This window comes from Spiroplasma endosymbiont of Danaus chrysippus, from assembly GCF_902809815.1.
Taxonomy (GTDB): domain Bacteria; phylum Bacillota_I; class Bacilli_A; order Mycoplasmatales; family VBWQ01; genus Spiroplasma_E.
In genome coordinates, this window is the sequence record NZ_CADDIL010000006.1 from 1 (window position 1) to 57671 (window position 57671).

Here is a 57671-nt window from a genome sequence, read left to right on the forward strand (position 1 = left end):
AAAAATGAACATTGCCTATTCAAAATTGAAATACAGCAATTGCTCATTTTATGATAAAATTTGAAGACAGAATTAATCTGAACTAGTACTTTGTAAAACAAAGAAACACAGATTACTAAAAAGCCTCTAAATTTTAGGTTTTTTATTATTTTTATCCTGTATAATTTTCAAACTTACCTCATTTTGGAATAAAAACAGTTACTACTTTTCCTGTTGGGCCGTTTCGATGTTTAGAAATAAGAATTTCAGCAAGATTACTTTCTTGTGAAATTCTTATTTCTTCACTATTTTTTTCCTTATAATAATCATCACGATATAAAAACATAATTACATCAGCATCTTGTTCAATAGCCCCTGACTCACGTAAATCAGACATTAAAGGCCGTTTTTCTTCACGTCTCTCCACCATTCTTGATAATTGTGATAAACAAACAATTGGTACTCTTAATTCTCTTGCCAAAATTTTTAAACTACGAGAAATATTTGAAACTTCTTGTTGACGTGATTCACTATCTCTACCAGTTAATAACTGTAAATAATCAATAATTACTAACTTAATGCTATTTTCACGACTTAATTTTCTTAATTTAGTTTGCAACTCTAAAACTCTTAAACCAGGTGTATCATCAATAATAATTCTTTTTTGTTTCAACTGCTCAGCAGTAGCACTAATACGATTTCAATCAGCTTGTGTAAATTTAGACTTATTACGTAAACGATTAGCATCAAAATGTCCTTGACAAGAAATCATTCTTGTAATTAATTGATCTTTTGGCATTTCTAATGAAAAAATAACAACAACATCGTTTTTATTATCTTGTTCATTAGCAGCATTTAAAGCAAAATTAAGTGCTAAGGCGGTTTTACCCATTGAAGGTCTAGCTGCTAAAATAATTAAGTCACCTCGCTGAAAACCACTAGTAATCATATCCAAATTGTTAATACCTGAACTTGTACCAGTAATATTAACTGTTGATTTTTGTAGTTGTTCAATTTTAGTTACCACATCATCAATGTGTTCACTAATTGGCAACATCTCTTCATGATTACGTTCACTACTTACTTGTACAATTTGAGCTTCAGCAGCAATTAAAACTTCATTAATTGACTTTTCACTTTGTAACTCTTTACCTATATTTTTTAAAGCATTTTCTAATTGTCGTTTAGTAGTTCTTTCAATCAAAATATCAATGTGTTCTTTTAAATTAGCATCAGTAATATATTGAGCCACTAAAGAAGATAAATATTCAATTCCACCAATTTTATCCAAATTATTTTGCTTAACTAATTCTTCGGCAATAGTTGTTACATCAATACCAGAATTATTTTTATAAAGATTGGTAATTGTTTTAAAAATAATTTGATTAGAATTAATTGTAAAATCATGTGGTGCCAATAAATTTAATGCACTTTCACATGCTGGTGATGATTGAATCATCGCACTTAAAACATTAACTTCTGCATTATTTATATATTGACCATTGTTAGACATAATTATTCTCCTAAAACTTCAACCTTTAATTGTGCAATAATTGCAACATCTAATTTAATATTAATGTTAGTTATACCTAATTCATTAATAGGATTAAATTTAACAAATTTATGTTTATCAATTTTAATATTATATTTTTGCACTAGTTGTTCACAAATTTGTTTTGAAGAAATAGCACCAGAAACTTTACCATTATTACTTTTTAATTTAAATTGTAAAGTAATTAAAGCTAATTGTTCTTTAATTTTTTGTAAATCTTCTAATTCCATTTCTCGTTGTATTTTTTTATTTTCAATTACTTTTTGATTAATTTTTAATGCTTCTGATGTAGCAATTACAGCTAATTTTCTTGGTAATAAATAATTTTTACCATAACCATCACTAACACTAACAACTTCACCTTTTTTACCATAATTTTTAACATCCGTTAAAAGGACAACTTTCATTGTAAACATCTCACTTTCTATTTTAATAATTTTAATACCTTTCAGTAGTAGCACTCTCACTTTGATATACGCCACTTTCAATTAATTTTACCAATTCATCATACAATGCTCTAATTCCCAATTTACTACTTTGGACAGCAGCAGCACTAAAGTGACCACCACCACCTAAGTTTTCACAAATAATTTGAACATTTATTTCACCATTGCTTCGTGCTGATAAACAAGCACGTCCTTGACGATCATAAGCAATAGTAAATGATGCTTTACAATCACGTAAGTCTAACAACATTTCTGAAATTTGGGCTAAATATGAAGTATGTACTTCTAAGTTTTCATCACCAACAGCAACTAAAAATCCTTTTTTAATTTCTTGGGCGTGACTAATTAAAGCAAATTTATCAATTAGTTCATTTAAACTATTTTTCAATAATCCTTTAACTTTAGAAGGAGAAGCTCCTCAATCAGTTAATAATCCACAGGCTTCAAAAGTTCTTCTTGTTGTTCTTACTTGGAAATTATTAGTATCAATTAAAATACCTGCAAACATTATATTTCATAAAAATTCTGATTCAATATTATTAAAATCATTATAATAAATAATTTCTGTCATTGCTTCAGCTGTTGAAGAAGTTCCTGCATCAATATAAGAAGTAATGGTGCTACTAATTGATTCATCAGAAACACGATGATGATCAATAACAATAATTTTTACAGCTTTACTTAATAAATCAGGACTATCAACACGTTGTGGATTATGAGTATCAACAACAATTAATAAAGTATTTGCATGAAGAAATTTAAGAGCTTGTTTACCTGTAATAAAATTACGATTAATATAACTTTCAGGAACAAGTTCATGAAGAATTTTTAATGTTTTTTCATCAACTTCATTTTGATTAATAACATAATGAGCACTTTTATTTAAGCTTTTAGCAATTTCAATAATAGCTGTTCCTGAAGAAATACTATCAAAATCAGCAGCCGCATGTCCCATAACTAAAATGTTTTCTGCTAATTTTATTTCATTATATAATGATTGTGCAAACATTCTAATATTAATTTTAGATTCTGATTGTTTTGCTTCAATAGTACCTCCAATAAAAACTGTATTACCACCAAATTCACGAATAACTACTTGATCACCACCACGATAAACTGCTAACTCTTTACTTTCAATAGCCAAATCATATAGATCTTTACTAATAGCATTACCATAAGAGAAACCAGCAGATAACGTAATATCTGCTTTAAATTTTTTAACACCTTCTCGAATATTTTTAATAAGTGGAAAATTATCATTTCTTGCTTTATTAAATTCATTTTGATAAAGTAAAATATTGTAACCATCTTCAATATTACCTAATAATAAACCTGAATAATTATTAGCAAAATCATTTAATTCAGTTTTAATAAATGCTTCAACACGAATTTGATTCTCAACTCTTAATTTTTGTAAAGAATTATAAAAATTATCAATACTAATTACACCAAAAACTAATTTTTCTTGCTGCAATTTATTATATAAGAAATGATATTTAGTTGTTTCTTGTAACAAAATTGTTCTAGTTTGTACTAAATAAATAGCATCATAAAGCATATCTTCAATTTTAAGTGTAATTTGAGTAATATTATTACTAATTAATTGTTCTAAATCTCTTGATAGTTTAACAATTGATTTTCCAATTAATCTACCTAAACCTTTATCTTCTAAAAATTCACTTACTCACATAATTGATAAATCACTATCTAAAACAATCATACCAACACTACCAAAAGTTAAAGCTTGTGCATTATTTAATTTTATGATTTCAGCTGTGTTAATATAACGATGACGAATTCATAAACTAAATAGAAAAATATAAAGACAAACAATAATAAAATTACCTAAAACTAAACTTAAAATTACAGTAATAGTGACCACTTGTTCTGCTGTCTCAATATTAACAATAAAATAAGTCAAGCCAATCAAAATTTCAACTACTAATCAAACAATCATTATTAAATGATAATTTCTTAACGATTTGAACACTTTGTCACTTCCTTCTAATATTATTAATTATACTATAACACTAATATCAAAAACAGCCATTATCTTTTATGTAATATAATACTATTAAGGTCTTTTTATTTTAATTTTAAACTATTATTTAAAATAAAATATTTTTAAGATAAAAAATAAATAAAAATTGAGTAAGTTTACAAATCTTACTCAATTTTTTTATCTTGAATATCTTAATAATCCCATGATTTGGGCACGTTTTATATTTTTAGCAATTAAACGTTGATACTTTGGATTAGTACCTGTTGTTCTTGCTGGCAAAATTTTGTTATTATTACCCATAAATTTACTTAGTAATTCAATATCTTTATAATCAATATAAGTAATATTATTTTTAGTAATAAAACAAGATTTTCTTCTTGTAAAATTTCTTGGTTTACCAGTGTTCATAATTATCCTCCTTTAATTATTTAAATCTCAAATGATATCTTCTTCATCAAATTCTATATTTTGAATAGCCGCTTCTTTTTCTTGAAGCTGATTAGTATTAGTAAAGGCAATATCAGTACTATAATTAGGACTTTTAAAAGCATCATCTAAATGAATTTTATTCTCATCTCTTGGTTTTGAATAATTAATATTAGTGTTATTACCACTACTATCTTTTTTACGATTATCTAAAAAAGTAACAGTTTGTGCAACCACTTCAGTAATATATAGTTCTTTTCCATTTTGATCTGTTGATTTTCTTACTGACAGTCTTCCTGAAACTGAAATTAAAGAACCTTTAACTAAATAATTAGTCATATTTTCAGCAACTTTATTTCAAGCCACACATGAAATATAATCAGCTTGATTTTGAATATTATTAACTGCAAGTGTAAAAAAAGTAAAAGGTTTTCCTGTTGAAGTTTGATGTAACTTTAAATCACGAGTGATTCTACCAATTAATGTAACAATATTCATTTTTTATCCTCACTTTTAACTTAGATTTTATTAATCTTTTTGTTCAGTATTCGATGCATTATTATTAGTATTTGTTTTTGAATTTTGGTAATTAGTTTTTGTACGATAAGATGACTCAGTACCAGCGATTGGTCTTGGTTTTCTTTCACCATTTTCATCACGATTATAAGAAGGACGATTTCCTGGTCTTGTTGGTCGAGAGAAAGAACTAGATTCTACTTGGCGTTTTGGTTTAAACTTATTAATTTTTTCACTATCTAAATTAATAACCAAAAAACGCATTACGTCTAATTGTCTTTGTTTATTTAAAGCTACACGATTAAAGTTAGCAATGTTTTCTGGTGAAGTTAGCACTTCAATAATAAAATAATGACCCTTAACTTTTTTGTTAATAGGATAAGCAAATTGACGAATAGAATCTTGTTCTTTAGTAATTTTTCCAGCATTTTTAGTTAAAATTTCACAAAATTCTTTTTTAATTAATTGTGCTTTTTCTTGATTTTGATCATCAACGATGTACATAATTTCATAATTATGCTTTTGTTTTAAATCTTCCAATGTTCGAAGACCTCCTTTTGGGCATATGGCTCTGATGAGCAAGGAGTAAATATATTAAGTTTGATTTTTAAATATTTGACTCATACAATATTATAACGTAATTACCTTTAAAGTAAAGGAAAAATAACAATAATTATTAATATAACATGAGGAAAAATGACTAAATAAAAATTTGATTTCAATAAGAAATTTTATTTTATATAATCAATTATTTTTTGCACTATTTCCTTAGGAGTTAAATCATTAGTGTCAATTACTAAAAAATTAAAGTTATTTTTTTCTTTTTCATATCACTGTTCATATTTTTTATTCAATAAACTTCAGTATTCATGAGGTACATGTTTTTCTGATTCACGACCACGAAGGTTTATGCGTTCAATTGTGTTTTCAAGATTTGCTTTTAAATAGACAATTAAATCAGGTTTAATTTGTGGATCAAAATAAAGTGATGAAATAATAACATTATTATAAAAATTTAAATACACTTCATAATCTCTATCATTCATATTGTTTTGAGCTTTTAATACTTCAACGAAAATAGGATCTTCTAAAATACTACGATCAAAAATAACATTGTTAAAATTTTGTGCTTCTTTTAATTGTTTACTTCGTGCCATCAACATAAATACTTGCATTTTAAAAGCATATTCTAAAGGATTTTGATAAAAATCATCTAAATAGGGATTACTAGTAACTGGCTCGTCCATAATTTTATATTTTAATAATTTTGCTAATTCTCTAGTAATAGTGCTCTTACCAACACCAACTACACCAGATAATACAATTTTCATTTTTTGCCTCCCATAATATATGATTACAATTAATTTATATTAATATATAAATTTTCTCCCTCCAAATAAAAAATTTTAAAAAACATTTAATAAATTAAATTTTACTTTTTTTACTAAAACTTGTTCCTTATATTTTCAAAGATTAACGTAATATCAATTATATTTTTAAAATTATTGATATTACACTTTCTTGATTCTATACACCCTTTAATAACTATATTTATCATAACATATAAATTTTACTCTAACTTAAATCTATTATTTTTAGTTAATTTCCATATTATTATTTTTAAACTTATTATTTATATATGTATATTGTTCTTTATAGGTTAATTTTATAAAATTAATATGATAAAACCAAATTAATAATTTTGTACTATTAATAATTGTATGAATAACGACTGAGAAACATTTTTTAATTCTTCTGTACTAAAAATGAAAAAAGCAATAATTTCTTATAATAACTTTTTAGAAAATGATAGATTAGAAAATTTTTATATTTTTGCACATATAGCTTTTAATAGATTATTTATAGCTTTTTGTATAAAAAATGATAAAAAATATAAAAATGATAAAAAACAAAAATTAAATCTTTTTGCGAATTGTCTAATATATTAAAAAAGGAATCTGTCATAACTTCTGAAGCAAAAAAAATAATAGATTTATTTAATGGTATAAGAAATGAAATACATCATAATATTCATAATAATATAGACGATAAAACAATAAATTGAATAGAAAATGTAAAATTTTTGACTAGTATAATAAACTTGTACAAAAGAATAATTTTTGAAATTTGACCCGATTTTATATTATATGAAAACATAATATATTTTAACAATGAAAATAATGATTTTAATATACCAATAGAAAACACTTACATGATAAAAATAAAAGAAGTTATTATAAAGAGGAATTGCAAAATTTCTTTAAAGAATATGCCAAAAATATTATCATAGCAAATCATGATAGTAAAAAAGAAAACAATATTATTCTAAAAAAGATTTAAACCCTAATGAAATAACTAAAGAAGATCTTAAATCTTCAGAAGTAGTAAGTGAATTAAAAACTCAATTTGATTCAAAATTTAATCAGACAGATTTTACAAATATATTAAAATATTTTTGTGTTTTTTCTTTACCAAATGAAAATAGCAACTGAGAGCCCTGAAATATGTCTAATAATTATGAAAAATTAACCATATCTAATAAATTTAAAAACCATTGTTATAAATTAGACATTACAAAGAGTATTTTATACAAGAAATCTATAATTAAACTTTTACTTAATTTTTTACAAAAATATCCCAATAATTATAAAAACTTCTTGAAAGAACAAAAAAAATTTAATAATAAAGGTAATATAAATGATTTCTTATAATTTTTTTATTTATTTTAATTTAAAGTTTAATATTTTAATTACTCAATATTTAAACATTAAAACCTAAACTTTCCAAAAAATATTTCTTATATAGTAGGCAATAATAACATAGAATCACAAACAATAAAATGGATTATTAAAAATAAATTTATAACTAAGAAAAATTAATTTGTAAGATTATTAGCATTGACTATATAATATTAAATTTGAATTTATTTATTTCAAAAAATAAATTTTTAATAAAATAAATTATGATATTATTTTAAAGAGTATTATTTTCTGAAATAAATAATAAGTTACTAACAATGTAAATTTAGACTTTAAATTTATCAATTGTTATAATAAGAATAAATTTGTAAAGGGTCAGGTGAATTTTTATGTACAGTGAAAGTTTAAAAAATAATTTAAATGAAGATATTAGTAAGCATTTTACACACTTAAAAACAATAGAAAAAGATTATAAAATTACTCATGAAGGTGTATCAAGAATGGTAATGCTTGATCGTTATGCACAAAAAGATAAAAATTTAATTTCTTTAAAACCAGGTGATTTGGTAATTAGTATTATCCGTGAAGATGCTATTTTTCCAACTAGAGGAATTGGTTATGTTGTTGAAGAATTAGAAAATCAAGTTTATGCTATCAAGATTGAAGATGAATACCTCGGCTCAATTGATCCTGAACTAATAAAAATTTCTGGTAAAGCTGGCATTATCCACAAACAAAAATATGAACTTGAAAAACCACTAGAGTTATTTTATGAACAAATTGCTTATCGTGTTAGTAAATCATTAACTACAAAAGAATCACCAAAATTAAAATCTGTTTATTTATCCCAATTTTATGAACAATTAAAATCGCTAAATATAGTACCTGCTGGAAGAGTTTTATATGGGGCTGGTAGTGATTCTGATGTTACTTTTTTTAACTGTTTCGTAATGCCTTTTATTCATGATTCACGAAGTGGAATTGCTGCCCATCGTCAACAAGTTATGGAAATTATGTCACATGGTGGTGGTGTTGGTTCTAATGGTTCAACACTAAGACCAAAAGGTACTGTTGCTAAAACAGTTGGTGGTAAATCTTCAGGAGCTGTTTCTTGATTAAACGATTTATCTACATTAACTCATTTAGTAGAACAAGGTGGATCACGACGTGGCGCACAAATGATTATGCTAGCTGATTGACATCCAGATATTATTGAATTTATTATTTCAAAAATGCAAAATGCAAAAATTTTATTATGATTAAAAGAAAATTCAAAATCAAGTTTAATTCGTGATGAAGCAAGTAAAAAATTAAAATTTGAAGTACTTAGTGACCAAGATCGTAATATTTTTGAATCAATCTTAAATAATGAACAACTTTTTAATGAAGAAATAATAGAAAATGCTAAAAATAAACTAGCACTTGGTGGAACTTGACAAGTAATTAAAAGCGATTTTTTAACCGGAACTAATATTTCAGTAACAATTAGTGATGAATTTATGAATGCCGTTGCAACAAATGGTAAATGAAATTTACGTTTCCCTGACTTAGATAATTATACTGTAACTCAAAAACAAGCTTATGATGAACATTGAAATAAAATTGGTGATGTTCATGATTGAGAAAAAATGGGTTACCCAATTAAAACTTATTATACAATTAATGCATCTGACTTATGAGATTTAATTAATTTCTGTGCTACATATTCAGCAGAACCTGGTATTTTTTTCATTGATAGAGCTAATGAAATGACTAATGCTCAAGCATATGGTATGCGTGTTGTTGCTACTAATCCTTGTGGTGAACAACCATTAGCACCCTATTCAGTGTGTAATTTATCAGCAATTAATTTAGCTAATTTTGTTAATAAAAAAACAAGTGAAATTCTTTACGATGAACTAAGTAAATCTGTAACAACTTGTGTTCGTATGCAAGATAATGTTATTGACAGCACTCCATACTTTTTAGAAGCAAATAAAAAACAAGCACTTGGTGAACGAAGAATTGGTCTAGGAGTAATGGGTTTACATGATTTACTAATTTGAAGTAATCTAAAATATGGCTCAAAAGAAGCTAATGAAGTAGTTGATAAAATTTTTGAAACTATTACTACTAGTGCTTATCGTGCATCAATTAATATTGCTAAAGAAAAAGGAAGTTTTCCATTTTTAAAATCACGCGAAGCATTTATTAATAGTGGATTCATGAAAACAATGCCTGAAGACATCAGAAATGATATTCTTAAATATGGTATCCGTAACTCACATTTATTAACTGTTGCTCCAACAGGTTCAACTGGAACTATGGTTGGTGTATCAACAGGACTTGAACCATACTTTGCCTTTTCATATTTCCGTTCAGGAAGACTTGGCAAATTTATGGAAGTAAAAGCAAAAATTGTAAATGACTGATTACAGTATCATCCAGAATTTAAAGAAAAACCATTACCAGATATTTTTGTTTCAGCAATGCAATTAACACCTGAAGATCATGCTAATGTACAATGTATTATTCAACGTTGAGTTGATTCTTCAATTTCAAAAACTGTTAATGCTCCAAAAGGTTACACTGTTAAAAAAGTAGAACAAATATATTACAAATTATATAAAGATGGAGCAAAAGGTGGAACTGTTTATGTTGATGGAAGTAGAGATAGTCAAGTCTTATCTTTATCCGATGATGATAATCAAATGCAAGAGCAAGTTAACTTAAGTGATCTTGGTCTAACTGAAACTTTTGCTGATAGTATTAATGAAACAAAACCAATTAAACCAGGATGACGTAATGATCGTCAAGATCGTAAAATTGGCACTGATTTAGGTGACTTATGTACAATGTGTAAAGAAGGAGTCCTTGTCATTAGCGCTGGTTGTTATACTTGTAATAATTGTGGTATTCAATCTAAATGCGGATTATAAAAATAAAAAACTACTTAATTAATTTTAAGTAGTTTTTTATTTTTATATTTATTTACATTTTAGATGTTTGATAATTACTACTTACATCCTGTTGTCCTAAAGATGTTGCTGAATGCAATTTATTTACTTCTTCACCTATATTTTTTCCTCACTCTTGAAGTTTTGTCTCAGATTGAAATGATTGATCATCTTCAAAAAAATTTTTTCTACACTCTTACTCTTCATTGTACAATTTATGTTTTCTTAAAATATCAAATAAATTTTCTTCTCTTAATTCACTGTCAGATTCTATTGTTATAGTATTTTCTTCTTGCAAATTTACTTCTTCTACAATACTTTCTAGTCTTTTCAATAATTTTTCTAGTTTTTTTGTCTTTTTAATTTGGTTATACTTTTCATCAATACTTGGTTTAAATTGAAGAAGTGCACCTTTAAAAACTAGCAATACACCAATAGGTCCTCCCGAAACTCCAATTAAAGCACCAAATAAAGCACCTCCAATCATAGGAACACCACCTTTTATAACCGTAATTCCTGATAATTCTAAATTTTTACAAAGGTGGTTAGCCCTAAATACTGAACCACTTTTGGATAGACAGTTTTAAATTTTTATTTGTGAAATTGGTGGTTTTAGAAATTTAGAATGTATTCTTTCGTAATTATAAAACATAATATATTGGTTTACATCATTTATAGCTTCATTGAGAGAAAAATATTGATTTGAACCTTTAGGTAGTCATTCTTGAGATAAATGAGAAAATCAGTTTTCAGATATTACATTGCCACCAATATCATAAGGTTGTTTTTTGCTTAAAATTATTTGCTTATCAGCAGCTCAATTTGTGATGTCTTGACAATAAAATTCGTTGGCGTTATCTGAGTGTAAAATAACGTTTTTTACTTGGTTTCAAGAGAATTGTTGATTTATTTTTTCAAGTGCAGGAAGGATTAAATCTTGATAGGATTTGTTTGAACATGTATTATAGCTTACAATATTATTTGAATAAAAATCAATAATTACAAAAAGATATAATCAACCTTCTTTAGTATTTATTTGTTTAGTGTCCATTGATCAAATTTGATTTGAAGAGGTTGTACTTTTATAATCTTTGTTTACTTTATCCATTGTAGGTATTCACTTATTTGGATTTTTTTTGTTTTTAGGATAGTTATTTTTAGTTTGTTTTAATCCTTGAAGATTGTGATCTTTCATAATTTTTCGCATTTGTTTTGTTGATAATTCTAGATTTAAAATAATATGTTTGTATTGTTTTAATCATTCTTTAAATGCTGAAAAAATTCGTAAATAGCCATAAATTTGTCCTTTTCTTGTAAAATGAAATTCAAGTAAAAGTTGGCATAATTCTTGATATTTATGTGTACAATTACTAATTTGATTTTTTTCTTTTTTAATAGGGTTTTGTTTGTTTTTTACAAAATAATATGTTGATCGGTTTAGTTGAAGATGTTGGCAAAGATATCTAATTGAATATTGGTTTTTGCTATCATCAATAATTTGAATTTTTTGTTTGATATTTAACTTGTTAATTACTAATGCTATTTGTTTAATTTTATCCATTATTAAAAATCCTTTCATGTCAAAATTAGTGTTAATTGTATAACACAATTGTTTTTCGAATACATTCAAGTTTTTTTTAAATTAATGGTCTAGTAAAAAGGGCTAAGTAGCAAGTAGCAAGTAGCAATTGCCAATGTGCCTAACATTAGTAATATTCCAAAATATGTTAATGAAAAACAATCTATTAAAGAAGTAGCAAACCACTTATCAAATGAATATAATAACAAATGAAATGATAAAATTACTGAATTAATGAAAAATAATTCTGATATTAATATCAGACCGTTTGACTTAGAAACTAATTTTAGTGATTTATTATCTGAAGCACAAGAAATAGGAAAAAATATTACTAATGAATCAATAAAATGATCAATTCCCGGTTTAGCTTTAAATTTAAATCCAAGATATATTGATGGAACAACTCCAGAAACTATTAATAATAATTTTTTCTTTGATTATGTTCATCCAAATAAATGAGTACATGATCAAATTGGCCTTGAACTATTCACTGAACTTACTTCATAAAAAATGTAACACAAACAATTAATTAACAATATTTTTATTCTTAATTTATTTTAATATATATAGTATTAAAGTAGTATAATACATATAAAGCCAAGAAAGAAGGTGTATTTAATGATTAAAAAGATTAACGATGATCTAAATGATTATATTAGTGAACATCTAAAATATCAAATGCTTAGTTTTAAATTAAGTAATGATGCAAATCAAAAAGGATATCCTGGGTTTGCACGCTTCTTCCAAGTAGAAGCAGCTGATGCTGTTGTTCATATTCGTAAAATTTGTAATTATTTAATGGATCAAGATGCTCAAGTTGAAATTAAAGACATTAAAGTTCCAACTTTTACTACAAAAAACATTGAAGAAGCATTAAAAAAATTAAAATCTACTAAAGAAGAATTACTTGATTTTACTAATAAACTTGTTAAAAGTGCTCGTGAAAATAATGATAATTTAACTGCGAAATTTTATGACTGATTCTTAATTGATTTCTATGAAGAAATTGCTTATGAAAAAGACTTATTGGATTGAATTGCAATGTCTAATAGTAACCTTTATAAAATTGACAAACGTTTACTAAAAACTGAAGAGCCAGATACTTTAAAAGTTATTGTTCCATTTTATGAACCCGAATAAATTTCATATTTAACTCTTAATTTTCACCAAAAATGTATAAAAAAATTATACATTTTTTATTTTTTTATGAGGCTTTTTAGTAATCTGTGTTTCTTTGTTTTACAAAGTACTAGTTCAGATTAATTCTGTCTTCAAATTTTATCATAAAATGAGCAATTGCTGTATTTCAATTTTGAATAGGCAATGTTCATTTTTTTGTGATATTTTCAATTGCTAAGTAAAAAATTTTAAAAACTGCCATATCATTAGGAAAAACTTTTTTATTTCTAATAACTTTTCGTAATTGGCTATTAACAGATTCAATAGGATTTGTAGTATAAATTACCCTTTTAATTTCTGCTGGATAACTAATAAAAATCATTAAATTTTCTCAATTTTTATATCAAGATTTAGCAATTTGTGGATATTGTTTATTTCATTTACTTTCAAATGATTCTAAAGCTTGCATTGCTTGTTCTTCACTACATGCTGTATAAATTGGCTTTAAATCGATAACTAGAGACTTTCGATGTTTGTATGAAACATATTTTAAGCTATTTCTAATTTGATGAACTATGCATAATTGATGTTCAGTTTTAGGATAAACTGATTGTATTGCCTCTGACATGCCTGTTAAATTATCACTACAAGCAATAAGAATATCATTTAAGCCTCGATTTTTCATTTCTGTAAAATTATTTAATCAGAATTTAGCACCTTCATTTTCACTAATTCATAAACCTAAAACATCTTTTTTACCTTCTAAATCAACTCCTAAAGCTATATAAACTGATTTGTTAATAATACGTTTATCCTGACGTACTTTAACTACGATACAATCAAAATAAATGATTGGATAAACACTATCTAATGGACGATTTTGCCATGCTTTGACATCATCAATGACATCATCAGTAATTTGACTAATTACGCTTTCGCTAATATCTGCGCCATCATATAACTCTTGCAACTGCATTCTAATATCTGATAAAGTCATACCTTTTGCATATAGTGAAAGAACTTGTTGATCAAAACCATCAAATCTTCTCTGTCTTTTTGTGATTATTACTGGTTCAAAATTACTATTACGATCTCTTGGTACATCAATTTCAATTTTACCTTGTTGAGTTATTAATTTTTTTGATGTTGTACCATTACGAACATTGTCATTATTACTGCGTTGATTTCTTTCGTGTCCTAAATAATTTTGCATCTCAGAATTCAACATTTTTTCTACCAATCGTTTAGTTAATTCTTTATATAAGCCTCCCTCTTTAAAAACTGTTGTTAAATCCTCAGTATTTTCTAATAATAAATCTACTGCTTTTGATATTGGATCATTGTTATTAAGATTATCTTTTTTAGCCATCTGTAACTCACTCTTTCTAGATATATAAATTATATTTACTAGAATTAATTAAACATAGTTATTTTTGTAAGTCACACAGATTACTAAACATTCCCATTTTTATAAAAATTTTGTTGTATTTTTTTGTTTTTCTTCTACTTGATAGTTTAAACTGTATTCTCTTTTTTCACCTTCAATATTTATTTCATCTTTACTTTTATTACTTCATTCAATAACTTTTAACTTATTTTCTCCTAAATTGGTTTTAATATTAATTATTACTCATCAAGTATATAGGGACTTCGTCCCTCGCTACTACGTGGCTCACCCAAATTATAGTCCCAGTGAACTTACTGGGACTATAATCATTTTTATTTATCTTTACTTTTAGGTTTATCTTTTTTCTTTAAAATATTATCCAATTTATCCAAACCAGCAGACTTAATATCACTATAAGTCATATCAATACTACTTGCTTCTTTAAGGTATTTCTTAGGTGACAATTCAGTTTTAAGTTCATGCACATAATGTAAAGCACGTGAATTATACCTTTTTAACCAATGTCTAGGAAAAAATAAAGTCATAGCCATTGCTTCACCACTATAACTTGGAGACATAATACCTCTTTTAATCATTTTCTTTGTTCTACGACGTGAAAACACTACTTTATTATAATCATCAATATTAGTATATAAATTAAGATTAAATATAACAATAAAACCCAAAAAACGCATACGTTTAACTTGCACAACATATTCTACTTTTTCTCTTGCTTGTACTGGTATTCTATTAGGGTGTTGTTCGCTACTTGCTACTTAGCCCTTTTTACTAGACCATTAATTTAAAAAAAACTTGAATGTATTCGAAAAACAATTGTGTTATACAATTAACACTAATTTTGACATGAAAGGATTTTTAATAATGGATAAAATTAAACAAATAGCATTAGTAATTAACAAGTTAAATATCAAACAAAAAATTCAAATTATTGATGATAGCAAAAACCAATATTCAATTAGATATCTTTGCCAACATCTTCAACTAAACCGATCAACATATTATTTTGTAAAAAACAAACAAAACCCTATTAAAAAAGAAAAAAATCAAATTAGTAATTGTACACATAAATATCAAGAATTATGCCAACTTTTACTTGAATTTCATTTTACAAGAAAAGGACAAATTTATGGCTATTTACGAATTTTTTCAGCATTTAAAGAATGATTAAAACAATACAAACATATTATTTTAAATCTAGAATTATCAACAAAACAAATGCGAAAAATTATGAAAGATCACAATCTTCAAGGATTAAAACAAACTAAAAATAACTATCCTAAAAACAAAAAAAATCCAAATAAGTGAATACCTACAATGGATAAAGTAAACAAAGATTATAAAAGTACAACCTCTTCAAATCAAATTTGATCAATGGACACTAAACAAATAAATACTAAAGAAGGTTGATTATATCTTTTTGTAATTATTGATTTTTATTCAAATAATATTGTAAGCTATAATACATGTTCAAACAAATCCTATCAAGATTTAATCCTTCCTGCACTTGAAAAAATAAATCAACAATTCTCTTGAAACCAAGTAAAAAACGTTATTTTACACTCAGATAACGCCAACGAATTTTATTGTCAAGACATCACAAATTGAGCTGCTGATAAGCAAATAATTTTAAGCAAAAAACAACCTTATGATATTGGTGGCAATGTAATATCTGAAAACTGATTTTCTCATTTATCTCAAGAATGACTACCTAAAGGTTCAAATCAATATTTTTCTCTCAATGAAGCTATAAATGATGTAAACCAATATATTATGTTTTATAATTACGAAAGAATACATTCTAAATTTCTAAAACCACCAATTTCACAAATAAAAATTTAAAACTGTCTATCCAAAAGTGGTCCAGTATTTAGGGCTAACCACCTTTTTCATTTTCAGTAATTTCCCTATTTTTTTCATTTTTAGAAATTCATAAAATAACTTCACGTTCATGTTGATGTAATAAAGCCGCATAAATTATATTATTTCTTACAGTAATTGGTATTTCTCCAATTCATACAAAATGAATTGGATATTTATTATCTATAACTGGCATTTTTTTAATAACTCTTATATTTTATTTAAATGCATTGTTTAAAAATGATAATTCATCTTCAATATTTAATCTTGGAAATAATAACTCTTTTTTATTAACAGATTTATTAAAAACTTCATTCAAGTTAATATTGACTATTGGTTTAGTAATTTTTAAGACACCCAATTGTTCATGAATTTTTAATGAACTATTAATCAAAATTGGACTTAATAAAGCACTACTAATAATTAAAATATTTGCTAATAAATTTAAAATATTATGTAATTCAATAGTTTTATTATTTTTATGTAAATCTCATGGTTTTGTTAAATCAATTAATTTATTACCACTAGTTATTAATTTAAAAACGACATTAATTGCTTCATGAATTTGATACTCATCCATTTCAATATTAAAATCATTAATAGTACTTTTAATAATTTTAATTATTTCTATTGCTTCTGGTTGTAACTTATTTAAATTAACTTTGGGAATTTTACCATCACAATATTTAATGATCATTGTAACTGTTCGCGAAAGCAAATTACCTAAATCATTAACAAGATAAGAGTTATAACAATTTAAAAATAATTCATGACTATATTTTGCATCATGACCAATAATAATTTCTTTCATTAAAAAAAACCGTAATCCATCTACACCATAACGATTTACTAATATTAAAGGATCAATAACATTACCTTTTGATTTTGACATTTTTCCTTCTTCATTAGTAATTCAACCGTGGGCCAAAATTCGATTTGGTTGTCTCAAGTTTAATGCCATTAATAAAATTGGCCAATAAATCATATGAAAACGACTAATTTCTTTACCAACTAAATTCACAATTTCACAATTTGAATCTAGTCAAAATTTTTTAAAATTAATGTCATCATCTTGTAAATAACCTAATCCTGTTAAATAATTACTTAATGCATCAATTCAAACATAAATAACATGTTTTGGATTTTCTAATACTGGTACCCCTCAGGTAAAACTCGTTCTAGTAACACTTAAATTTTCTAAACCTGGCGTAATAAAATTATTAATCATTTCCGTTTTACGATTAAGTGGTCATAAAAATAATGGGTGTTCATCATAATATTTTAATAATTGTTTAGTATATTTTTCCAATTTTAAAAAATATGATGGTTCAGATAAAGTAGTAATATTACCTTGACATATTTTACATGTATTATTAGTCTTATTAATTTGGCTATCTGTCAAAAATTCTTCACAAGAAATACAATATGAACCTTCATATTTTCCCAAATAAATATCATTTTGTTTTAATAATTTGCTAAATATTTTCTGAACACTTAAAATATGATTTTTATTAGTTGTTCTAATAAATTTATCATAATCAATATTTAAGTTTTTTCATAAATTCTTAAATCCAACAACAATATTATCAACAAATTTTTGTGGAGTTTGCTTATTTTCATCCGCTTTTTTAGCAATTTTTTGACCATGTTCATCACTTCCAGTTAAAAAGAATACTTCATAACCTTGCATTTTCTTATAGCGAGCTAAAACATCAGCAATAATTGTTGTATAAGCATGTCCCAAGTGTAATTTAGCACTAGGATAATAAATAGGGGTAGTAATATAAAATTTTTTTGTCATTATTTGCTCCTAAATTTAATAATTATAATTTTACATTAAAATAGTATTATTTATTTGTAATACTTATTTAAATTAATAATATTTTATTAATTTTTATTTTTTTATAAAATGGAACATTTTTGTTGATATTGATTTTGATTAAAACCATTATCAGAGTTAACAGCATCTATATCAACGTTTAAGTAAAACTGATAATAACTATTTACGTCTTAAATAACACTACTTTTTTCATTATCATAATTATTTACTGGTAAATACTGATTACCGTTACTCATTAATGGTTGATTTTGTAATTTTCTTGAACTTGCAAAATCATATCAATGTCTCAAAAGATCATTTTTTTCTCATTGTCTTCTTTTTTCTTTTTCTATTTTTTCTAAAATATTATTAAGTTTTAAAATTTTTAATCCAACCTTTTTCAATTCTTCTTTTTGATTACTTATATTAACTTTTTCACATACTATTTTGTTAATTCGTTTTTTTTCAAAATTATAATAACCAAAAGTTAAAAACTTAACTAATTTATTCTTAAATTTAAAAACTTTACTTGTTTTTTGTTTTTCGAAAATTTCTAACTTTTTAATACTATTTATATTATAAGAAAGAAATATAGATTGTTTTTTAATATTTGACTGCAATGTTTTTTCACATTTATATTTCTTATTATTAATATAATATAATATTATTTTTATTTTATTAATTTTCTTTTTTAATAAATTAATTTCTATTTCTCCATTATCTTTTAAATATCGATCATCTAAAACATCATAAAAGTGTTCTTCACTATCGTAGCTTGTAATAAAATTAAAATCTTGATCTATAAAAGGAAAACTATTATCGATTTTGTATTTCTTCATAATTTTCACTCCTTAAACTTATATAATCTAGTGACTAATTACAATATTTTCTTAATCTTTTATATTTATTGATTATTAGATAAAATAAAAAAACAAAAATTAATAAATTAAATGCTAATTAAATTTAATATTAAACATTATTTATCTTTAAAAACTTTTTTAAAAATATAATCAACATTTATTAAAAAAATATTATTATTACAACATTCATTTAACTGTTCACTAGTTAAATATTGATTAATATTATTCTTTATTAATACATCTTTAAAATTAATCATTTTATTTTGTGCTTCTAAAGTGCATTTTTGAATAAAATCATAAGCAATTTCACGTGTTATTTTTGGATTATTTTTAATAATAGCCAATAAAACTACTTGTGAAAAATAAAGTTCATTAGCTTTAGCAATATTATTTGCCATGGCACTAATATTAATTACTAAATTATCTAAAATATTTGTCATTCTATTAATAATAAAATCTAATATATGATAAATATCAGGCAACATAATGCGTTCATTAGAACTATGAGAAATATCACGTTCATACCATAATAAATTATTCTCATATACTATACTATTATAACTTCGAACTAATCTTGCTAAACCACAAATATTTTCAGAACCAATTGGATTTTTTTTATGTGGCATTGAACTTGAACCTTTTTGTGAAATAGAAAATCCCTCTAAAAGTTCATTAACTTCGCTACGTTGACTCAAACGAATTTCTAAAGCTATTTTTTCAATTGTTGTAGCAATTGAACTTAATTGTGTAATTAAAAAAATCAAACGATCACGTTGTACTACCTGCGTAGCACAACTGTCAACTTCCATTTTTCATTTTTTGGCAATAAATTCACTAACTTTTGGCGAAATATGAACAAAATTACCCATAGCACCCGTAATCTTAATAACTTCAACTTGTTTTCTTGCTAATTCCAACCTTACTAACTGTCTATTTATTTCATCGTATCATAAAGCAAATTTTAATCCTAATGAAGTTGGTTCACCAAAAATACCATGACTGCGACCAATTACTAATTGATTTTTATATTTAAACGCTAACTCTTTTAATTTCAATTGTAAAGTAATTAAAGCTTTTTCAATAATTTCATTTGAAAATTTTATTTGTAAATTTTGGACACTATCAATCATATCAGTTGAAGTTAAACCATAATGAATTCAACGACTTTCAGTTTTTAAGTTAGCACTTAACATTCTAGTAAACGCAACTACATCATGCTTAGTTTCTAATTCTAATTTATTCATTAATTCAATATCTAACTTAGCATTTTTTTTAATTAATTGAAAATCTTTAAAAGGAATTATATTTAAATGTTGTAATGATTCACAAACATCAATTTGAAAATTCATTCATAAGTTTAAACGATTTTTCATATTTCAAATATTAGTCATTGCTTTTGTTTCGTAACGTTCAATCATTTTTACTCCTTAATAAATATAGTTTGTTTACGATCTGGACCAACAGAAAATATTCTAATTGGAACACCCACCAACTCACTAATTTTTTTTAAATAATTTTTAGCATTTTCTGGTAATTGATCATAACTAGTAATATTAGTAATATCTTCATTTCAGCCAGGCATAGTAATAAAATGTGGTTGACATTTATTAAAGTTATTAATTTGAGAAGGTATGTATCTAATTATTTCGCCATTTAAAGTATAATGCGTACAAATGCTTAATGTTTCAATATCAGTAAGCACGTCTAACAACATAATAGCTAAACTAGTAAATCCATTAATTTGTGCACTATACTTAGCAATAACTGCATCAAATCATCCAATTCTTCTTGGTCTTTTTGAAACTGTGCCATATTCATTACCAGTCATACGAATATAATCTGCTAATTTACCAAAAACTTCACTAGGAAATGCACCAGCACCAACTCTTGTACTATATGCTTTAGTTACACCAATAATTTCATTAATTGCTTTTAAAGAAATACCTGAACCAATAGCAATTGAACTAGCACTTGGATTAGAAGATGTTACAAAAGGATATGTACCATGATCTAAATCTAATAAAGTACCTTGTGCTCCTTCAAATAATATCTTTTTATTTCTAACTAATTGTTCATTTAAAAATTGACCAGTATCAATAATTAAATGTTTAAAGTATGGTAATAATTCTAATAAACGATTATATATTGTTTGCGCATTAAATTCTTTTTCATATCCATAAACATTTTTTAATATTTTATTTTTAATTAACAAATTATCAGTAATCAATTCTAATAATCGTTCCTTATCTAATAAATCGCCCATTCGAATTCCAATCCGATTAACTTTATCAGCATAACAAGGTCCAATTCCTTTTTTAGTAGTGCCAATAGCTTTATCACCCTTAATTTTTTCTTCATATTTATCAAATGCTAAATGATAAGGTAAAATAATATGAGCACGATCAGAAATTCGTAAATTTTGACAACTAAAACCAGCAGCTTTTAAATATTCAATTTCAGAAACTAATTTTTCTGGATTAACAACACAACCATTACCAATAACACAATATGAATCTTTATTAAAGATACCAGAAGGAATAATACTTAATTTATATTTTTGATGATCAAAAACAATTGTATGTCCGGCATTATCACCACCACTTCAACGAACAATAACATCAGAATTTTGACTATAATAGTCAGTTATTTTGCCTTTTCCTTCATCACCTCATTGACAACCAATAATAGCAGTAGTTTTAAATGGTTTTGGTTGATCAATTTTTGATATTAAAATATTTTTAGTATTGACAATTTTATTAGCAATTTTTTGATTTTCTTGTTTTATTATATGTTTTGATTTTTCAAAATCTACTTTCATCTTATTAATGATTGGCTTAAGAGTGTCAGTTTTTATTGATTGCGTTTTTACTTTAGTTGTTTTTTTTACATCTTTAACTTTTGGTTTAATAGTTTTATTAAGTTGTTCAACTTTAGTTTTTGCCTTTTCTATTGTTGGTTTGATTATATTTTTTTTTGCTTTCATATTGTCTCCTTTATACTCAAAAAAAAGTATTTATAAATTTATAAATTAATTATATAATTATTTAATAATGATTATCAAAATATTGTTATTAAAATAAACTAGTAAAGGAAACTTAAAAAATGAAATGAAATTTTGATAATGACAGTTTTCAAAATGATAATAATGATGATTTTGACAAACTTTGTCCTATTTGTAAGCAGAAATTACTAGAAGCAAAACTTGAAAAAATAAATGAAATAAATCAATATCAGCAAACACAAAATGATATTTTATTAATTGAAGAAATAAAAAAAAGAAAAAGAAACACAACTTTATGTTTACTTATGTAGAAAACATAAAAATGAAAATATTCTTTAATATTTTTATAATATATTAATTATTTTTTATTACATTTATTCATAATATTTTCAAATTTACTATCAGTAATTCAACTACTAATGCTTTCTACAAAAAATTGTTTATGATCGTTTATATTCTTTAACTCATCATTACTAAACTTACTCAAAACTCAATCAGCCGTGTTAAAATTAGGATTTTTACCAACACCAATTCTTAATCTTTGAAAATCTTTACTACCAATTTGATTAAAAATACTTTTAATTCCATTATGACCAGCAGCACTAAATTTTTGTTTGTATTGAAATTGACCAAAATTTAAATCAACTTCATCGTGAATAATTAACACATTTTCAATTTTAATTTTAAAATAATTCATAAAATTTGAAACACAAAAACCTGATAAGTTCATAAAAGTTAATGGTTTTAAAAAAATAACATCAGTGTCATTAACAACAGTTTTAACATATTGACCATTAAATTTAGTTTGATTAATTTTTAATTGTAATGTTTCACAAATCATATCAATAACAATAAAACCAATATTATGACGTGTCAATTCATACTCTTTACCTGGGTTTCCTAATCCAATAACTAATTTCATCTACTTTAAATTTCCTCTTTATTATTTTTTACTATTTTTATTATTAATTTTTTTTATTAATTCATTTGTTTTATCATCATAAACTTTTGTTAATGATTTATTATTAATTGAAGCATCAATCATTTTTGCAATAAAATCAGCAATTGAAATAATTTTTAAGCCATTAAATTTTTTTTCTTCAGAAATTTCAATAGTATTAGTAATAACAACTTCCTTAATAATTCTATCAATAACAGCTTGTTTCAAATTTTTTGAAGCTTGCCCACTAAAAATACCATGAGTAGCTAAAATATAAACTGATTTTGCACCATGTTCTTTAATAGCTTTTGCTGCATTAATAATAGTACCACCTGTATCAATCATATCATCAATAATAATAGCATTCTTTTCTTTAACATTTCCTAATACAAACTTAACTTGACTTTGATTAGGAGTTGTTCTTCTTTTATCAATAATTGCCAAAGGTACACTTAAATAATTACCCAATCTTCGAGCACGAGTAACACCACCATGATCTGGAGATACAACAACTAAATTAGTTAAATTTTCTTCAATTAAATAAGATGCTAAATCTTGAGTTGCTCGTAAATCATCAACAGGAATATCAAAAAATCCTTGTTCTTGTGGTGAATGTAAATCAACAGTAATAACACGATCAACACCCGCAACAGTTAATAAATTTGCAACAAGTTTACAAGTAATAGGTTGTCTACCACCTTGTTTTCGATCTTGACGAGCATAACCAAAATAAGGAATTACTACATGAATTTTAGCAGCAGATGCACGAACTAAAGCATCAACAAAAATTAATAATTCCATTAAATTATCATTAGTTGGCGGCGAAGTTGATTGGATAATATATACCACTTTCCCTCGTACTGATGTTATAGATTGAATGTTAAATTCACCATCAGCAAAACGACTAATTTCTGCTTTTCCAGGTTCAATATTAAGTTTTTTACAAACTTCTTGTGTAAATTTTTGACTAGCACTTAAACCAAAAACTACAATGTTTTCTACATTATTCATTAAATCCTCCTTTACATGTTTCTAAAAATTATAATTATAATTTCATTATACAATGTTTATTACAATTTAAGTATATTAAATTTAAAGACTATTAATTAAAAATAATTAATAAAAAGTTATATCTTTTGCAAGAAAAAATAAAATCATTATAATAGTTAACGGATAATAAATATTTAAAAATATGTTTATTAATAAACAAGGATTATTGCTGAGGTGTTTTATATACTTATTATCCACAATCTAATATCATTAATTTTAATAATTATTCTGAAACGTATTTATTATTAATAATAGTAAATAACTGGTAAAACATTGAAAATGTTAATTCTTCAGATCTTATTGTTAATGATCAAGATAAGTCGTTAATTAAATTAACGGCTTTTTCTTTGCTATTTAAATAAATACCCAAATTGTTAACTAATGTTTTTCTCTTATTAACAAAGCAACTTCTTACAAATTTTCAAAATAATTGTGGTTCATCAAGTTGAAATTTAGGATTTACTTTAAAATAAACAACACTACTTGTGACATTAGGTATCGGAGTAAAATTATTAGGACTAACATCAAAAATAATTTTAACATCACAATAAAATTGACACATAACAGAAAGATTATTATATACTTTAGTTTTAGGTTTAGCACAAAATCTTTGTGCAACTTCTTTTTGCATCATTAATGTAAATGAATCAAATAATTCAATATTTTCTAATAATTTTAAAACAATTTGTGAAGTAATATAATAAGGCAAATTTGCAATTACATGAATTTTTTGATTTATTGCAAATTCTTCATTAATGATTTTTTTTAAATCTAAATTTAAAAAATCATCATTTATAATTTTTAAATTTTTGTATTCATTTAACTCTTTTTCTAAAACAGGAATTAATTTTTTGTCAATTTCAATTGTCACAACTTTTTGCGCAGTGCTGAGTAATTTATTGGTTAAATGACCAATGCCCGCTCCAATTTCAATAATGCCATCTTCATCTTTAAAATTACTAGTTTTAACAATTTTATCAATTATATTATTATTAATTAAAAAGTTTTGTCCAAACTTTTTAAATGCATGTAAGTCGTATTTTTTCAATATTTTTTTTGGATTTTCCATTATTATTCTCCAATTCACATTTTTAGTTAATTATATACTAGTAATAATTAAACAAATAATTAGCCAACTAATCATATATGCTAAATTTACTACTAGCAAATCTACATGTGGTAATATTAACATATATCAACTTAATAAATAAATATTAATTTGAGTGGGAAAAGGAGATGATTTTTATATGGCAACAAAAATAGAGGTTGCTAATGACGGACACAATAACCAAGACGTTAATATTGTTTCTCTAGATTTAGGAACAAGAAATTTAATTGTCAGAGTTAATGGAAGAGTTGTTTATAGTCAACCATCAGCAATTGTATTTGATACAGAAAACGGAGAAGTATTCATTGGTGAAGCTGCTTTATTAATGAAAGAAAAAACTCCAGCGAATAAAATTTTCAGAGAACCAATGGCTAATGGTGTTATTAGTGACAATAATGCTTTGATTGCTTTATTAACTGAAATTTTTACACAAATTATTGATGTGAAAGCTGAAAAAATTTGAGAAAATTCAGTAGCACTTGTAGCTATTCCATCTAAGGTTTATAAATTAGATAGAACTGTTTTACGTGAAATTCTACAAGGAAAAAAAATAGCTAAAATTCCAATTTATAGTGATAAATTTCCCAATAGATATAATGCAAGTAATGAAAGCGTAATGAAAGCTGAAAAAATTGTTATTGTTCCTGAAGTAAAATTGGCAGCTATTGGTGCTGGGGAAGCACTTTGAGATGCTTCAGGAGTATTTATTCTTGATATTGGTGGTGGAACTTCTGACTGTGCCATTTTATCAACTGGAGAAGTTATTGTTCAAGATTCAATTCCAATTGCTGGAAATGCTATTGAACGTAGTATTAAAGAACATTTTGAAAAAATGCACTATATATCTCTTAGCTCAATGGAGGCTGAAAAAACAAAAATTAGTGCTGGTATTTGAATAGATGGTGAAAAAGATAGTGAAAATAAAATTACTATCCATGGAAAAAGTACTAAAACTAAAAAACCTGAACAAATTACAGTTCCTAAGCAAGAAGTAGCTAGAGTAGTTACCGAAGCCTTTGAACCAATTGTTGCACTATGTAGTGACATTATTGATAAAGCCGGACCTGCCTTTTCAGAAATGATTATGAAAGACGGTTTAACTATCACTGGTGGGGGTGCTTTGCTTGAAAATATTACAACTTATCTAAAAAAACGACTAAATTTAGAACATGTGGTATCTGCTAATAATCCAAGAGAGTGTGTAATTAGAGGAACTCAAGCCTATGAAACTCATAAACAAGATGTATATGAAAAAGGATTCATTAGACCAAGTAATTAAAATTCCAGGTGTGTAGAAGGAGGAAAAAAAATGGGATTATTTGATAAAAAACCCAAAGAAAACTTAAATAAAAAAAGTAATATTAAGTCTATTAATGACTACCAATGATTAGCTTTAGATATCGGAACAGAAAACTTTAAAGCAAGGTATGTTAACATTGGACTTACATATGATGCTCCAACTTATCTTGCTGAAGACTATGAAAAAAATGTTATTCTTTATGGTGAAGAAGCTAAAGCTTTAATTGATAAAACAAATGAAAATGTTGTTATTAAGCGTCCAGTTCGTGATGGTAATATTGCTGATCCAGATGCTTTACAACGTATCCTTGCTAAAATTTTTCAAGATTTTAGACTTGAAATTAAAGATTCAAAACAAGCTGATAAAAACCGTAATTTAATTGTTTTAATGGCAACACCAAGTGAAATTAATTCAGTACAAAGAGAAGCACTAGAAAATATAGTTCATCGTTTAGGAGCACTTCGTGGATTTGTTCAAGAAGAAGTTAAAATGGCAGCATTAGGTTCAGGCCAAGATATTTTTGGAACTGCAATTATGTGTGTTGATATTGGTGGGGGAAGTACTGATATTGCCGTACTTAGCAACGATTCAATCCTATATTCATATACAACACATTGTGCTGGAGACTATTTAACACAAAAAATTCAAGAATACATAGCTAAAAAGCATGCTTTAAAAATTGGTACTAAAGAAGCAGAAGATGTTAAAAAGAACATCGGTTCACTTCTTAAATATCAAGATGAAAAACCATACACTATTTCAGGTGTTTCATTACCTAGATTAGACTCTCAACCAGGAGAAACAATGTCAATTTCTAAAACTATTGAAATTACACCAGAAGAAATTCGTGAAAATGTAATGCAAGTTCAATTTAGAGAACATGTTATTCCATCAATTCGTAGAGTACTAAGAACTTCTGGGGAAAAAGCTGCTGGTAGTGTTAGTGACTTAAAGAAAAAAGGTAAGGGAATCACAATTTGTGGTGGTGGAGCTTACATTAAAAAAATTGATGAATTTATTAAAGAAGAATTGGCTAAGGAATATTTCATCGAAGTTAAAGCCGAAAAAGCTACAAAACCAATTCGTCAAAAATATGAGGGAGATATCTTTGAAGTACGTGTTGCTCAAAATCCTTTAGATAATGTTATTGATGGTTGTGTAAAATATCGTGATACAATTTACAAACAATTAATAGTTGAACAAAATCCTAACCGCGAAATTCTAACAAAAGACGAAGATTTAGGATAAAAAATAAGTTTAAATAAAATGCACTTTTAAAATTTATAGAAGTGCATTTTTTACTTATATAAATAATAAATTACTATATAAAATTAAAAAATTAATAATCACACTTAAAATACATCATTAACTATTTCAAAAAAATATCATAAAAATCATATAAAATTATTAATACATCTTAAAAGAGGTGGTTAGCCCTAAATACTGGACCACTTTTGGATAGACAGTTTTAAATTTTTATTTGTGAAATTGGTGGTTTTAGAAATTTAGAATGTATTCTTTCGTAATTATAAAACATAATATATTGGTTTACTTGAAATTATTCATAATTTATTACCTATGGAAACAACTAATCATATTGAAGAAATGCAAGAAACACCATTTAATAATGAAACTACAAGATTAATTAATGATAATAGATTCACAATTAATAGTGAAACATCAAGTCAATATTATGGTAGTGATAATATGACCGAAGTACCATTAAATTATGATAATGCTTCATTAAATTGAGATTATAATCACATGAGTTTATAAATAAGTAAAAATGCCTATTAAAGGCATTTTTTAATATTAATAAATACTTTTTACTTCTGTTTGTTTATTAATAGAGGGAATGTTTAGTAATCTGTGTGACTTACAAAAATAACTATGTTTAATTAATTCTAGTAAATATAATTTATATATCTAGAAAGAGTGAGTTACAGATGGCTAAAAAAGATAATCTTAATAACAATGATCCAATATCAAAAGCAGTAGATTTATTATTAGAAAATACTGAGGATTTAACAACAGTTTTTAAAGAGGGAGGCTTATATAAAGAATTAACTAAACGATTGGTAGAAAAAATGTTGAATTCTGAGATGCAAAATTATTTAGGACACGAAAGAAATCAACGCAGTAATAATGACAATGTTCGTAATGGTACAACATCAAAAAATTAATAACTCAACAAGGTAAAATTGAAATTGATGTACCAAGAGATCGCAATAGTAATTTTGAACCAGTAATAATCACAAAAAGACAAAGAAGATTTGATGGTTTTGATCAACAAGTTCTTTCACTATATGCAAAAGGTATGACTTTATCAGATATTAGAATGCAGTTGCAAGAGTTATATCATGGCGCAGATATTAGCGAAAGCGTAATTAGTCAAATTACTGATGATGTCATTGATGATGTCAAAGCATGGCAAAATCGTCCATTAGATAGTGTTTATCCAATCATTTATTTTGATTGTATCGTAGTTAAAGTACGTCAGGATAAACGTATTATTAACAAATCAGTTTATATAGCTTTAGGAGTTGATTTAGAAGGTAAAAAAGATGTTTTAGGTTTATGAATTAGTGAAAATGAAGGTGCTAAATTCTGATTAAATAATTTTACAGAAATGAAAAATCGAGGCTTAAATGATATTCTTATTGCTTGTAGTGATAATTTAACAGGCATGTCAGAGGCAATACAATCAGTTTATCCTAAAACTGAACATCAATTATGCATAGTTCATCAAATTAGAAATAGCTTAAAATATGTTTCATACAAACATCGAAAGTCTCTAGTTATCGATTTAAAGCCAATTTATACAGCATGTAGTGAAGAACAAGCAATGCAAGCTTTAGAATCATTTGAAAGTAAATGAAATAAACAATATCCACAAATTGCTAAATCTTGATATAAAAATTGAGAAAATTTAATGGTTTTTATTAGTTATCCAGCAGAAATTAAAAGGGTAATTTATACTACAAATGCTATTGAATCTGTTAATAGCCAATTACGAAAAGTTATTAGAAATAAAAAAGTTTTTCCTAATGATATGGCAGTTTTTAAAATTTTTTACTTAGCAATTGAAAATATCACAAAAAAATGAACATTGCCTATTCAAAATTGAAATACAGCAATTGCTCATTTTATGATAAAATTTGAAGACAGAATTAATCTGAACTAGTACTTTGTAAAACAAAGAAACACAGATTACTAAAAAGCCTCATCAAATTTGCTCATATACAAACGATTTAAAAATTTATATGGTTTATAAGTATTCAAAAAATAAACAAGCCTAATTAGGCTTGTTTTAAATGAATTAAAGATACTTATTTTAGTTATTTAATCGTAATTTTTTTAGTTTTTGTTTGTTCTTTTTTAGGTATTTTAACAATTAGTATACCATTTTTAAAATTAGCATCTATAGACTCTTCACTTATATTAGATGGTAAATTAATAGAGCGAGAGAATGAACCATAATATCTTTCTTGAATATGATAATTTTTATTTTTCTTTTCATTAACATCTTCTTTTTTAGCTTCTATTGTAAGAACGTTATTATTTATTTTTAAATCAATGTTTTCTTGTAAAACACCAGGTAATTCAATTTCTAAACAGTATTCAGAATCATTTTCAAAAACATCTGTTTTTGGTAAAAATGTTCTTTCTCGGTCGTTGTTGGAAGTTAAAGGATAAGAAAAATCTATAATATCATTAAAAAAATTATCAAATATATCAGTTAAATAATTACGTCTAGAAAAATTGTTTTGTATATCTAATTTCTTTTTTGTTTGTGAAATTTCATTTTTCATATTAACACCTTCTTAACTGTTTTTAGTAATTTTTTTTAAAAAAAATACTAAATCTTTATATATTAATTATACCATCTATATTAAATATAGAAAAAACTTACAAATTCAACGTTTTTTGACTATTATTATTAATTGACATTTCAAGTTTTATTATACTTTTTTCAATCATTTCTAAATGCTTATCACACATTTTAAAATCACCTTTGATGGTTTCTTTAACATCTTTGATTTTCAAAGTTTTAGAACACTCTTTACAACGTAATAATCACGCTATATCTTTTCCATCAACTTTTTGCATAAACCCACCACCTAAATTTATATGCCTTTAAATCGCCCGTATTTGCTTTTTTTAGAGAGGTTTAAGAATATGAATATAAAACCATTCATATTCTTAAATTCAACGCTTTATATTTGTTTAAACATTATATTATTATACATTGTTCCACATTGTTTACAAATTTGCTTTTTATTTAAAAGTTTTTAAAACAAAATCTTTTTCAATTTTCAAAATATCTTCTAATAAAAAAGTTTTATTAAACTTCTCACCTAAATTTTTAATATAAAATTTTCATTCTTGATTGTTAGTTTTTATTCATAAAGTTTCACTTATCAATTTTTCGAATTCTCACACTTGAAACACCAACATCGAAGTTTTAGAAATAAAATAAGCATTACAATTACCGTTTAAATTATTTTTCTTTAATCAGTTTTGATAAGTTGATAGAAGTTTTTGTTCTTCTTGAGTTAATTGCATAATTTTCTCCTCCTAATATTTTCAATATATTTTGTTAGATTTATCAGTATTATTTTTTTGTTCATTTAAAATTTGTAAAATCATATCTAATTTTTGATTTATATTGTTATCAAATCTAATAAGATTTTTTAAATTTAATTTGCCATAAGTAGCTAAACTTAAAGCATCATTTGATTTATTTAATTGTTTTTCATTAACAAATCTAGCACTTATTTCTTTTTCACCAATTGAACCATCACCAGTACCTTTATATGTTTTTGTTAAATCTAGATTTAAATTTGTTAAGTCAATGGCATAAAAATATCATAATTTTGTATTTGATTTATTGGCATAATGTTTTCCTAAATAATCTATTCTGACTTTTTTATTTCTAATATCAATACCAGTTTCTTCAAGCATTTCATTAATTACTGTTTGATAATGATTATTATTTTCAACTCCGCCTGTGATAGTACTGTACTGACTAATCTGTTTATTTTTAAACAATGGGTTGTATTCTTTAGTTAATAAGTAATAATATTCGTTATTTTTTAAAACATAGGGTAATATAGCAACTCCTTGATTATTGCATCAAGGTTCTTCTACACCATGCATAAACTCAACTTCTATAATTTTTAAATATTCTTTATTCATAAAAAAAATCTTCCTTTCAAATAAAATTTAAAAATAAAAATTGTAACAACATAGGTTACAACTCAATTACTTTTAAAATTCCTTATAAAAAAGAAAGATATAAAATATATTTTTATAGATAGGTCTCTGTAGTGATCGGGTGTACCTATTTAGTATTTAATTTTTATAATTTAAATTTATTACATTTATTTTAAATTGCAAATAAAAATAAAAAAAATCGTTACCGATGCCACCCGATCAAAGACCGCACCGATAACCTAATAATTATATCCTAAATAAAAGAAAATTTAAGTATTAAATTTCTAATTTTAATCATTATAATCCCAAACTACTTCATCAAAATTATCACTTAAAACAATAGAATTGCTATTTAATTGCAATTTAGTAATATTTGTTAAATTAGAAGTTTTAATTTTATTTAAGTTGCTCTTAATTCTTAATTGTTTATTAAAATTAAATTCTATATATTCAACCTTAATTTGTTTTTTGATTTTTTTAATTATTAAATTTTTAAATAACAATTTTAATTCATTATTAATTGGTTTTAAAACACGCTTATCAATATCACACATATTATAATTTTTGGGAATATCTAATAAATTTCTAAAATCATTAATTTTGATTTTACAAAAACCAGTTGATCGAAACTGTTTTAATAATCTATAACAATTTTTAGCATATGTACTTTTAATATTAACAAATTCTTGATGCTCAAATAACGTATATTCTCTTGTAACCAAATTATTAATTAAATACATTAGGTCAGGATTTACACTTATTTGTAATTCTTGCTTTTTTTCATCTATTTCATATCCTGAAAATAAATTATATCTTGTACGTTTTGTTCCATCAGTAGAATTTATTGTAAATGTTAACATTTTTTCATATAATTTATCAGCTACATTAACAAATCGTTGTTTACTTGTGGGTTCAAATTGAATTATTTTTTTTAATTCAGAAAATGTAAAAAATAATTTTCTTGTACCTTTCTCTTTCAATTTAGCACAAAATGTAAAAAACAAATCTAATTCTTTAGCATTCAAACGATGAAATGCTATACTATTCAATTCATTATCATATTTGACAGTTAATTTATTTGTTTCTTTTGTTTCCATAAATTCTATCTCCTAACATTAATAAATTAATAATATCACAAAATAACATATCAAGGACAAAATATAAAACATGCCATTGATAACCATACAGATTATAATCATTTAATTATTACTCAGACTTTTTGTCATTGATAATATCAAAAAAAAATAGTATAATCAATCTTTTTTTATATAAAATTTACATAAAATTGTTTCTAAAATAATAAAAAATATAAAAAAATAAATATAAAATATATATTAAAATAAAATTAATTTTGTTGTTTATTTTAATCTATAATTGTTGAATAAATTGTTCTAATAATTCTGAAACAGAAAGATTTCTTTCTTTAGCATATACTTTTATTTTGTTTATTAAGTCAACTCTAAATGTAAGATTAATGTGTTTTTTAACATATTTACTACTAATTTTAATATTAGATATAGTACTTATTTTTTCGCTTTTAATCACTGGTTTATTTGAATTATTTACACAAGTAACTGATAATTCTGATATATTATTTTTCTTTTTACTTACTGTATGAACTTTATTATGATTTGATTTTACATTTATTAAATCACTCATAATACTTTCTGCTTGACTTAAAGTTTTAGTTGAAAATAAACTTTTTCTTTCTGCCATCTTATACAACTCCTTTTTGTTCTAATTCGGTAACTATATGAAAGTACGGATTATCTTGTTTAGCTAACAATTTAATAACTGGGACTCCAGTTATTTCACTGGTTTTGAAAACTTGTTTTTTTCTAATATCTTGTTTAATTAAAAGTTCTTTTAAGGGTAATTTTTCTAATTCGTCTTTAAAATCTTTTGAAATATTAAAGTGATCAAAATTATTTAAAACAATAGCTTTAATATTATTTGGAATTTCTAAATTTTTAGTTATTGTTTCTCACATATTACCTATAACATCAATTGCTCTTAAAGAATGAATAGAATTATCAGAAACAAGCACAATATTATCTGCTGCTAAATAAGCATTAATATTAGTTATATTTAAACTTGGGTTAGTGTCGATAATAATATAGTCATAATTATCTTTTAAAAATATTTTATTCTTATTAAGAAATTTTTTTAATTTGTTTTCTCTTGATAATTCATTAAATAATTGAATTTCTAAATTTGACATACTAATATTTGTGGGTACAATGTTAATTGTTTCAAAATTCGTTTTAAAAATTATCTCTTCAATATTTTTTTCATGTTTTAAAAACATATCCATTGCATGTGAAGTTGCAACTTCTAATTGAAAGCATTGTGTTAAATTAGCTTGTGGATCAAGATCTAGAATAAGAATACGTTTTTTCTTTTCAATTGCTAAAAAACAAGAAAAATTAAAAGCAAAATTCGTTTTACCAACGCCACCTTTTAGTGCACCAATTGTAATTGTTTTCATTTTATCACTCCTTTTCATAAGTATAATTAGGCGCATTAATATGATTATATTTTTATTCATAAAAATACTTTATTTTAAACTTATATTAATACAAATAATAATAAGTATTAAAAAATAAATATTGCATGGATATAGTATTGATAAAATTTTAAATGGCAAAAATTGTTACAAAGAGTGATATCTCCAGTTAGTTTAACTGCCTAGAAGTCTGTAAAGATAGTTTTTCATTAAAGCTAAATGTCTTAACTTTATTTTTTCTTTAAAAAAATTAAAATATTATATTTTATATTAAATAACTTTATTTATACGCCTATATAGGAGTATAATTATAACATTAAAAATCAAATAAGGAGCGTTAAAATAATGAAGAAAGATGTAAGAACCTGTTTAGAATCTTTTCGAAAATAATGTAAAATGATTATATATTTTAAAATAAGAGGTATATATGCATAAAAATTATCCAAGTCATGTCACCAAAGAACAATTTGAAAACATAAAATCAATTTTAGAAAATAGTAAAAAGAAAACAAAACCAAGAAGTTTAGATTTATATGAAATATTTTGTGCAATTTTATATGTATTAAAAAGTGGTTTTCAATGTTGAAGTGATAAAACGCAATGAATTACATACTTTTGTAGTATTACCAAAAAGATGAATTGTAGAACGAAGCTTTGCTTGATTAGAAAAATACAGAAGATTATGAAAAAATTGTGAAAGAAAACTAAATACTAGTTTACAAATGGTTGTTCTTTCATTTATTTCAGTTTTATTAAAAAGATTCTAAACAGGTTCTAAGAGTTCAAATTTGAATGGAAAAGGAACTAAAAGATAAAACACAAAAATATTGTAAAGAAAATGATTTAACTTTTAGTCAATTAACAAGAAAGTTGCTTAAAAGGGAATTAGATATTATAAAACCCGAGTTACCTTTAATTATTACAAGAGATTATAATTCTAATATTCCATCTACTATTATTAGAATATTAACAATTAATTTTGATTCTGATATTAATACAAGAAAAAAAATACTTACTCGTTTTAACGAATGCTACTTGCTACTTGCTACTTAGCCCTTTTTACTAGACCATTAATTTAAAAAAAACTTGAATGTATTCGAAAAACAATTGTGTTATACAATTAAAACTAATTTTGACATGAAAGGATTTTTAATAATGGATAAAATTAAACAAATAGCATTAGTAATTAACAAGTTAAATATCAAACAAAAAATTCAAATTATTGATGATAGCAAAAACCAATATTCAATTAGATATCTTTGCCAACATCTTCAACTAAACCGATCAACATATTATTTTGTAAAAAACAAACAAAACCCTATTAAAAAAGAAAAAAATCAAATTAGTAATTGTACACATAAATATCAAGAATTATGCCAACTTTTACTTGAATTTCATTTTACAAGAAAAGGACAAATTTATGGCTATTTACGAATTTTTTCAGCATTTAAAGAATGATTAAAACAATACAAACATATTATTTTAAATCTAGAATTATCAACAAAACAAATGCGAAAAATTATGAAAGATCACAATCTTCAAGGATTAAAACAAACTAAAAATAACTATCCTAAAAACAAAAAAAATCCAAATAAGTGAATACCTACAATGGATAAAGTAAACAAAGATTATAAAAGTACAACCTCTTCAAATCAAATTTGATCAATGGACACTAAACAAATAAATACTAAAGAAGGTTGATTATATCTTTTTGTAATTATTGATTTTTATTCAAATAATATTGTAAGCTATAATACATGTTCAAACAAATCCTATCAAGATTTAATCCTTCCTGCACTTGAAAAAATAAATCAACAATTCTCTTGAAACCAAGTAAAAAACGTTATTTTACACTCAGATAACGCCAACGAATTTTATTGTCAAGACATCACAAATTGAGCTGCTGATAAGCAAATAATTTTAAGCAAAAAACAACCTTATGATATTGGTGGCAATGTAATATCTGAAAACTGATTTTCTCATTTATCTCAAGAATGACTACCTAAAGGTTCAAATCAATATTTTTCTCTCAATGAAGCTATAAATGATGTAAACCAATATATTATGTTTTATAATTACGAAAGAATACATTCTAAATTTCTAAAACCACCAATTTCACAAATAAAAATTTAAAACTGTCTATCCAAAAGTGGTCCAGTATTTAGGGCTAACCACCATNTTCTCAATTTTTATATCAAGATTTAGCAATTTGTGGATATTGTTTATTTCATTTACTTTCAAATGATTCTAAAGCTTGCATTGCTTGTTCTTCACTACATGCTGTATAAATTGGCTTTAAATCGATAACTAGAGACTTTCGATGTTTGTATGAAACATATTTTAAGCTATTTCTAATTTGATGAACTATGCATAATTGATGTTCAGTTTTAGGATAAACTGATTGTATTGCCTCTGACATGCCTGTTAAATTATCACTACAAGCAATAAGAATATCATTTAAGCCTCGATTTTTCATTTCTGTAAAATTATTTAATCAGAATTTAGCACCTTCATTTTCACTAATTCATAAACCTAAAACATCTTTTTTACCTTCTAAATCAACTCCTAAAGCTATATAAACTGATTTGTTAATAATACGTTTATCCTGACGTACTTTAACTACGATACAATCAAAATAAATGATTGGATAAACACTATCTAATGGACGATTTTGCCATGCTTTGACATCATCAATGACATCATCAGTAATTTGACTAATTACGCTTTCGCTAATATCTGCGCCATCATATAACTCTTGCAACTGCATTCTAATATCTGATAAAGTCATACCTTTTGCATATAGTGAAAGAACTTGTTGATCAAAACCATCAAATCTTCTCTGTCTTTTTGTGATTATTACTGGTTCAAAATTACTATTACGATCTCTTGGTACATCAATTTCAATTTTACCTTGTTGAGTTATTAATTTTTTTGATGTTGTACCATTACGAACATTGTCATTATTACTGCGTTGATTTCTTTCGTGTCCTAAATAATTTTGCATCTCAGAATTCAACATTTTTTCTACCAATCGTTTAGTTAATTCTTTATATAAGCCTCCCTCTTTAAAAACTGTTGTTAAATCCTCAGTATTTTCTAATAATAAATCTACTGCTTTTGATATTGGATCATTGTTATTAAGATTATCTTTTTTAGCCATCTGTAACTCACTCTTTCTAGATATATAAATTATATTTACTAGAATTAATTAAACATAGTTATTTTTGTAAGTCACACAGATTACTAAACATTCCCAAGTTCTTTCACTATATGCAAAAGGTATGACTTTATCAGATATTAGAATGCAGTTGCAAGAGTTATATGATGGCGCAGATATTAGCGAAAGCGTAATTAGTCAAATTACTGATGTTCAATATACCTTAGTTGGTGGAATGCAACCAAATGACTTAAATAATTTAAATGATATGTATAAACAATCTGGTGGACTTAGTGAAGCTATTAAAACTTACATTGCAAAAGCTTCTCAGGGCAAATTTTGATTTAAAATCTCAAAACAAGAACAATTACCAATTCAAGTTTTACAAATTGATGACGAAGTACAAATTGTTGGAAATACATAAAAAATTCTCATAACTAAGGCTGGATGAATAGTTTTGTATTAAAAATCAAAACATCGCTAAAAACAGCAAATATGAGCCAAATAAAGGCATATACCAAAAAAGGAGTAAAAAATGATGATAAATTGAATAAAAGATAAGTGACAAGAAAATATTTTTCATAAAGTTTGAATTTTTGCAGTGATATGAAGTTTGATTTTTCTTGCATTATGAATGACAGTAGCTTTCATTTGTGCAATATTATATGCTTGAAATTATTATCCAAGTGTCAATTTCAAAAATTGAATTTCAAGCATATTTACAAATTGAGTTACAGAAACTTCATTTGGTGTTAGTTTTTTAATTTTTATGGGGTGTCTATTTTATTATTTTTATATAAATTTTGAAAAATGAAATCCCAAAAATTCAAAGCTAAAAAATGAAACAAAATCTCAAGTAAAAGAATTTAAAAAATTAGGCTCTACAAATTTAATAAATCTAAATAAAAAAGTTGGTTTAGTTAAATCAAAATTAAATCAACACACTTTACTAATTGGAGCAACTGGTTCGGGTAAAACTACAACAGCATTATCAATAATAAATCAACTTGTATATAAATTAAACCAAACTGTGATCATAATTGATGGAAAAGGTGACAGTGACTTAATAAACAAAGTTAAAGCTATTGATAATAATGCTTTTATAATCCTTTTGCATCAAAAAGTCATATTGTTGTAGCAGATAAAATAATGTCACTGCTACTTAGCCCTTTTTACTAGACCATTAATTTAAAAAAAACTTGAATGTATTCGAAAAACAATTGTGTTATACAATTAACACTAATTTTGACATGAAAGGATTTTTAATAATGGATAAAATTAAACAAATAGCATTAGTAATTAACAAGTTAAATATCAAACAAAAAATTCAAATTATTGATGATAGCAAAAACCAATATTCAATTAGATATCTTTGCCAACATCTTCAACTAAACCGATCAACATATTATTTTGTAAAAAACAAACAAAACCCTATTAAAAAAGAAAAAAATCAAATTAGTAATTGTACACATAAATATCAAGAATTATGCCAACTTTTACTTGAATTTCATTTTACAAGAAAAGGACAAATTTATGGCTATTTACGAATTTTTTCAGCATTTAAAGAATGATTAAAACAATACAAACATATTATTTTAAATCTAGAATTATCAACAAAACAAATGCGAAAAATTATGAAAGATCACAATCTTCAAGGATTAAAACAAACTAAAAATAACTATCCTAAAAACAAAAAAAATCCAAATAAGTGAATACCTACAATGGATAAAGTAAACAAAGATTATAAAAGTACAACCTCTTCAAATCAAATTTGATCAATGGACACTAAACAAATAAATACTAAAGAAGGTTGATTATATCTTTTTGTAATTATTGATTTTTATTCAAATAATATTGTAAGCTATAATACATGTTCAAACAAATCCTATCAAGATTTAATCCTTCCTGCACTTGAAAAAATAAATCAACAATTCTCTTGAAACCAAGTAAAAAACGTTATTTTACACTCAGATAACGCCAACGAATTTTATTGTCAAGACATCACAAATTGAGCTGCTGATAAGCAAATAATTTTAAGCAAAAAACAACCTTATGTTATTGGTGGCAATGTAATATCTGAAAACTGATTTTCTCATTTATCTCAAGAATGACTACCTAAAGGTTCAAATCAATATTTTTCTCTCAATGAAGCTATAAATGATGTAAACCAATATATTATGTTTTATAATTACGAAAGAATACATTCTAAATTTCTAAAACCACCAATTTCACAAATAAAAATTTAAAACTGTCTATCCAAAAGTGGTCCAGTATTTAGGGCTAACCACCTGAGCAAATCAAAATCTATAATTGAAAAATCGCAACTTTCAAAACCCAAATATTTAATTTTGATTAAAACTTTAACTAATTGTAAAATAAACAAAATTTGATAACATATAATTGTTATCCAGTATATAAGTTTTAACCCATTACTTTATTTTAAAAGTAAATGGGTTTTAATGTTTAAAAGGAGACATTAAAATGACAGATAAAACAAAATCTCAAACATTTCAACAAATAACAGAACAACAAGATATTAAAAATATTTTTGAACACCCAAATATCACATTAAAAAATAATAAAGGAATTTTTAAAGAAAGACACAACGGATTAACAATAAAATTTTCTACTTATAGTAACGAAGATCCCCCAAAAGTAGTAATAAATAATAAATTAAACCATTCTGATACAAATGAAATTTTTATTGACTCCAAATCAACTACTAAAGAAGTAGCAACACAAACTGATGTGATTGAAGAAAAAACTGTTAATAATTTCACTAAATCATATAATGCTGTAACAATTTTAGAAGATAAAAAAATATTAAACACAAGAAAAGAAATTTTTAAGTTAGAGAAACAATTAAAAATTCAAAAAGAAGAATATGATAATTTAAAGTCAAATTGAATTAAAATCGCTAATAATCTTTTAGAAAATGAATATTATGACCTTAACTTTTTAAATAATAAGTTAAAAATAATGATAAGCAATAAAACAAACAAATGAAAAAGTAATGTCGAATTAAGAGAATTATATTCTCTTAAAGCAGATATTAAAAAAATTAAAATAAGGATAAATCAACAAGAAAAACTAAAAGAAAAAATTGCAAAATCAAAACAAGTTATTAATTTTAATATTAAACAGACAGAAACAAAGATATCTCAACTTAAAGAAAAACAAGATGAATATATTAATAAGTTAAATATACCGTCATTATCTTTAAAAGATAAAATTAATAAAAGATTAGACCTACAACAAAAGTTTGAAGAAAAAAACTTAAATTTAAAAACTAAAGAAAAAATATTAGAAAATATTAATTTTTTAAATAATAAAATTGAAAACCAATGAACAATAGAAAATAAAAAGGTTACAAAGATTTACGAAGAAATTTTATCAGTAGATAATAACTATTGTTATATAATGACTTTTGTACATGCTAATCAATCAATTTCTGAAAAAATAATATATTTTAACAATGATGAAAATAATGAAATTACAATTTGACAACAAATAAAAAAATACGAAAATATTAATAAATATAAAAATGATTTTTCTTTAATTGAGAAAATTTCAAGTAATAAAAAAAATATATGTTTTTCTGAAATATCTACTAAAGACTTTATAAAACAACAAAATGATTTCAAATTAAAACCAAATAAAAAAGAAAAGAGAATATGATGAACTATTACAATAATTTCTTTATCCCTTATTATTTTAACTCCTATCCTTACTTTTGCTATTCCTGCACTTATACCTGCAACAGCAACAGCATTATTACTTGAAACAAAAATTATCATTGCTGTCACTTCCAGTGGACTTGGTACAATATTTAAAGGATTTACATCAATATTTTCACCAGCAACAAAAAAAGTAGAATCTTGATGATATAATAAATTATGCAAAAATAATGAAAAAAAAGATAAAGAAAAAAAAGAACATCAATCAATAATTAAAAATTTAACTAGTGATAAACTAGAAACTAGATTACAAACACAATATGATATTTTAAAACAAGAACTTGACAATAGAAAAAATAAAAATCTCGAAGAACTAATAAATAACAACACAATAAATTATAATTCAAACAGTCTTCTAGAAAATTCAAGTATTCAATCAGAAAATAATCAAGATTTTGATTCATCTATACGAGATACCATAAATCATCAAGAACAACAACCTTCAACAAGTACAATAATATATCATTCAAATTCCATATTATAATTTATTTTATTTCAAATCACTATTTTTAAAAATAGTGATTTTTTATTATTTTTTAAACATTTTTAGTTTTAAAAATATATACTTTTCTTGGATATTTTAAGGGTAGAAAAAAATATTCAAAAGTAATAAAGAGAGGAGATGTAAATTATGCCATGAATACCATCTGAAAAATGAAGTCAAGAAAAAAAAGATGCACATGATAAAAATGCTGATAGAATGAATAAAGCTTGAGGCGAAAAAAACGAACGTGAAAGACGAGAAAGAGTTGCCAATGCTCTGGGATTTGAAAAAGAAAAATCAAAAGTAAATAGCGAAGTTTCAACAAGCAAAGGTCAAAGTTCTAGTAGTAAATCACAAAAAATGTAAATATAATAAATACTTTAAAACTGCACAATTGTGCAGTTTATTTATAGCTAACTAAAGTAATGTTTACTCATATCTTGAAAAACAAAATCAATTTAATTTTTAATAATATTTGATTAATGATTTGTTAATTTTTGGGTAAATCATACTTTAGTTAGCTATAGTAATTTTATTTGTATAATTTTAATGAAAATATTTAACTTAAATAAGTGTTAAAATATAAAATAAAATTGTTATAATTAAATTGTTCTTATTTTTGTATAGAACAAAATAATTATAAAAAAATGAATATAAAATTTAAACATAAACACCAAGTTCAAATAACCTTTTAAAACTTTTAGTTCCTTATTTTATACAGGAGCTTTTTTTGTTTTTTTTTTAAAAAGATTGTTTATTTTATAAAATTTGTTAAAAGATAAGCATAAACTAAATATTTTAAGGTAGGAAAAATCAAATTATGTCACCTAAAAAATCTAAAAAAAAGAAAAACAAGATTTAACTGATGAAATAGAATCTTTAAAAGAAACTGAAACAATTAAAATAATTGAAAAAGAACTTACATTAGATAAAAATTATTTTAAAAATATGAAAAAAATATTAGAAGAATTAAGAGAAAAAAAGTCTATTCATCCATTAAGAACTTTTAATTTTGGCGGACTTATTTCTAAACCATTTAATGAAAAAAAACATTATAAAAGTGAAACTGTCTTTGATAAATTAGATGAATTAAACAAAAAAATTGCTGATTGAATTAAAGAAAAGGAAAAAAATCAAGTATCAATTCTAATTTTAAATTTAAATAATAATCAAAAACAAAATGTAAAATTAATAATTAATTTGGAAAATTTTTATGTTCAAGGCTTTATAAACAATAAAAATTCATATTTTTATTTTGACGATGAACTTATGGAAAAAGTTAAACAAAAAAATAAAGAAGAAATCAAAAAATTAGAAAGTAAAATCAAAAAAAGTACTAATAAAAATGAATTAGGTAAATTAAATAAAAAACTTAAAAATTTACAAGGTGAAAGTTTAAAAAAAGAAGAACAATTACTAAAAACATTGAATAATAAAATAGTGAAAGAATGTAATTGTCAAAAATATAATTTAGATTATACAGGAGCATATTCTGAAAGCGGATTAAATGTTTCAAAAAATGAAAATTTAGATAAAAAAAATTTTTTAGGATTATCAAAAGGATTTTTATTAAGTAATAATAAAAACAAAGAAAAAAATAAATTTATTAAAATTTCAAAAGACACTTTAGAAGAATCAATTAAAAATTTGGCAAATTATAGTCAAAATAGTAAAGAAGACATTAAATATGACTTAACTAGATTAATTTTTATAACCAGTGAATCAATAAGATTTCAATGTGATGAAAAAAGTTTAAAACTTTTTTCAAAAATTAAAAATAAAGAAAATCTAAAAAAAATTATCAATGAAAACAAAAATATTTTAGAAGATGTTCAAAATGTAATTAATCAAAAAAATGAAATAAACTGAAATGATTATCAAAAACAAATAATAGGTGGTTGAAATGAATACTCAAAAGAAATTAATAATTTTAGAATAGAAATTTGAGAACAATTAATAAATATTAAAAAAATACAAAATTTTGTTAATAAAAATAAAGCAAAAATAGATAAAATATTTAATAATGAACAAAAATATGAAAAAAAAATTGAACAATTTGAAGATATTATCTTATCAGAAAGTTCTGAAGAAGATAAAGAATTAAATGAAGCAATATTAACACATTTAAAAAAAGAGTTACTAATTAAAGATGTGTTATTTTATTTTCAAAATAAAGTATACGTAAAAAAAATAAATTGAAATGATTTTCAAGAAAAATACATTTTTCATATTGAAAATAAAGATAATTTACTTTTAAATGCAAGTATTTATCAAAATAATTTAGATGTTATAAAATTATTAATTAATTTAAATCCAGAATCAATAGTAGTAAATGATGAAGAAAATTGTTTTTTTAATCCTTTATTTATAACAATTAATAATCAAAATATAGATATTATGCAAGAACTATTAAAACATCCTAAAATTGAAGTTAATAAATTATTACCTAATCTAAATATAAGTTGCTTAGTTTATGCAGTAGTTAAAAATAATTTAGAAATTGTTAAAGAATTATTAAAACATCCTGAACTTAATGTAAATATTAAATCTATATGTGATGTAACCGCTTTACATATTGCAGTAGTTAAAAATAATTTAGAAATTGTTAAAGAATTATTAAAACATCCTGAACTTAACCTTAATTGTGTAGCTAAAAAAGATGAAGGAATAGAAGATTTTTCATTAATAATAACTAAATTAAATGAACAATTAAAAAAATATCATCATAGTAACAATGAGGCCGATGTTCAAAATATTGAGTTTACTCCTTTGTTTTTAGCTGAATTGTTTGGTAGAAAAACAATTATTGAAGAACTAAAAAATGATGTTAGAACTGACACTAAAAAAAGTTTGGAAAGTTTTATTGAAATAGAATTAGAAAAAACATTGAATTCAAAAGAATTTGAGGATGAATTAAATCAAAATTTAAATATAGAAATAATAAAAATTTTAAAAGAAAAAATTAAAAAAAGTGACCAATTATTAACAATAGAAACTTTAGATTTACAACAAAAAGAGAAAATAGAAAAAAATAAGAAAGAAGCAATAGAGTCATTAGAAGAAATTTTTAAAAAATATCCCAATATTGAAAAATCAAATTATAAACAAAAACCTAAATCGAAATTTGAAGAAGAAATCGAAAAAATTATTTTACAAAAAATTAATGAATATGTTAATTGAAAAGAATATCAAAAATTATTAGAAGATGAACTTGTTGAAGCTTTTAAAAAAGAAGCTAAAGAAAAAAAGAACAAACAAGATGAATCTCAATCTTCAACAAGCGGATGTAAACCTTATCAAGAAAATAAAAAGAAAAAAGATGATGAATCAGATCAAGATGGTGCAAGTAGTTTTCAAGAATCATTAATAAATGATTATACACAAATTACAACATCTACTGTTTCTACTTCAAAATCAAATAAAGGTGGAGCAAAAGGTTCTAGTGGAAAATATCATCCTAAAAAACAAAGTGACAAAGTTGTAAGTGAAAAAGATTTACTTGAACAAAAATATCAAGAAACTTTAAAAAAATTAGAAGAATTAGAAATTGATAAACAAAACCAATGACAAAAATTACAAGTAATTAAATCACGAAGTTGAATAGATGTAAAGAAAAAAGTTACTGAAAAAGAAGAAAAATGAAATGATGATTTTCTTTTTTCTTTACCTGAAACACCAACTCATGAACCTGAAAAAACAGCTTCAAAACAAAAATATTTAATAATATCTAAATCTAAATAATTCATATAAAATTATTTTATTAATAAAAAAATGGGAATGTTTAGTAATCTGTGTGACTTACAAAAATAACTATGTTTAATTAATTCTAGTAAATATAATTTATATATCTAGAAAGAGTGAGTTACAGATGGCTAAAAAAGATAATCTTAATAACAATGATCCAATATCAAAAGCAGTAGATTTATTATTAGAAAATACTGAGGATTTAACAACAGTTTTTAAAGAGGGAGGCTTATATAAAGAATTAACTAAACGATTGGTAGAAAAAATGTTGAATTCTGAGATGCAAAATTATTTAGGACACGAAAGAAATCAACGCAGTAATAATGACAATGTTCGTAATGGTACAACATCAAAAAAATTAATAACTCAACAAGGTAAAATTGAAATTGATGTACCAAGAGATCGTAATAGTAATTTTGAACCAGTAATAATCACAAAAAGACAGAGAAGATTTGATGGTTTTGATCAACAAGTTCTTTCACTATATGCAAAAGGTATGACTTTATCAGATATTAGAATGCAGTTGCAAGAGTTATATGATGGCGCAGATATTAGCGAAAGCGTAATTAGTCAAATTACTGATGATGTCATTGATGATGTCAAAGCATGGCAAAATCGTCCATTAGATAGTGTTTATCCAATCATTTATTTTGATTGTATCGTAGTTAAAGTACGTCAGGATAAACGTATTATTAACAAATCAGTTTATATAGCTTTAGGAGTTGATTTAGAAGGTAAAAAAGATGTTTTAGGTTTATGAATTAGTGAAAATGAAGGTGCTAAATTCTGATTAAATAATTTTACAGAAATGAAAAATCGAGGCTTAAATGATATTCTTATTGCTTGTAGTGATAATTTAACAGGCATGTCAGAGGCAATACAATCAGTTTATCCTAAAACTGAACATCAATTATGCATAGTTCATCAAATTAGAAATAGCTTAAAATATGTTTCATACAAACATCGAAAGTCTCTAGTTATCGATTTAAAGCCAATTTATACAGCATGTAGTGAAGAACAAGCAATGCAAGCTTTAGAATCATTTGAAAGTAAATGAAATAAACAATATCCACAAATTGCTAAATCTTGATATAAAAATTGAGAAAATTTAATGGTTTTTATTAGTTATCCAGCAGAAATTAAAAGGGTAATTTATACTACAAATGCTATTGAATCTGTTAATAGCCAATTACGAAAAGTTATTAGAAATAAAAAAGTTTTTCCTAATGATATGGCAGTTTTTAAAATTTTTTACTTAGCAATTGAAAATATCACAAAAAAATGAACATTGCCTATTCAAAATTGAAATACAGCAATTGCTCATTTTATGATAAAATTTGAAGACAGAATTAATCTGAACTAGTACTTTGTAAAACAAAGAAACACAGATTACTAAAAAGCCTCAAAAAAATGATAATTAAGGTAATTGATATGCTTTTAAATTTTGTAAAAAAAATAATACATTGAATTAAAAATAATTTCTTTCTCATTTTTTCATTCTCTATATTAATTATCACTTTTGTTTTAATAACTTTACTTTCTTATTTTTTAAAAAATATTTTTTGAAATTTTGTTAAAGATTAACAATCAATATTTTTACCATTTTTATCTTTTTTGATTTATATTTTATTTTATTGTATCTTAATTTTTTTACAAAAATTAAAAGTAAAAATCAAATGGCAAAAACAAAATAACAATAAAATTAATGAATTAATCAAAAAACATGAATTTGATGGTTTCATTAAAAATGAATATAAAAAAATAATTAATCAAATTTGTAATGAAATAAAAATATTTTTTGAAAACCAAACAAACAAAAAGCAAACATATTCGACAAATATATTACTTTTTAGTGGAAATTATGGCAGTGGTAAAACTTTTGTTATTTCAAATGTTTTTAAACAATTAATTGAAATAGAAAAATTACATAATATAATTAATAGTTATTATATTGATATATCTATAATTGAAAATGAGTCTAAAAATGATTTTACAAAATATTTATTTAATGAAATTATTAAATGTATAGACTATCAATATTTTTTAAAAAATTTTCAATATTTAAAATTTTTTAAAATTTTTACTAAAAAGATTCCTTTTAATTTTGTTAAAGATAATATTAATGTTAAAAACATTAATAACAAAAAAATTTTAATAGTGCTGATGAATTGGATAGATGTAATCCTAACAATATCATTAATACTTTATCAGTTTTAAAAAGCTATTTTTCTAATGTTGATAATGTTATAATTATTATTATTGCTAGTGAAAATATAATTAAACCAATTTTATTAGATTATTTAAAATTAAAAAATGATGATAAAAATAAAATTCAAATTTGCTATGAGAATTACCTAAAAAAAATAATTAATCAATCAATCTCAATTAAAGATAAAAATTATTTTAATTTTTCAAAAATTATAAATAATAATCTAATAAAAAATGTTGATTTAGAATTTGATATATTTTTAAATGAAAATATAATAGATGAAAAATCATTAAATCCAAGAAATATTTTAAAGAAAATAGATAATAAAAATCTTTTTAGTAAATTTTTAATATTACAGTTTTTAAGTAAATTGAAAAATACTGATGTTTTTTTTGAAGAACTATATTATTTAATTAATTTATTTTCTATAATTAAAATTTTTTGCAACATTATTCCTAATATTATTGATAGTAAGCTAATAAACAAAATAATTGATCAAAATAATAATTTAAAAATTAATTTTTTTAAATATTGAAATTTTTTAAAAATTATAAATATTAAAAATCAAGATTTAATTAAAATAACCGATGATGAAACTTATGAAATAAAAAACATAAATTATGAATTTATATTTACATGTTTAACTTGTGATAATCAAGGAAATCTATATGGTTGTACCATAAATAATCAAATATTAAAATTAAATAGTTTTAATGATTATGAAATTTTGATAAGTTTTAAAAATAATGAGATTTTAAAAAATGATATTATTACGTCTTTAACTTGTGATAATCAAGGAAATCTATATGGTTGTACCATAAATAATCAAATATTAAAATTAAAAAATAATGAAAATTCAAGTTTAGAAACAATTTATAGCCATGAATTAGAATTAGAAAAATACATTTTTAAAATCGGACAAGATGTTTATTTTTGGAACTCTTTTGTAGGAAGTAACAGGGCAAATGAGTATTAATTATATAATTAATACACCAAAAAATAAATGAAATTCGCAAATAGACAGGGGCTATATAAAAATAGATTTTTCAGAGGCTTTTTAGTAATCTGTGTTTCTTTGTTTTACAAAGTACTAGTTCAGATTAATTCTGTCTTCAAATTTTATCATAAAATGAGCAATTGCTGTATTTCAATTTTGAATAGGCAATGTTCATTTTTTTGTGATATTTTCAATTGCTAAGTAAAAAATTTTAAAAACTGCCATATCATTAGGAAAAACTTTTTTATTTCTAATAACTTTTCGTAATTGGCTATTAACAGATTCAATAGCATTTGTAGTATAAATTACCCTTTTAATTTCTGCTGGATAACTAATAAAAACCATTAAATTTTCTCAATTTTTATATCAAGATTTAGCAATTTGTGGATATTGTTTATTTCATTTACTTTCAAATGATTCTAAAGCTTGCATTGCTTGTTCTTCACTACATGCTGTATAAATTGGCTTTAAATCGATAACTAGAGACTTTCGATGTTTGTATGAAACATATTTTAAGCTATTTCTAATTTGATGAACTATGCATAATTGATGTTCAGTTTTAGGATAAACTGATTGTATTGCCTCTGACATGCCTGTTAAATTATCACTACAAGCAATAAGAATATCATTTAAGCCTCGATTTTTCATTTCTGTAAAATTATTTAATCAGAATTTAGCACCTTCATTTTCACTAATTCATAAACCTAAAACATCTTTTTTACCTTCTAAATCAACTCCTAAAGCTATATAAACTGATTTGTTAATAATACGTTTATCCTGACGTACTTTAACTACGATACAATCAAAATAAATGATTGGATAAACACTATCTAATGGACGATTTTGCCATGCTTTGACATCATCAATGACATCATCAGTAATTTGACTAATTACGCTTTCGCTAATATCTGCGCCATCATATAACTCTTGCAACTGCATTCTAATATCTGATAAAGTCATACCTTTTGCATATAGTGAAAGAACTTGTTGATCAAAACCATCAAATCTTCTCTGTCTTTTTGTGATTATTACTGGTTCAAAATTACTATTACGATCTCTTGGTACATCAATTTCAATTTTACCTTGTTGAGTTATTAATTTTTTTGATGTTGTACCATTACGAACATTGTCATTATTACTGCGTTGATTTCTTTCGTGTCCTAAATAATTTTGCATCTCAGAATTCAACATTTTTTCTACCAATCGTTTAGTTAATTCTTTATATAAGCCTCCCTCTTTAAAAACTGTTGTTAAATCCTCAGTATTTTCTAATAATAAATCTACTGCTTTTGATATTGGATCATTGTTATTAAGATTATCTTTTTTAGCCATCTGTAACTCACTCTTTCTAGATATATAAATTATATTTACTAGAATTAATTAAACATAGTTATTTTTGTAAGTCACACAGATTACTAAACATTCCCATTTTTCAAAATCTAATAGTAAATTTAACTATCTTTTATCTTTATTATTTTATTTTACTATAAAAAATCAATTAATATTATCACAATATCCACCTGTATCGGTGGAAAATGAATTAATCGAATTATCAAAGAGAAAATTATTTGCATTTTTACCATATTATAATTATAAAACTTTTGATATTCCTTTTAAAAATGATGAAATAATTAAATTATATTGTTTATCATTAATTAATAATGGAAAATATATCATTAATAATGAAATGAAAGATTTTTATAATTTTTCATTAGAAAAAAATGTATTTGAAAAAATTGTGAATAAAGATTATTCAAAATGTTGAGTTTTTGAAAATAAAATAATAAGAAAAATGAATTTTTTTGATTATTATTATGTTTTAGAATCAAAAATTATTTTTAAAATCATTCATATTGGTTATCTTAAAAATAATTCAATAAATTCAGTTAATCATATTTTTCTCAAATTAAATGAACTTTTTGAAGAAAAGGAAATAAATTTAGCAATTTGTTTAGAAGAAAATAGTCAAAAAAATAAAATAATTTTTGATTTTTCAAAAATTAAAGATTGAATTTTTCAAAACAATAAATTTCAAAACTTCTTTTGAAAACTTGGAAATGTAAAAGAAAATATGATATTAGAAAAATATAATAATGTTATTCATGAACAAATAATAAATTTACTTAATTCAGAAAATAATGATGAAATTGAAAAAAATATAACAAAATTAAAAAAGTATATTAAAGACAATAAAAAAAATAAATAATTTTTTATTTTTAAATTACGTTCAATAATAAATTTGAAAAAAATTTAAGTTCTAGATGAAGTTATTATTTGTTGGTTTGGAATGAGTTAATCGATATTCGATTGGACTCATTCCTTTTAATTTTATTTGAGGTCGATGGTTATTATAAAAGTAAATATATTTAGGTAAATTTTCTTTTTTAGTCCTATTTTTTAATTTATTATACTCTATTTTAGAGTACTTAATATTTGAATTAAATTATTTTTTTACTATTAAAATTGCTAGCAATTTTAATATTTTTAATAATAATTATATTATTAGTAAAATATAATTAAAAATGTTATTATATTAATAATAAATATATTATTAAATTTACTAATAATTATACTAATATGATAAGGAGTTGTTATATGAAAATTATTACTGTTGGTGCATTAAAAGGTGGAGTTGGCAAAACTAACTTTACATTTAATTTAGCAGGCATACTAGCATTCAATAATAAAAAAGTGTTGCTGATTGATTTAGATCCACAAGCTAACCTTTCAAATAATTTTAAAATAACTAATTCAAGTAGTTCATCAAAAAAACTATTTGAACAAAATGTAGATATAATTAAATCTAATTTAATTATTAAAAATATCAATTTACATGAAAACATTCATATAATTCCCACTAATATTGCTATGACAACTCTAGAAACAGAACTCATCAATCGCACAGCAAGAGAGGGAACATTACAAAGAACATTTATTAAAAATTATGAACTTTTAAAATCATACGACTACGTTATTATTGATACTAACCCAAGCATTAATATTATAAACAAAAATGCTTTTGTTATTGCTGATGAAATAATAATAGTTAGTGATAATTCTATTAATTCTTTATCAGCTGTAAACCTTTTAACTAATACATGACAAGAAATGTGTAAAGAATTAACAATAAATAACAATATTAACACAATAGTATTAAATAATTTTGATCATTATAAAATTTCAAAAGATTTTACTGAATTTATTTGTAACAGTCAATTCAAAGAAAAAATATTAAAAACTCAGATTCGAAGTAAACAAGCTTTAAAAAAATCTGAAATTGTTGGTATTCCACTAGCTCTGTCAAAATCAGTGAAATTGGAAACAAATCCTTATCATCATGTTTATAACGAATTAATTGAAAGAGGTGTATTATAATGGCAAGTGAAAATTCAAATTTATTTGGTTTAAATTTTCAACCACAATCTAATATTAAAAATATTAAAAAAGTAGCTAAAAAAAGTGAAAATCCTATAGTAAAAAAGTATCCAAAAAAAGAAGACAACTCACTTGCATTTTTAAAAAGTAAAAATAAAAGTAAAGTTTTTAAAGGAATATATTTTGAAGAAGATGTCTGAAATTATATTCAAACTAAAACAAAAGAAACTGGAATGAGTAACTCAGAAATTATAAATAAGATGATATTATTTATTAAAACTAAAGATAAATAAAAATAATATTTATTAATAAATTAATAGCAATTTACTAGCATTTTTATTATTAATTTTATTATTATTTATAATAATAAAATATTAACAATTTTAATTTTTCATGATATTAAGCACAATCAATATTATCTAAAATATTTTGTACTTGCTCATCATTTAAAATGATTTTTTCAAAATTATTTGCCATTAGCTTTGATTTATTTGAATACTTTTTATATTCTTTTTTAGTTGGCATTTTTTCCAGTTCAGGATTTTGAGCATTAAATTTTTCTAAATCCAAATGCGTATTTAAAATTATTTTTCCATATTTTCTACCTACCTTAATTAATTCATAAGTAAAAATAATATCTGTTTTTATTAAATCTTTTTTCACCGGTTCCAAAATCCTAGTTTTTAACATATTAATTTGTTTAAAATAACTACTATTTAAACTTAAATTTAAAATTTTTACTAATTTTTCAAAGTTTCATTCATGTATATAATTTGGTATTCCTTTGGTTTTGGTATTCATATATAAATAACTACGTAAATATTCATATAAACGCATTGAATATTTACTAATTATTTCTTTGGTATAAGGTAAATAAATATTTGTATAATCTTTTTTTAAATCAACAAAATACTTTGTGACTAAATCTTTGTTAATTTTAAGTTTAATATAACCATCAATATTAAAACCTGACAAAAAAGCATTTACAAAACCATATTTATTTTCTTTTTCTATAAATACAAAAAATTTTAAACTAGTTAAATTTTCTAATTCTTTCATAATTATAGTCATGTCCTGTTTTTTATGAATAACCTTATCATAAAGCTGCTTTTCAGCAATATTATAATATTTACAAAAATCTTTTAATCAAAAACCAATATGATCAATATTTTGAATATTATTTTTACTACTTAAAATAGCAAAATTAAACAGCCTTTGTGTCATAATTCCAGCACACTCATTTGTCACTGCACGAACAATCACATTTGACTTTTTAATAAATTTATTATTTTGTTTAATTAATAAATCTTTTGCCATAATTTAACCCCTTATAAACTAATTTATAAATTTTAACTTATTATAACATATTCATACCGGTAAATGTTGTAATTCACAATAAATTTTATATATTGTGTATAGATATTTTGATATACAATAATATATAATAAGTATTAATAAATATAATAAAATATTGCAATAAGATATAAATTATGACTAAATTATTCATTATTAACACTAAAAGTGTTATTAAAATAATATATTTTTAATTTTTAATTACAACATTTACCGGTATGAATATTTAACTATTAATCACTATCTTTTTTATTAAATATTTTTTTTAAAAAATATCATTTATAATTAACTAATTGGAATATTTATTGTATAATTATCCAGTTACTAGTGTGGCTTTGAACTGTGGCACTGGTAACGATTTTTTTATTTTTATTTGCAATTTAAAATAAATATGATAAATTTAGATTATAAAAATTCAATATTTAAGTATTAGGTACACAGTTCACAAAAAAGCCTATCTAGTTTTTTTTTATATCTTTCTTTTACATTTTTGTATTAAGGAAATTTAAAAATATAAGTGTGTTACAACCTATTACTTTGGTTGTAATTTTTATTTTTAAATCACTTTTTGAAAGGAAAATTTTTATGAATAAAGAATATTTAAAACTTATTAAAGTTGATTTTATGAATGGTATTGAAGAACCTTGATGTAATAACCAAGGAGTTGCTATTTTACCCTATGTTTTAAAAAATAACGAATATCATTATTTATTAACTAAAGAATACAACCCACTATTTAAAAACAAGACAATAAGTCAGTATAGTACTATCACTGGTGGATTAGAAAATAATAACCATTATCAAACAGTAATTAATGAAATGTTTGAAGAAACTGGCATTGATATTAAAAATAAAAAAATCAAAATTCATTATTTAGGTAAGCATTATGCTAATAAATCAAGTACAAAATTATGATATTTTTATGGAATTGATTTATCTAAATTAGGTTTAGATTTAACTGTAACCTATAAAGGCAAAAGTGATAATAGCGTTGGTGAAAAAGAAATTAGTGCAAGATTTGTTAATGAAAAACAATTAAACAAATCAAATGATGCTTTAAGTTTAGCAACTTATGGCAAATTAAATTTGAAAAATCTTATTAGATTTGATAACAACATAAATCAAAAATTAGACATGATTTTACAAATTTTAAATGACCAAAAAAACAATAGTAATAAATCTGATGAAAATAATTGAAAAGATTAGGAGGGTAAAATTATGCAATTAACAAGTAAAGAACAAGAGCTTCTATCAACTTATCAAAACTGATTAAAGAAAAATAATTTAAACGGTAATTGTAATGCTTATTTTATTTTTAAAACTTCGATGTTGGTGTTTCAAGTGTGAGAATTCGAAAGATTGATAAGTGAAACTATTTGACTAAAAACTGACAAGCAAGATTGAAAATTTTATATTAAAAATTTGGGTGATAAGTTTAATAAAACTTTTTTATTAGAAGATATTTTGAAAATTGAAAAGGATTTTGTTTTAGAAACTTTTAAAGAAAAAGCAAATTTGTAAACAACCTGTAACAATGTATAATAATATAGTGTTTAAACGAATATAAAGCAGTGGATTTAATAATATGAATGGTTTTGTATTGATATTATTAAACATCGCTAAAAACAACAAATATAAGCCAAATAAAGGCATATTAATTTAGGTGGTGGGTTTATGCAAAAAGTTGATGGAAAAGATATAGCGTGATTATTACGTTGTAAAGAGTGTTCTAAAACTTTGAAAATTAAAGATGTTAAAGAAACCATTACTGGTGATTTTAAAATGTGTGATAAGCATTTAGAAATGATAGAAAAAAAGTATAATAAATCATGAAATGTCAATTAAAAATAATAGTCAAAAAACACTTAATATATAGGTTTTTTCTATATTTAATATAGAAAATATGATATAATTAATATATAAATATTTAGATAATTTTATAAATAAAAGGAGAATAAATTAATGGAACAAAAAGAATTTAAAGTTGGAGATATTATTGAAGTAACTGTTGTTGATTTTGCAAGTTTTGGTGTATTTTGTAAATGTCCAAATAATTACAAGGGGTTAATACATGTTTCTAATGTAAGTAACAGTTTTGTAAATAATGTAGAAGATTATTTTACAATTGGTCAAGTCATCAAAGTTGAAATTATTAGCATTGATAATGATAATAAAAAACTTTCATTAAGTACTAAAAATTTAAATATAATAACAAAAAATAATAAAGGAGAATAAGTAATATGAACAAAGTTATATTAATAGGCAGACTTGCTCGTGATTTAAAATTATATAAAACTCAAAGTGAAAAACCTTTTACTTTTTTTACTATTGCAGTTAATAATATTTCAAATCAAGCTGATTTTATTTCATGTGTTGCTTGAAATAAAGTTGCTGAAAAAATGTGTGAATATTTAGGTAAAGGTTCTTTAATTTCTTTATCAGGAAGACTATCAGTAAGAAAAATAATAAATCAAGAAAAAAAAGAACAATATATTACTGAAGTTGTTGCTGAAAATGTTACTTTTTTAGATTATCGCAAACAAGAAAAGAATTTAAATAATGCTAATATTGAAAATTCAGCATTAGCAACTGATAAGAAAATTGATTTAGATAGTGCTTTTAAAAATTTTAATTACAATTTAAATAATTCAGGAATTGAAAATCTATATGAAAATAACGATTTGGATTTTAATGAAGAAGTTATTGTTTGAGATAATTAATTGTGTTAAATAATTATAAATTAAAGGAGAACCAATAATATGAAAAACTTATTAAGTATGCTTGCAGTTTCTACTTTGGTAGGTACAAGTGCAAGCAATTTAAAGCCAATGTTTACAAACACTATTGTAAGTCATGGTCTTAAATCAATTTTAACAAATAATATTAATATGTCTAATAATCCTTTTATTAGCGAATTTAAAGATTTACAAAACAAAAAAATTGCAAAAATAAAAATTGCGCCAAATGGGACAATATATGCAGGAAGTAGTGCTACTGGTTTATGAAAATCAATAGATGGAATTAACTTTAATCAAGTTAGTACTATTTCTAATAGGTGTGTTATTAAAAGCATAGATATTTCTTCAAATGGAGAAATATGAGTTGGAACAGATGAATATTTATATTTTTCAAATGATAATGGAATTAGTTTTAATTCTATTGCAAATGATAAAATAAAAAATGTAACTACTATTGCAATTGCTCCAAATGGGAATATTTTTGTTGGTGCTTATGGAACTGGTTTATGGCAATTAGTTAAAGGAGACACTGATTTTAAAAAAATACCAAGTGTACTTTCTTCAATGATTGACTCTATTGCAATTGCTCCAAATGGGAATATTTTTGTTGGTGCTGCTTTATCATATAAAGGTATTGGCTTATATAAATCCACTGACGGAACAAATTATACAAATATATATCCAAATAAAAATATAAACTCTATTGCAATTGCTCCAAATGGAACAATTTATGCTGTAATAAATACTAAATTAAATAAGTCAATAGATGGGGGAAATACTTTTAAACAAGTAAATGGTATATCTGATGGATATTATATAGATTCTATTGCAATTGCTCCTAACGGAACAATTTATGTTGGAACTGAAAAAGAAGGACAACGTGATTCTGGATTATTATATAAATCCACTGACGGAACAAATTTCAAATCATTTTCTGGTATTGTTGAAGCAATTAAGTGTGTGTATTTATTAAATGGTAGTATTTATTACACTACAGGAAACTATGATTCTAATGGTGATTTATTTAAAGCTAATTTAATTGATAATTTGTTGAAAGTTAATAAGCCTGATTATTTTGATAATTTATATGATGGCTTAGTTTATAAAAATGAACAAAAAATTGACATTAAAGACAAATTTATTGCAAATGCAACATTAGATGGAAAATCAATTACAGTTCCTACCACCAATTTAGATATATCAACTGGTGAACATACGTTATTTTTAACTTTGAAAGATGAATATAAACAATATCTTGATTTATTTGATGGAGATTTTACAACAGGAACAGCGACATACAAATTATGAGTTAAAACAGGAATAAATAAAAATGATATTAAATATTCAACAAATAAAGATGATACTGAATTATATAGTGGTTTAGTTTCAAATGCTGGTAATACCAATGGTGTAGACATTATTCAAACAAAAAATAAAAACATTAGTGTTCATCAAGCAACTTTAAATTCAAAATTTGATGATATTTTGATTGACTATCCAAATAGTTATTATGTACAAGGAACAGTTGATGATGCTACTAATGATTTTACAGTAACT

At 23.7% G+C, this 57671-nt stretch carries 56 protein-coding genes and 4 pseudogenes (1 of these 60 running past the window's edge); 30 read left to right on the plus strand and 30 right to left on the minus strand.

The features are described 5' to 3' along the window. Nucleotides 1–151: 151 nt before the first annotated feature. The 7 genes from dnaB to SPIRDC1_RS07750 all read right to left on the minus strand — a co-directional run bounded on the left by dnaB (nt 152) and on the right by SPIRDC1_RS07750 (nt 6252). On the minus strand, nt 152–1492 hold the full coding sequence (gene dnaB / locus SPIRDC1_RS07720) for a replicative DNA helicase (RefSeq protein WP_174481282.1): 1341 nt from the start codon (nt 1490–1492) through the stop codon (nt 152–154). Between the two features lie 2 nt (nt 1493–1494). After that, on the minus strand, nt 1495–1938 hold the full coding sequence (gene rplI, locus SPIRDC1_RS07725) for a 50S ribosomal protein L9 (protein WP_174481283.1): 444 nt from the start codon (nt 1936–1938) through the stop codon (nt 1495–1497). A 31-nt stretch (nt 1939–1969) separates the two neighbouring features. Then, a complete protein-coding gene (locus SPIRDC1_RS07730; protein WP_174481284.1) occupies nt 1970–3934 on the minus strand; it encodes a DHH family phosphoesterase in 1965 nt (654 codons plus the stop codon). A gap of 222 nt (nt 3935–4156) precedes the next feature. Next, nucleotides 4157–4387 carry a 30S ribosomal protein S18 gene (gene rpsR, locus SPIRDC1_RS07735; RefSeq protein WP_174481285.1) on the minus strand — a complete coding sequence of 77 codons (231 nt, stop codon included), beginning with the start codon at nt 4385–4387 and terminating at the stop codon, nt 4157–4159. Between the two features lie 12 nt (nt 4388–4399). Next, entirely contained in the window at nt 4400–4903 is a 504-nt protein-coding gene (locus SPIRDC1_RS07740) for a single-stranded DNA-binding protein (RefSeq protein WP_174481286.1), read from the minus strand. Between the two features lie 30 nt (nt 4904–4933). Then, a complete protein-coding gene (gene rpsF / locus SPIRDC1_RS07745; protein ID WP_174481287.1) occupies nt 4934–5461 on the minus strand; it encodes a 30S ribosomal protein S6 in 528 nt (175 codons plus the stop codon). Nucleotides 5462–5652: 191 nt separating this feature from the next. Further along, nucleotides 5653–6252: a deoxynucleoside kinase gene (locus SPIRDC1_RS07750; protein ID WP_174481288.1), complete on the minus strand. Its 600-nt coding sequence runs from the start codon at nt 6250–6252 to the stop codon at nt 5653–5655. Nucleotides 6253–8009: 1757 nt separating this feature from the next. Here SPIRDC1_RS07750 and SPIRDC1_RS07755 point away from each other — a divergent pair. Beyond that, the gene (locus SPIRDC1_RS07755; protein WP_174481289.1) at nt 8010–10538 is read left to right on the plus strand and encodes a vitamin B12-dependent ribonucleotide reductase; all 2529 of its coding nucleotides are present in this window, start codon (nt 8010–8012) and stop codon (nt 10536–10538) included. A 214-nt stretch (nt 10539–10752) separates the two neighbouring features. Here SPIRDC1_RS07755 and SPIRDC1_RS07760 read toward each other — a convergent pair whose 3' ends face one another. Together SPIRDC1_RS07760 and SPIRDC1_RS07765 are read right to left on the minus strand one after the other, a co-directional pair. Further along, the gene (locus SPIRDC1_RS07760; protein WP_174481290.1) at nt 10753–11043 is read right to left on the minus strand and encodes a hypothetical protein; all 291 of its coding nucleotides are present in this window, start codon (nt 11041–11043) and stop codon (nt 10753–10755) included. Nucleotides 11044–11139: 96 nt separating this feature from the next. After that, nucleotides 11140–12135 carry an IS3 family transposase gene (locus SPIRDC1_RS07765; RefSeq protein WP_174479968.1) on the minus strand — a complete coding sequence of 332 codons (996 nt, stop codon included), beginning with the start codon at nt 12133–12135 and terminating at the stop codon, nt 11140–11142. A gap of 117 nt (nt 12136–12252) precedes the next feature. Here SPIRDC1_RS07765 and SPIRDC1_RS07770 point away from each other — a divergent pair, with 117 nt between their 5' ends. Next, on the plus strand, nt 12253–12642 hold the full coding sequence (locus SPIRDC1_RS07770) for an SGNH/GDSL hydrolase family protein (RefSeq protein WP_174481291.1): 390 nt from the start codon (nt 12253–12255) through the stop codon (nt 12640–12642). 111 nt (nt 12643–12753) lie between these two features. Then, a complete protein-coding gene (locus SPIRDC1_RS07775) occupies nt 12754–13275 on the plus strand; it encodes a ferritin-like domain-containing protein (RefSeq protein ID WP_174481292.1) in 522 nt (173 codons plus the stop codon). A 109-nt stretch (nt 13276–13384) separates the two neighbouring features. On the opposite strand, the gene SPIRDC1_RS07780 is transcribed toward SPIRDC1_RS07775, so the two are convergent. Beyond that, on the minus strand, nt 13385–14623 hold the full coding sequence (locus tag SPIRDC1_RS07780) for an IS256 family transposase (protein ID WP_174481293.1): 1239 nt from the start codon (nt 14621–14623) through the stop codon (nt 13385–13387). Nucleotides 14624–14973: 350 nt separating this feature from the next. Continuing rightward, nucleotides 14974–15351: a hypothetical protein gene (locus SPIRDC1_RS07785; protein ID WP_174481294.1), complete on the minus strand. Its 378-nt coding sequence runs from the start codon at nt 15349–15351 to the stop codon at nt 14974–14976. 154 nt (nt 15352–15505) lie between these two features. Between SPIRDC1_RS07785 and SPIRDC1_RS07790 the strand changes: the two genes are divergently transcribed. Then, nucleotides 15506–16501, plus strand: coding sequence for an IS3 family transposase (locus tag SPIRDC1_RS07790; protein ID WP_174479968.1), 996 nt, complete (start codon nt 15506–15508; stop codon nt 16499–16501). Between the two features lie 34 nt (nt 16502–16535). On the opposite strand, the gene SPIRDC1_RS07795 is transcribed toward SPIRDC1_RS07790, so the two are convergent. The 5 genes from SPIRDC1_RS07795 to SPIRDC1_RS07815 all read right to left on the minus strand — a co-directional run bounded on the left by SPIRDC1_RS07795 (nt 16536) and on the right by SPIRDC1_RS07815 (nt 22181). Further along, a complete protein-coding gene (locus tag SPIRDC1_RS07795) occupies nt 16536–16715 on the minus strand; it encodes a hypothetical protein (RefSeq protein ID WP_174481295.1) in 180 nt (59 codons plus the stop codon). A gap of 21 nt (nt 16716–16736) precedes the next feature. Further along, nucleotides 16737–18320 carry a methionine--tRNA ligase gene (gene metG, locus SPIRDC1_RS07800; protein ID WP_174481296.1) on the minus strand — a complete coding sequence of 528 codons (1584 nt, stop codon included), beginning with the start codon at nt 18318–18320 and terminating at the stop codon, nt 16737–16739. Nucleotides 18321–18529: 209 nt separating this feature from the next. Further along, nucleotides 18530–19177 carry a hypothetical protein gene (locus SPIRDC1_RS07805; protein ID WP_174481297.1) on the minus strand — a complete coding sequence of 216 codons (648 nt, stop codon included), beginning with the start codon at nt 19175–19177 and terminating at the stop codon, nt 18530–18532. 137 nt (nt 19178–19314) lie between these two features. Next, the gene (gene purB, locus SPIRDC1_RS07810; protein WP_174481298.1) at nt 19315–20616 is read right to left on the minus strand and encodes an adenylosuccinate lyase; all 1302 of its coding nucleotides are present in this window, start codon (nt 20614–20616) and stop codon (nt 19315–19317) included. Between the two features lie 2 nt (nt 20617–20618). Continuing rightward, the gene (locus SPIRDC1_RS07815) at nt 20619–22181 is read right to left on the minus strand and encodes an adenylosuccinate synthase (RefSeq protein ID WP_233215014.1); all 1563 of its coding nucleotides are present in this window, start codon (nt 22179–22181) and stop codon (nt 20619–20621) included. Between the two features lie 119 nt (nt 22182–22300). On the opposite strand from SPIRDC1_RS07815, the gene SPIRDC1_RS07820 reads away from it, so the two are divergent. Continuing rightward, the gene (locus SPIRDC1_RS07820; RefSeq protein ID WP_174481299.1) at nt 22301–22510 is read left to right on the plus strand and encodes a hypothetical protein; all 210 of its coding nucleotides are present in this window, start codon (nt 22301–22303) and stop codon (nt 22508–22510) included. Between the two features lie 47 nt (nt 22511–22557). Here SPIRDC1_RS07820 and pth read toward each other — a convergent pair whose 3' ends face one another. From pth to rsmA, 3 genes are all read right to left on the minus strand, one after another. Further along, nucleotides 22558–23121 carry an aminoacyl-tRNA hydrolase gene (pth, locus tag SPIRDC1_RS07825; protein ID WP_174481300.1) on the minus strand — a complete coding sequence of 188 codons (564 nt, stop codon included), beginning with the start codon at nt 23119–23121 and terminating at the stop codon, nt 22558–22560. A gap of 21 nt (nt 23122–23142) precedes the next feature. Then, the gene (locus tag SPIRDC1_RS07830) at nt 23143–24150 is read right to left on the minus strand and encodes a ribose-phosphate diphosphokinase (RefSeq protein WP_174481301.1); all 1008 of its coding nucleotides are present in this window, start codon (nt 24148–24150) and stop codon (nt 23143–23145) included. 262 nt (nt 24151–24412) lie between these two features. Beyond that, a complete protein-coding gene (rsmA, locus tag SPIRDC1_RS07835; protein ID WP_174481302.1) occupies nt 24413–25258 on the minus strand; it encodes a 16S rRNA (adenine(1518)-N(6)/adenine(1519)-N(6))-dimethyltransferase RsmA in 846 nt (281 codons plus the stop codon). Between the two features lie 178 nt (nt 25259–25436). Here rsmA and SPIRDC1_RS07840 point away from each other — a divergent pair, with 178 nt between their 5' ends. The 4 genes and pseudogenes from SPIRDC1_RS07840 to SPIRDC1_RS07855 all read left to right on the plus strand — a co-directional run bounded on the left by SPIRDC1_RS07840 (nt 25437) and on the right by SPIRDC1_RS07855 (nt 29781). After that, the gene (locus SPIRDC1_RS07840; protein WP_174481303.1) at nt 25437–26576 is read left to right on the plus strand and encodes a rod shape-determining protein; all 1140 of its coding nucleotides are present in this window, start codon (nt 25437–25439) and stop codon (nt 26574–26576) included. A 30-nt stretch (nt 26577–26606) separates the two neighbouring features. Beyond that, a complete protein-coding gene (locus tag SPIRDC1_RS07845) occupies nt 26607–27845 on the plus strand; it encodes a rod shape-determining protein (protein WP_174481304.1) in 1239 nt (412 codons plus the stop codon). A gap of 330 nt (nt 27846–28175) precedes the next feature. After that, complete coding sequence (locus SPIRDC1_RS07850; RefSeq protein WP_174481305.1) at nt 28176–28373, plus strand: hypothetical protein; 198 nt, start codon at nt 28176–28178, stop codon at nt 28371–28373. Nucleotides 28374–28543: 170 nt separating this feature from the next. After that, nucleotides 28544–29781, plus strand: a pseudogene (locus SPIRDC1_RS07855) (IS256 family transposase). A 154-nt stretch (nt 29782–29935) separates the two neighbouring features. On the opposite strand, the gene SPIRDC1_RS07860 reads toward SPIRDC1_RS07855, so the two are convergent. The 7 genes from SPIRDC1_RS07860 to SPIRDC1_RS07890 all read right to left on the minus strand — a co-directional run bounded on the left by SPIRDC1_RS07860 (nt 29936) and on the right by SPIRDC1_RS07890 (nt 34302). After that, nucleotides 29936–30409: an Hsp20/alpha crystallin family protein gene (locus SPIRDC1_RS07860; protein WP_174479985.1), complete on the minus strand. Its 474-nt coding sequence runs from the start codon at nt 30407–30409 to the stop codon at nt 29936–29938. 97 nt (nt 30410–30506) lie between these two features. Beyond that, entirely contained in the window at nt 30507–30707 is a 201-nt protein-coding gene (locus SPIRDC1_RS07865) for a hypothetical protein (RefSeq protein ID WP_174481306.1), read from the minus strand. 168 nt (nt 30708–30875) lie between these two features. Then, complete coding sequence (locus SPIRDC1_RS07870; protein ID WP_174481307.1) at nt 30876–31163, minus strand: hypothetical protein; 288 nt, start codon at nt 31161–31163, stop codon at nt 30876–30878. A 12-nt stretch (nt 31164–31175) separates the two neighbouring features. Further along, entirely contained in the window at nt 31176–31796 is a 621-nt protein-coding gene (locus tag SPIRDC1_RS07875) for an NUDIX hydrolase (protein WP_174481308.1), read from the minus strand. 308 nt (nt 31797–32104) lie between these two features. Continuing rightward, the gene (locus SPIRDC1_RS07880; protein WP_174481309.1) at nt 32105–32911 is read right to left on the minus strand and encodes a replication initiation protein; all 807 of its coding nucleotides are present in this window, start codon (nt 32909–32911) and stop codon (nt 32105–32107) included. Between the two features lie 271 nt (nt 32912–33182). Further along, complete coding sequence (locus SPIRDC1_RS07885) at nt 33183–33530, minus strand: DUF6364 family protein (protein WP_174481310.1); 348 nt, start codon at nt 33528–33530, stop codon at nt 33183–33185. 1 nt (nt 33531) lies between these two features. Then, nucleotides 33532–34302 (minus strand): ParA family protein, encoded by a 771-nt coding sequence (locus SPIRDC1_RS07890; protein ID WP_174481311.1) that lies wholly within the window; start codon nt 34300–34302, stop codon nt 33532–33534. A gap of 599 nt (nt 34303–34901) precedes the next feature. Here SPIRDC1_RS07890 and SPIRDC1_RS10645 point away from each other — a divergent pair. The 3 genes and pseudogenes from SPIRDC1_RS10645 to SPIRDC1_RS07905 all read left to right on the plus strand — a co-directional run. Then, a pseudogene (locus tag SPIRDC1_RS10645) lies at nt 34902–35087 on the plus strand (transposase); the annotation flags it as partial. A gap of 25 nt (nt 35088–35112) precedes the next feature. Further along, nucleotides 35113–35373, plus strand: a complete 261-nt coding sequence (locus tag SPIRDC1_RS07900) for a hypothetical protein (RefSeq protein ID WP_174481312.1) — start codon at nt 35113–35115, stop codon at nt 35371–35373. A gap of 84 nt (nt 35374–35457) precedes the next feature. Further along, nucleotides 35458–36453 carry an IS3 family transposase gene (locus SPIRDC1_RS07905; RefSeq protein WP_174479968.1) on the plus strand — a complete coding sequence of 332 codons (996 nt, stop codon included), beginning with the start codon at nt 35458–35460 and terminating at the stop codon, nt 36451–36453. A 46-nt stretch (nt 36454–36499) separates the two neighbouring features. Here SPIRDC1_RS07905 and SPIRDC1_RS10550 read toward each other — a convergent pair. Next, nucleotides 36500–37480 (minus strand): annotated as a pseudogene (locus SPIRDC1_RS10550) (IS256 family transposase); the annotation flags it as partial. Between the two features lie 94 nt (nt 37481–37574). Between SPIRDC1_RS10550 and SPIRDC1_RS07915 the strand changes: the two are divergent. The 9 genes and pseudogenes from SPIRDC1_RS07915 to SPIRDC1_RS07955 form a co-directional block, all read left to right on the plus strand. Then, nucleotides 37575–37901 (plus strand): annotated as a pseudogene (locus SPIRDC1_RS07915) (hypothetical protein); the annotation flags it as partial. Between the two features lie 114 nt (nt 37902–38015). Next, nucleotides 38016–38615, plus strand: a complete 600-nt coding sequence (locus tag SPIRDC1_RS07920) for a helicase HerA domain-containing protein (RefSeq protein WP_174481315.1) — start codon at nt 38016–38018, stop codon at nt 38613–38615. A 112-nt stretch (nt 38616–38727) separates the two neighbouring features. Then, nucleotides 38728–39723, plus strand: a complete 996-nt coding sequence (locus SPIRDC1_RS07925) for an IS3 family transposase (protein WP_174481316.1) — start codon at nt 38728–38730, stop codon at nt 39721–39723. Between the two features lie 235 nt (nt 39724–39958). Further along, nucleotides 39959–41698 carry a hypothetical protein gene (locus SPIRDC1_RS07930; protein ID WP_174481317.1) on the plus strand — a complete coding sequence of 580 codons (1740 nt, stop codon included), beginning with the start codon at nt 39959–39961 and terminating at the stop codon, nt 41696–41698. A 147-nt stretch (nt 41699–41845) separates the two neighbouring features. Next, a complete protein-coding gene (locus SPIRDC1_RS07935) occupies nt 41846–42064 on the plus strand; it encodes a hypothetical protein (RefSeq protein ID WP_174481318.1) in 219 nt (72 codons plus the stop codon). A gap of 582 nt (nt 42065–42646) precedes the next feature. After that, the gene (locus SPIRDC1_RS07940; RefSeq protein ID WP_174481319.1) at nt 42647–45439 is read left to right on the plus strand and encodes an ankyrin repeat domain-containing protein; all 2793 of its coding nucleotides are present in this window, start codon (nt 42647–42649) and stop codon (nt 45437–45439) included. Nucleotides 45440–45566: 127 nt separating this feature from the next. After that, nucleotides 45567–46805 carry an IS256 family transposase gene (locus SPIRDC1_RS07945; protein ID WP_174479940.1) on the plus strand — a complete coding sequence of 413 codons (1239 nt, stop codon included), beginning with the start codon at nt 45567–45569 and terminating at the stop codon, nt 46803–46805. 251 nt (nt 46806–47056) lie between these two features. After that, nucleotides 47057–47659 carry a hypothetical protein gene (locus tag SPIRDC1_RS07950; protein WP_174481320.1) on the plus strand — a complete coding sequence of 201 codons (603 nt, stop codon included), beginning with the start codon at nt 47057–47059 and terminating at the stop codon, nt 47657–47659. Continuing rightward, nucleotides 47611–48627: a P-loop NTPase fold protein gene (locus SPIRDC1_RS07955; RefSeq protein ID WP_174481321.1), complete on the plus strand. Its 1017-nt coding sequence runs from the start codon at nt 47611–47613 to the stop codon at nt 48625–48627. The genes SPIRDC1_RS07950 and SPIRDC1_RS07955 overlap by 49 nt, the downstream gene beginning before the upstream one ends. 114 nt (nt 48628–48741) lie before the next feature. Here the strand turns inward: SPIRDC1_RS07955 and SPIRDC1_RS07960 are convergent, their stop codons facing one another. Continuing rightward, nucleotides 48742–49980: an IS256 family transposase gene (locus SPIRDC1_RS07960; protein ID WP_174479940.1), complete on the minus strand. Its 1239-nt coding sequence runs from the start codon at nt 49978–49980 to the stop codon at nt 48742–48744. Between the two features lie 196 nt (nt 49981–50176). On the opposite strand from SPIRDC1_RS07960, the gene SPIRDC1_RS07965 reads away from it, so the two are divergent. Beyond that, entirely contained in the window at nt 50177–50854 is a 678-nt protein-coding gene (locus SPIRDC1_RS07965) for a hypothetical protein (RefSeq protein ID WP_174481322.1), read from the plus strand. Between the two features lie 51 nt (nt 50855–50905). Here SPIRDC1_RS07965 and SPIRDC1_RS07970 read toward each other — a convergent pair whose 3' ends face one another. Beyond that, on the minus strand, nt 50906–51079 hold the full coding sequence (locus SPIRDC1_RS07970) for an IS3 family transposase (protein WP_368668567.1): 174 nt from the start codon (nt 51077–51079) through the stop codon (nt 50906–50908). Nucleotides 51080–51243: 164 nt separating this feature from the next. On the opposite strand from SPIRDC1_RS07970, the gene SPIRDC1_RS07975 reads away from it, so the two are divergent. Beyond that, nucleotides 51244–52023, plus strand: a complete 780-nt coding sequence (locus SPIRDC1_RS07975; protein ID WP_174481323.1) for a ParA family protein — start codon at nt 51244–51246, stop codon at nt 52021–52023. Next, nucleotides 52023–52316: a hypothetical protein gene (locus SPIRDC1_RS07980; RefSeq protein ID WP_174481324.1), complete on the plus strand. Its 294-nt coding sequence runs from the start codon at nt 52023–52025 to the stop codon at nt 52314–52316. Before SPIRDC1_RS07975 ends, SPIRDC1_RS07980 begins: the two co-directional genes overlap by 1 nt. Nucleotides 52317–52422: 106 nt before the next feature. Here SPIRDC1_RS07980 and SPIRDC1_RS07985 read toward each other — a convergent pair whose 3' ends face one another. Further along, nucleotides 52423–53340 (minus strand): replication initiation protein, encoded by a 918-nt coding sequence (locus tag SPIRDC1_RS07985; RefSeq protein ID WP_174481325.1) that lies wholly within the window; start codon nt 53338–53340, stop codon nt 52423–52425. A gap of 621 nt (nt 53341–53961) precedes the next feature. Here SPIRDC1_RS07985 and SPIRDC1_RS07990 point away from each other — a divergent pair. The 6 genes from SPIRDC1_RS07990 to SPIRDC1_RS08015 all read left to right on the plus strand — a co-directional run. Then, a complete protein-coding gene (locus SPIRDC1_RS07990; RefSeq protein ID WP_174481326.1) occupies nt 53962–54582 on the plus strand; it encodes an NUDIX domain-containing protein in 621 nt (206 codons plus the stop codon). Nucleotides 54583–54594: 12 nt separating this feature from the next. Then, nucleotides 54595–54897 (plus strand): hypothetical protein, encoded by a 303-nt coding sequence (locus SPIRDC1_RS07995; RefSeq protein ID WP_174481327.1) that lies wholly within the window; start codon nt 54595–54597, stop codon nt 54895–54897. A 153-nt stretch (nt 54898–55050) separates the two neighbouring features. Continuing rightward, nucleotides 55051–55221, plus strand: coding sequence for a hypothetical protein (locus tag SPIRDC1_RS08000; RefSeq protein ID WP_174481328.1), 171 nt, complete (start codon nt 55051–55053; stop codon nt 55219–55221). Between the two features lie 117 nt (nt 55222–55338). Next, the gene (locus tag SPIRDC1_RS08005; protein WP_174481329.1) at nt 55339–55611 is read left to right on the plus strand and encodes a S1 RNA-binding domain-containing protein; all 273 of its coding nucleotides are present in this window, start codon (nt 55339–55341) and stop codon (nt 55609–55611) included. 5 nt (nt 55612–55616) lie between these two features. Then, on the plus strand, nt 55617–56096 hold the full coding sequence (locus SPIRDC1_RS08010) for a single-stranded DNA-binding protein (RefSeq protein WP_174481330.1): 480 nt from the start codon (nt 55617–55619) through the stop codon (nt 56094–56096). Between the two features lie 39 nt (nt 56097–56135). Next, nucleotides 56136–57671, plus strand: partial view of an NHL repeat-containing protein gene (locus tag SPIRDC1_RS08015; protein ID WP_174481331.1) — the 5' portion only. It continues 1182 nt past the right edge of the window; 1536 of the gene's 2718 nt are visible here — the first part of the coding sequence; the start codon lies at nt 56136–56138; its stop codon lies beyond the right edge, outside the window.